The following is a 55,418-nucleotide window of genomic DNA, read 5'->3' as shown; positions in this document are numbered from 1 at the left end:
ACAAGCAGAGGGTCGGCGGTTCGATCCCGTCAGCCTCCACCATTAAACTGCATAAGCAGTATTCATAACGACGCGGGGTGGAGCAGCCCGGTAGCTCGTCGGGCTCATAACCCGAAGGCCGCAGGTTCAAATCCTGCCCCCGCAACCAACTTTACCTTCGGAGTCATCCGAGAACCATAATGTGGAGCTGTGGTGTAGAGGCCTAACATGCCTGCCTGTCACGCAGGAGACCGCGGGTTCGAATCCCGTCAGCTCCGCCATTTTCACCAAATGGCTCGGTAGCTCAGTCGGTAGAGCAGAGGACTGAAAATCCTCGTGTCGGCGGTTCGATTCCGTCCCGAGCCACCATTTAAGAATTGAATATGCCGTTGTAGCTCAATTGGTAGAGCAACTGACTTGTAATCAGTAGGTTGGGGGTTCAAGTCCTCTCGACGGCACCACTCATGGAGGATTAGCGAAGTGGCCAAACGCAGCAGACTGTAAATCTGTTCTCTGACGAGTTCGGTGGTTCGAATCCATCATCCTCCACCAGTTTACCTTAGGGGCATAGTTTAAAGGTAGAACAGCGGTCTCCAAAACCGTTAGTGTGGGTTCAATTCCTGCTGCCCCTGCCAAAAGGTTCATATGGCGATCGTGGCGAAGTGGTTAACGCATCGGTTTGTGGATCCGACATTCGGGGGTTCAATTCCCCTCGATCGCCCCATCATACAAATTATAAGATAAATAAAAGATTGGGGATTAGCCAAGCGGTAAGGCAACGGACTTTGACTCCGTCATTCCTAGGTTCGAATCCTAGATCCCCAGCCATTTATATGCGGAAGTGGCTCAGCGGTAGAGCATCGCCTTGCCAAGGCGAGGGTCGCGGGTTCGATTCCCGTCTTCCGCTCCATTTTTTTTTATTTCTGGCGCCATAGCCAAGTGGTAAGGCAGAGCTCTGCAAAAGCTTTACCCCCAGTTCGAATCTGGGTGGCGCCTCCACAATCTTCAACAATCGTGTGCCCTTAGCTCAGCTGGATAGAGCGTTTGACTACGAATCAAAAGGTCAGGAGTTCGAATCTCTTAGGGCACGCCATTAATTTGCCGGTGTGGCGGAATGGCAGACGCGCGCGACTCAAAATCGTGAGGGAAACCGTGGAGGTTCGAGTCCTCTCACCGGCACCATACATAGAAGTTGTAACCTGATGGAATTGCATCAGGTTTTTTTTATTTTTAACAACGAGCATGAATCTATGCGTGCTCCACTTGGGTAATTCAGGACCGTACGCGGAATCAGTGTGTATGAGAAGGTGATATTAAAGACCCTTTCACTTGGATTAATAACTGTGCGTAGCCCTTTCGGTCCATGGGGTGGGTCCACTCCCCGACCCAAGTCTAGGGAGAAAACCGTCGCGAGTCCGTTTTGAAACGGCTGGAAAACACCTACAATAAATACATAAGCAAGCGATGAAACAACTTCAAGCGCAGCGACGTAATGAAAAGTATAAAAGTTCTGAGGGAAGGCGGTGACAGTAAGAATGAATGGTAAATCGGTGTTAGGTGCGTTACTTGTTATTGCAGGAAGTTTGATGGTGATGAAGTTTATCGGGATTAATCTCAGCTGGATTTTCAGTTTGTTGATGCCTTTCATCTTGATCGGTCTTGGAGTCGTGGGAGTCAAAAATGACAAGAAGCTCATCGGTGGCATTCTCATCGTAGTCGGAGCATTTATGCTGATTGGCAAGCTTGCCGGAATTATCGCGTTGCTGCTTGCGATCGGAATTATCTTATGGGGAGTTTCAATGTTCAAACGTCGTAAACACGTTTAATTAAATACTTAGTAATCGTAATAGATTCCGGATTAAGGAGGTTTATGCATGAGTATTATCCGTAGGGTCCGTGACATTACAGTGGCGACACTAAATGAGCGGCTGGAGAAAGCGGAAGATCCTGTTAAGTTAATTGACCAATTCTTGTGGTCGACAAGGGAAGATATTATTCAAGCTGAGCGATTATATCAGCAGTATGTGGGACACGGGAACTACTTGAAGTCTCAATGGCTGCAAGCGGAGCAGCTGAGAGACAAGCGTGAACAACAAGCAATGACTGCCCTTAAAGCAGGGGAGGAGCATGTAGCACGAATTGCACTTACAGATAAAGCGACCAGCGAGGAACGTGCTGCTCAGTACCGTGAATTATACGAACAAACACAGCAGAACGTCCGGGAGCTGGAGGATCAGCTTCGAGAGTTGCGGGCGGAGTATCAGGCTGTTTACGATAAACGTGAATACTATGCAGCTCGGATGGAATCCCTGCGCCTTCAACAGCGGATGAACGCACGGTATAACGGCCTCGGGCAGCAGCCTGGGCAGCAGCCTGCAGGCATGTTCCGCAGGCTGGAGGATCGGATCAGCGATATGGAGCTTGAAGCAAAAAGCCTTCGCGATTTACGCCGGGCTGGACAGGAATTTATCGTCGAGGCGGGTTCGACTCTGCAGTCCGTCATCGAGCGCGAAATGGAACAATTGAAACGAAAATTGCAGCAGGAAGGATGGAAATCGTCATGAGGAAACTGTATCGGTCGCGCCGCGATAAGAAGCTGTTCGGTTTGTGCGGCGGTATCGCCGAGATGCTGAATGTGGACGCGACACTGCTGCGGATTCTTCTGATTGTCCTGACCGTATTTACAAGCGGTGCATTAATATTGGTATATATTCTTGCCGGCCTCGTTGTACCTAAGGAACCGAACATATACAGCGGATTCGGTCCCGGCAGCTTTGGACCCGGCGGTTACGGCTCCGGCGGCGGATATAATGGTGGTTGGAATAACGGCCCGGGCTTTGGCTCGCAAAACAATGGTCAAGGCTTTGGCGGACCTTATACAAATACACCTCCATCCAGTGGTCCGTCGGCTGGACCTGCCAGTTGGCAGCAAGGACAATCGGCATCAAATTTGGATGCCATGATGGAAGATCTGGAGAAAAAAGCGCTCCGTCGTGAGATAGAAGAACTGAAAGCAAAATTAGCCAAGCACGAGAAGGGAGAGTTTTAACTATGAGTATTTTTAAGCGAATGAAAGATATGACGAAAGCTTCTCTTAACGAGCTGCTCGACAAAATGGAAGATCCTGTTGTAATGTTAAACCAATATCTGCGTGATATGGAGGCGGAAATTCATCAGGCCGAATTGACGGTTGCCAAGCAAATGGCAAACGAGCGCCGTATGAAACAGCGTCTTGACGAAGCGTTCCGCAGTGCCGCAGACCGTGAGACGAAAGCTGAAACTGCGATTCGCTCCGGCCAGGAGGAGCTTGCACGGAAGCTTTTGGAAGAGAAAATATTCTTCGATCACAAAACGGCCGAATATACGGATATGCATGCCGCAGCCAAAACGCAGGCCGAAGAGCTTATGCTGCAGCTCCATGGTATGAAGGATGAGTTCTACCAGCTTCGGAATAAACGCAATGAGCTGGCAGCGCGTGCACAGATGGCAAAAGCGAAGAAGCAAATGGCGCAAGTAACGACGGTTCACTCGATCGAAAGCGGCAGCGCTTCACGGGGCTTTACCCGTATGGAAGAAAAGATTATGCAGCTGGAAGCGGAAGCTGAAGTGATACGTGTCCCATATACGTCTTATAATGGTCCATCTGCCGTTGGCACAGTAGATCCTTCGAAGCAGTTGAAGGTCGAAGAGCAGCTTCAAGCACTGAAAAACAAATTAAACCCTCCGTCAGCCGAGTAGGGTTGACTGGGAAGACTAGGTACGACGATTGACCTTCCGAGTTGTTTTCAGCCGGAATAGAAATCGAAGGGTTTGCAAATGGATAAGCCAAGACAGTATGCGCTTCGCGAATGAAGCCTCTGTCTCTGGCTTGTTTCCATGGTTACATAGAGAGGGGCATATACCCATGGCTGACCAATCGCCTTCGGATGAAGCAAGCGTCAATATGCGTAGTGAACAAGGGGACTCGGGGAGACAGCGTCAAGCGATGCATCCTTATCGGAATGCGCGAGGAGGCCCGCCGCTTAATCAACCCAGGGGAAACGCTGCAGAGACGGTGATATGGCTGCTTGTCATCATTGGCTTGATTGTTCTCGTTATGCAAGGTATGGGCTACATCAAGGTATTCGCCTTGCAAACAAAAGCCGCAGCGATCGGTTTGACCATTATAGGGCTCGCGCTTATTGCCGCGGCTGGATACAGTTATTTTCAGGGAGTAAAGCTGAGGGCGGCGGTCAAGCGGTTAACCGACCAACAGCGTCGGAAGAAACAGAGGGTAACGCTTCCTTCCGCTGAAGACACAACTGAAACATCCGAGGATTTCTCGGAAGAGGATGAGGTATGGACGGAACAGGTTCGTTTCTCTGCCGTCATTGAAGAACGGGAAAGGCTCGCGCGAGAGCTTCATGACGCTGTAAGCCAGCAGTTGTTTGCCATATCAATGACCGCGACAGCAGTCAGCAGAACGCTTGAGACGGATTGGGAGAGAGCCAAACGCCAGGTGCAGCTTATTGAAGAAATGGCCTCCGTCGCTCAATCCGAGATGCGGGCATTACTTCTGCATTTACGGCCGGTGCATTTGGATGGCAAAAATTTGGGTCAAGCGCTTCAGATTTTGGTTGAGGAATTAAAGCAGAAGGTACCGATCGCCATAACGCTTGATGTGGACGATTCAATCAAGCTTGCCGCTGAAGCGGAGGACCATCTCTTTCGAATTGCACAGGAGGCGCTTTCCAATACGCTTCGACATTCCAAAGCGGACCAGATGAGTATTCGTCTACACAGCATAGGCAAGAATGCACAATTGATTTTCCAGGATAACGGAGTTGGGTTTGATTTGGAAGAGAAGAAGCAAACGTCATACGGACTGCTTACAATGGAAGAACGGATAAATGTCCTGGGGGGCTCGATGCAGCTGGTTACCGCACCCGGTCAGGGCGTCATCATTGACATACGCATACCTGTTACAGCCATGGTTTTATAAAAGGAGGGGAGATCCACCGGATGGAGGCTCTGGAAAATAGGAACGCATTGAATCAACCGATTAAAGTGCTTCTCGTTGACGACCATGAGATGGTTCGAATTGGTCTGGCCGCTGTTCTCAACACCGAGGAGGGAATTGAAGTGGTCGGCGAGGCGAGCAATGGAATGGAAGGTATTCGACTCGCTCAGGCATACAGGCCGGAGGTTGTCCTTATGGATCTGGTTATGGAAGGCATGGACGGCGTTGAAACGACACGGAAGCTTCTAGAGCTGTACCCCGACTGTAAAGTGATTGTGCTCACAAGCTATCTGGACGACAGCAAGATGTACCCGGTTATTGAGGCGGGAGCATTCAGTTATCTGCTCAAAACATCGCGAGCAACGGAAGTCGCCGATGCGATCCGGGCGGCAGCTCGAGGGCAATCGGTTCTTGAATCGCAGGTTGCGATGAAGATGATGAACCGTTTCCGGCAGCCCAAGGCAGATTCTGTTCGTCCGCCTCACGAACAGCTCACGGAACGGGAGATGGACGTTTTGAAATGCGTGGCTAAGGGTCAATCGAACCAGGAAATCGCCGATACTTTATTTATCGGGATTAAAACGGTCAAATTTCACGTGACGAACATTTTTGCCAAGCTTGGTGTGGATGACCGGACGCAGGCTGCTATTTATGCACATAAACATGGCTTGGCCGAGTAAATAGATAGGGTACGTAATGCAGAGCAAGCCGTTCCGGAATGACCGGGGCGGCTTTTTGTATCTAAGTAGGCAAGCAAGTCGAGCGGCTGGAAACCGGCCGGCACATGCGCCAAACCATTTATTTGTTATTCGCCGCGGAGACTATCCGAGAATGGATAAACGCATATATAGAGTCCAACTCGCTGATGTCGAAATGGGGAATATCGAGGGTGGATGGAAACGGGTCGGCCGCTAAAAGTGAATCTTCACCTTTGATAGTTGGATTTATCGATGTTGCATTAAGGGCTGTATTGGCTTCCGGCCATAAAATAGCGGCAGACCCATTGGGACTCGTTAGCTCACGTAGAAGCTTGATGTCTGCCGGCTCCCGGATGAGAATCAGCTTAGGATATGCCTCTTGCTTGAACCCTTCCACAAGAACGATATCTGCGTTCCCCATCTGCTCAAGTAAAGAATGCAGCGATTCCGGACGGCTTCGCAGTATGGCGCTTCGATTGGATGAACTAATCGCAGTGATGTCGGCACCTGCCGCTTGATGCTTCCATGTATCGGTGCCCGGCGTATCCATGGTAAAATCGTGAGCATCGTGCTTTACCGTTCCGACGGTATAACCCGCGCGCTTGAAACGCTGAATCAGACTCGTAATGAGCGTTGTTTTACCGCTGTTTTTATAGCCGACGACCTGAAGGACGAACTGGTGGCGCGGAAAATCGCGGTTATAATTTTGTTCAGTCAACATTAATCAGCTCCTTGCGGGATGAGGATTCCCTGTTTTATTTAAATGTACCATATTTTCATGGGATTAACTCTTTAAGTGGAGCGGATCGTGAACTTTTGGTACAATATAGAGAAGAGATGACCGAAGGAAGAAACCGGATATTGCACAAGGCTGCCGGTTTCACCTTGGACGACAACCAGGAGGAGACCGATTGTGCAGCAGCTGCAGGGAGCTTCACGTTTTAACAGGCGCGCAGTTAAGGTGGGGGATGCGATGCGCCTTGTGCTCGAAGCGGCCTTGCCAGGACTATGCGAATCTGTGCCGCTGTGGCAGGCCGCCGGCCGGCGGCTGTCGGAGCCGCTGACGGCGACGAGCGACTGGCCGCCCTTTGCGCGCTCGGGACTGGACGGTTATGCCGTCCGCAGCGCAGATACGACGCAAGCGACGCCGGATTCCCCTTCGTCGCTGCGCGTGGTTGGTACGGTTGCCGCCGGCGGTGTAACGCCGGCGATCGTGGAGCCGGGCACCGCCGTGCGCATTATGACCGGCGGGGCGGTGCCCGAGGGCGCGGACGCTGTCGTCATGCTGGAGCAGACGGCGGACGCGGATGAAATCGGGAGGTCGGTGGTGCGGGTGAAACGCGCCGCCGCGACCGGGCAAAACATTGCGCGGCCCGGTGAGGAGTTTCGCCGCGGCGGCGTATTGGCGGAGCCGGGCACTCTTATCCGGCCGGGCCACATTGCACTGCTGGGCACGTTCGGCTACGCTGAAGTGCCGGTCTTCGCGCGACCGCGCGTCGCGGTGCTGGCGACGGGTGCTGAGCTGCTGCCGGTTGCGTCGCCGCTTGAGCCGGGCCGCATCCGCGACAGCAACAGTGCCATGGTGGCGTCGATGGTTGAGCAGAGCGGCGGGACGCCGGTGCTCGTCGGGCGGCTCCCGGACGATCCCAATGCCGTCGTAGGCGCGCTGGCCGCAGCGCTGGAGCAAGCGGATATGGTCGTAACAACCGGCGGTGTATCAGTAGGCGACTTCGATGTTATGGCTGACATTATACGCGGAATTCGGTCCGATGGCCTAACCGGCGGTCCGGACAGACTTTTGTTCAATAAAGTAGCGATGCGTCCGGGCAGCCCGACGTCAGCAGCTGTAATGAACGGCAAACTGTTGTTTGCCTTATCCGGTAACCCCGGCGCTTGCTTTGTCGGGTTTGAGCTTTTCGTTAGGCCTGCTATACTAATGCTGCAGGGTGTAACGATGGAGCAATCGCTCCCAAGAGAAGTGACAGCCAAACTTGCGGCTGATTTCGATAAAGGGAGCCCGCATGAACGGTTTGTGCGGACGCGCCTGTATGTGCGGGAAGGTGTCTTGTACGCCGATCCGCTTGCATTTAACAAATCGAGCATGATGGCCTCGATTCCCGAGGCTGACGGCCTGCTTCGTATTCCGGCGGGACCGGAAGGAGCGGCAAGAGGATCGCTGGTTCATGTCATTCAATTATGATCCGATTAATAAATTGTAATTTCAACGATGAACAACCCGCCTTCATGCCAGCGCATAAAGCGGGTTTGCTTTATTTCATGCAGCTTCTTATACCCGGTAGTTAACGAATAGGCCGTTGGTTCTGAGCTGCAAATAAGACTGCCCGGACGGTTCGTATGTCCGCAACGACTGGAACCCGCTTGCCGAGGGGCTCATAATTGCAGCGGTAGGCAGATGTTCAAAACGGGAAAGCAATTGCGCTATTTGAGATGCTAGGCCGCTGGGCCCGCGTAAAGTGCTGCGCACTTGGTCGGGCTGTTCCGCTAACGCAGCATTGAGAAGGTCCCCATCCAGCTTCCATTCACCGGCTCCCGATCGCGTAATCCCGATCCGCTGAGCTGCAGGGGCCTTCAGTGCGTCATCGATGATATGTTTTAACTCGGGGCTCAAGTAGGCGGAAGAGGATAAGAAAGTTTGATTTAGTTGATTCGCCTGTTTAATCAGCGAATGCAGCTGCTTGGCAATCGATTTGCCTTCTTCAGCGGCACCTGGCATATTGCCCGTTTCGGAAGCTGCCGCGTTTTCTGCTGCTATGGAGTTCGCCGCCTCATGGAGATGGGTGCTTTGCATAAGCCACGCGGACACGCTTTCTGCCGCCGATTGTATTACTTTTTCGACGGTGTCCGGCAGTTTGGAGGTTATAGCCTTGGGGAGCGAACCTCCCCGGTAATAGGAAGGTCGGCGCTCGTCCATGAACGGATATTTTGCATAGGCAATAAGACGCTGAACAGGATAAAGCGTTTTACGGGAAACCCGGTCAATTTGATTTGGCATCGCCATCACTACTCACCTCCACTTAAACCTTTGACAGCTCAATTTTAGTATTAATTTACCGAAAAGTCGACTTTCTTGCCTTTATGTAGGAAGGGACGAGCCGGTGAAAGCAAAAGCCCGAAGTCCTACCTCAATATCGTGACTTGGATAGGTCCCCGGGCTTCTCCTTTTATTCACAGCGGCGGCGGCTGCCGTATAAACCAGCGTCTATAGAAGCAAAAATAAAAAGGCGATAAGCGCCAAGTCGATTGCGAACGCCTCGGCATAAGGACTATAAGGCGCAAACCCATTGTACGGATAATACGGGTCATACGATTGCGTCTCCGCCTTATCCGTCTGCAGCGTTTGCACCGTTTTCCCGGTTTTCCGGCCTTTTTTCTTGCTTTTGCTCTGAACGTGGGTTATCCCGCCCGCTGTTCCTACAGATGCGGCGCTTGAATAACCCTGATTCTCATTGAGCATTAGCCGGCCTCCCCGGCAGCTGCTGAGAATTCCGACGTGGCGTTGGCCTTCCTTGGTTACGATACAAACCGGCATACCGCAGAACTTTTCAATGTGTTCCTCGTGGAGCGGAAAGATAGGTTCCATCCGTTGTTAACACCTCCCCTGAATTCCTTGCAACAGTGTATTCACCTAGGGGCGGTTGCGTATGGATATTTACCCATTCTTATTTCGATTTGAAGCTTTGGGCTAAGGGAGTGAGCATCTTGCCGCCAAAAACTATTTCGCAAAAACCGTTATCCAAACGAACAGGAAGAAGCGGAATTTTGATAGCCCTCCTGATTATAGTAACTGCCGCCTGGTGGACTATGGGGAATAAGCGGGAGAATTCGGTCAAAGAGCTTTCTCAGAGCATGCTTCTTAGCGACCTGTCGACCGTTTGGCATTGGTGTGAGGATGAGCTTGTCGGGGGTTCGCGGCAATCGCGATGGTCCTTCCGGTGGGATGGACAAGGTATGCAGGTGAATACCGGGGTATTGGCGAATAAGCTCGGCATTGCATTAAAGCAGACCGACAATGAGACGTTACAAGGCGAGGCTGATATGGAAAACGGCCGGGTTAAAATATCCTTGTGGATCCATGTTCAGGCCGGATCCAAGCAGCAGCCTGCAAAGGAAAGTACAGAGCCCTCGCGAGGCAATGGAACGCCCGTCCAAGCGGTAATTCTCATGAAGCCGCAGGATGGAACCGATCTGACTGAAATCACCGCCGCTGCTTCGCATGTTCAGCAAGCGGTTTCCGCTGCAGATTTCACCTTTGCCGGCAGCTTCGCCGTCAGGGGAGAGCCTGCCAAAGCGGCAGCTGCGAGCCGGATAGCCGATATGGCCCACGCGAAGCGCCAGGAAGTGTATAACGATGGCCAAACCGACAGCGTAACGTACTTTACCCCCGAATTGAAAACGGCGGTCAAAAGCGGCAGCAACAGCGTTAATCTGCAAATGGCTGAGATACGCGCGACGGGTGGCGGCAGGCGGCAAATTGTAATCGGCGTTCCATTGATTACGGGAGATTATACTGATCCGGATTAACGTTTTCTTCAGGCCTCGATCAGTTTTTTTTATGGGCGCATGAATGGCATCTCTCGCCTTGTTATGCTAAACTACATAACATGATCAATACGGTTGTACTATACAAAAATACATAAGAGAGAATGAGGTAATGACCGACGTGAGCAAACACGAATCAATTGCCGCAGCGGGTGCGGTTTACTATTTATTTGGCGCGACAGGCGATTTGGCGCGGCGGAAGCTTTTCCCTGCGCTCTTCAGCTTATATAAAGAAGGAAAATTGGCCGAAGATTTCGCTGTGGTAGGACTTGCCCGCAGACCTCGGACCAATGATCAGTTCCGCGCTGACGTTAAGGAGTCCATCAACGAGTTTTGCAGATACAAACAGGGCGATGACGAAACGTGGACTAAATTCGCTGAGCATTTTGTTTATATGTCGCTTGATATCAACAATTTGGACGGCTTTCAGGAGTTGAACAACCTTACGGAAGAACTGGATGCCAAGTTTGATATTCCAGGCAACCGACTATTTTATTTAGCGCTTGCGCCTGAATTGTTCGGACCGGTTTCATTGAACCTTCGCGACGGAGGCTTATTGGAATCGAAAGGCTGGAACCGGCTTGTCATCGAGAAGCCGTTCGGCTACGATTTGCAATCGGCGCGTAATCTCAATGAGCAGCTCAGTCATGTCTTTAAAGAAGAAGAGATTTTCCGTATCGATCACTACCTAGGCAAAGAAATGGTGCAAAATATAGAGGTTCTTCGTTTCGCGAACGCGTTTTTTGAACCGCTCTGGAATAACAGTCATATCGCTAACGTACAAATTACTTTGTCTGAGACAGTCGGTGTCGAGGAGCGCGGCGGTTATTATGATAAGTCGGGTGCACTGCGTGATATGGTGCAGAATCATATGCTGCAAATGCTGGCGATGATCGCTATGGAGCCCCCGAGCAGGCTGCATCCGGAAGATATCCGTGACGAGAAGGTAAAAGTGCTTCGTTCGCTCCGGCCGTATTCGGCTGCCGAAGAAATCGACAAGCACGTCATTCGCGGCCAATATGTGGAGGGGACAGCCAAAGGCAAGCCTCTTACGGGATATCGCCAGGAGGACTCGGTAAACCCCAACTCTGCGACGGAGACTTACTTTGCTGCCCGGGTATTTGTAGACAATTTCCGATGGGCTGGTGTGCCTTTCTATATCCGTACGGGCAAGCGGCTTCCGGTAAAAACAACCGAGGTCGTAATTGAGTTCAAAAATGTCCCGAATAACGTTCTGTTTGCCCGACGTAACGAATTGGCACCGAACCTGCTTGTCATACGGGTCAACCCGATGGAAGGCATCTACATCAAGTTTAATGCAAAGAAGCCGGGAGTCGATAATGTCATACAGCCCGTGTCGATGGAATTTTGCCAAAGCTGTCAGATCGGCCTGAATACCCCGGAGGCGTATGAGCTCCTTATATATGATGCCGCTCGCGGCGAGTCGACCTATTTTACCCGCTGGGATGAAGTGTCGCAGGCGTGGTCATTTGTCGACAGAATCGCCGAAGCTTGGCGCGATGGTAGTTCAAGCCTGCAGTTTTACCCTGCGGGATCATGGGGTCCGGAGCGGACCGACCAGCTGTTGGCCGAGGACGGATTCCACTGGTGGCCGGTGAACGGTCAGGACGAAGATAATGTCATTTGGATCTCGGGTGGTCCGAAATAGGGCAGTAGGAAGCTTGCGAAGCTGCGTTTTGCTCCGCAAAACGCCAAGCAAATGCTTACGAAGCTGCGTTTTGCTCCCGCAAAACGCCAAGCAAATGCTTACGAAGCTGCGTTTTGCTCCCGCAAAACGCCAAGCAAATGCTTACGAAGCTGCGTTTTGCTCCCGCAAAACGCCAAGCAAATGCTTACGAAGCTGCGTTTTGCTCCCGCAAAACGCCAAGCAATGCTTACGAAGCTGCGTTTTGCTCCGCAAAACGCCAAGCAAATGCTTACGAAGCTGCGTTTTGCTCCCGCAAAACGCCTGAGGAGGTACCATTCCATGCTCAAAATATATGATATCTCCATGACAATTCAGGAGAGCATGCAGGTCTTCAACAATAAAGAAGAGAAAAAACCGAAAATAACGAATATTACAAACCATGAGAACGGCCAGGCCGTGTATGAATCCCGCATCGACATGAATGTTCATTCCGGAACGCATGTAGACGCTCCGCTGCATATGCTGGAAAACGGCGAGACGATCGAGACGATCGGCCTTGAACAGTTGATTGGCCATGCTCGTGTTGTTGATCTGACACATTGCGAAGAGTATATTACTCGTGCCGACTTGGAACCGCTTGGACTGCAGAAGAACGATTGGGTTATATTTAAAACGCGCAATTCCTTCAGCGAAGAATTCGACTTCAACTTTGTTTTCCTTCGGGAGGACGGCGCCCGTTATCTGGTCGAACTGGGTATCAGGGGCCTCGGGACGGATGGGCTGGGCATTGAACGCGCTCAAGCGGAATATCCCACTCACCGCTCGCTATTCCGAAACAGTATCATTATCGTTGAAGGACTGCGGCTTAAGAATGTGCCTGCCGGCACTTACTTTATGGCTGTGGCTCCGCTTAAGCTGACAGGTATCGAAGCTGCTCCGGCGCGTGCATTTCTGATCGGCGGCATGTAAATATGAAGGGAATAGGGTAATGAGCAAAACGTTGACAGATGAATTAAAACAAGAAGTCGGAAAACGGCGGACATTCGCGATCATCTCTCATCCGGATGCGGGCAAAACGACGCTGACCGAGAAACTCCTGCTCTTCGGGGGAGCTATCCGACTAGCCGGAACGGTGAAAGCGCGCAAAGCGAGCCGGCATGCGACGAGCGACTGGATGGAAATTGAGAAGCAGCGTGGTATTTCGGTCACTTCTTCCGTGATGCAGTTTGACTATAACGGCCACCGCGTCAATATACTGGATACACCAGGTCACCAGGATTTCAGTGAGGATACCTATCGGACGCTCACTGCGGCAGACAGCGCGGTCATGTTGATCGATGTCGCCAAAGGTGTAGAGGCGCAGACAATCAAGCTGTTCCAGGTGTGCCGCAAGCGTGGCATTCCGATTTTCACTTTCATTAATAAATTGGACCGTGAGGGACAAAGCCCGTTTGATTTAATGGAAGAGATCGAGCGCGTGCTTGGTATCCGGGCCGTACCGATGAATTGGCCCATCGGCATGGGAAGAGAGCTATGCGGCGTATATGACCGCATGAAAAATCAGGTTGAACTGTTTCAAGGCGATGACCATTCGACGATTTCCGTACGGCCTGTGTCGGATTATAATGATCAGGTTATTCGGGAGATGGCTGGCGACTACCTTCATGACCAGCTGGTTCAAGACTTGGAGCTGCTTGATGTCGCCGGGGACCAGTTTGATTTCGACAAAGTTCGGGCGGGCGAGCTGACGCCTCTGTTCTTCGGAAGCGCGGTTAATAACTTCGGTGTCCAGACGTTCCTGGAAAACTTCTTGCAGCTCGCGCCTTCACCGACTTCACGCAACACGACAAACGGTTCAGTGGAGCCGACCAGCGAGAAGTTTTCGGGGTACATTTTTAAAATCCAGGCGAATATGAACCCGGCGCACCGCGACCGAATCGCGTTTCTCCGAATTTGCTCCGGCCGTTTCGAACGGGGAATGAGCGTCAGGCATGTGCGCGCAGGTAAAGAAATCAAGCTTTCGCAGCCGCAGCAATTCCTCGCCCAGGACCGCGATATTGTCGAATCTGCTTTTCCAGGCGACATCATAGGATTATTCGACCCCGGGATATTCCGCATCGGGGATTCTCTGTCACAGGGAAGCGACATCGTGTTCGATGAGCTGCCGACATTCTCGCCCGAGCTCTTTGCTAAAGTTACCGTTAAGAACGCACTCAAGCACAAGCAGTATCAGAAGGGTATCGATCAGCTGACGGAAGAGGGGACAATCCAGGTTTTCCACTCGACCGGTAATTTTGATGAAACGATACTTGGTGTAGTAGGACAACTGCAGTTCGAGGTGTTTGAACATCGGATGCGCGCTGAATACGGCGTTGAAATACAACTGCATCGGATGCAGTTCCAGTTTGCCCGTTGGATTGTCGATGAGAAGGTCGATCCTTCGAAGTTCCGGATTAACTCTTCGCTGGTGAAGGATAAGAAAGGCAACTACGTGGCATTGTTTGAGAACGAGTACGCGATGCGCACGGCGATGGATAAGAACCCGACCTCGAAGTTTCTCGAGATGGCTCCCTAAAACAGCACACAAAAGAAACGATTAACTCCTTCCATAACGACGGTGTTAGCGAATATCGAATATTCTCTATAAAGAAAGACCCCGAGGCGCCAAATTGGCGATTCGAGGTCTTTTGCATGTGTGTTACATTTGCTGCGCCTCATCCGGACGCCCTCTGCCGGCGAGCTGCTCCATCCGGCGAAAGTGTTCGATTTGATCAAGAATCTCCCGCTCAATAACTTCGTTAAACTCACGAATCATGCGAGGGAGCAGGAACAAATCTACCATAATCCAAATGAATAATGCTAGCGCGGGAAGGACGAACAAAATAATCGAGACGATTGCAGCTATGTCCGAGCCTATCTCGCTTGCGACTGCCATTACGAAATAAAAAATCGCAGCGGCTGCAAATAGTATTAATTGGGCGACTGCGGTTCCTTTCCGCTTTAAGTAAAAGCGGTGAAGGCCAAGATGCCCCCCTATAAGCATCAGGTAGGCTGTTGCCGTTGACTTCTCGGCCGCACGCAGCTCAGAGGTAAAGACCATAAGTTCGTTTAGAGACAAATCTTGTTTGGAGAGCATCTGCGTAGGCTCCTATCGGTTCATTGCATTATTGAAGTGCTTTTGGGCAAAGATGTCATCCATGATTTTACCTTCTACATTACGATTATGATCTTTTACCCATGTGTGCAGGAGAAATGCGTCGATCACCCACCATATAGACGTTGCAATCAGACCTACAACAGTAATGGATAAAACTAGCTGAGTTACCGCCGTGCCTGTCTTCTTCATGTAGAAACGGTGCGCCCCGAATATGCCAAGAAAATACCAGAGAATATAGGCTACCACCATGTTTTTCCCCTGATTCTTCACTTCCGATTCCAACAGGAGCAATTCGCGAGCGTCAAGCTGACTCTTTTGAGCGATATTGTAGTTCATTTGTCTTAAATCCCCTTTGTCATAAAATGTTCGAAAATAGACTTTCTTAGTATAAAGGAACTGTTTACAATCAACAAGAAAAAAATTGTAGCTTAGGTTGAAATGTGGGAAGAGATGGATATCTTTTTTGTCCGGTAGAGCAAGTTTTCTTATTGACAGCCGTATATGATCATGAGAAAATGTACGCGTGTACATAGTGCTGATGCACTTAAGGATTGGAGGAAGGACTTATTCGTAGAAAAGAGGTCGCTAAGCTTGCCGGTGTGTCGGAAGCCACGGTTTCGCGCGTACTGAACGGCGTGGGACCGGTTAAGGAGGACACTCGAGAGCGGGTCATGGCGGCCGCGCGGCAGTTGAATTATGTCCCAAGCGCGCTTGCGCAGCGGTTTGCCCGCAGCAAGAGCGGAAATCTCGGTGTTATCCTGCCGCTGCTGCCCAAAGTGAACCTGTTCTCAACGTATTACTTTTCCGAAATACTGAGCGGCATTGGCATAACCGCCAAAGAACGCGGCTACGATTTACTGCTGTTGTTTCGAAAGCCGGAGGAGCCAAGAGAATATGCGGATTTGTTCCGGATGCAAAAAATTGACGGATGCATTATTCTTGGCGCCCAGGATGTTCCGGATGAACGGGCAGCGCTTTCCGAGCTTCAGGAGGGGCAATATCCATTTTGCCTAGTGAATCAGCGATTCGATGGCCAACCCTACAACACTGTCGACGCTGATCAGCGAATGGGCAGCTATGCCGCTGCGAAACATCTGATCGGCCAAGGGTATGAACGCATTATTTTTCTTAATGGACCATCCGTCTATTCCAACAGTTTGGACCGGCTTGAAGGGTATCGCCAGGCACTTTCGGAGGCTGGGCTTGAGTATGACCCATCCATGGTGCTTGTAGGCAATTACAGCCAGAAGAGCGGATATGAACATGCGGAAGCGGTTGCACGACTGCTGGGAAATGGACGGAAGAATGCAGTTATTGCCGCAAATGACCGGATGGCGATCGGTTTGCTCCAAGGATTGAAGGAATGCGGCGTATACGTTGGCAAAGATCTCGCTCTGTTCGGCTGCGATGATTCGGACGGTGCGCGGTTGACCGATCCACCGCTTTCGTCGATTTCCGTCCCTTTCTACAAAATCGGATGTGAGGCGGCATCGAGACTGCTCGACATCATTATGGGGACGCCTGAACAGAAAAACGGATTTTCCGTAAAACTGCCGGTACAGCTGGCCGTTCGCGTATCTTCTGGGCCATTGGCCTTGCAAGGATTAGGGTAAAAGGAACAACATTTTCTTCGAGAGGCGGAACTTATCGATGAGCAATGTACGTGTCGGTATGATTGGCTACAAATTCATGGGAAAGGCACATAGCAACGCTTACCGGGCGCTGCCGATGTTTTTCCCGAAAGTGTTAAAACCGGAGATGAAGGCGATTTGCGGGCGCGACCCGGAAGGGGTGGAGCAAGCGCGAGCGCAGTTCGGTTGGGAGAGCGCGGAGACCGACTGGCGCAAATTGATCGCCCGCAATGATATTGATTTGATTGATATTAATGCCCCAAGCGATGCGCACAAGGAGATTGCTCTAGCCGCCGCCGCTGCAGGCAAAAATATTTTTTGTGAGAAGCCGCTGGCGCTGAATTTGGCCGATTCCATCGAAATGTTGAACGCCGCCGAGCAAGCCGGTGTCAAGCATATGGTGGGCTTCAATTATCGTTTTGCTCCCGCCGTACAGCTTGCAAAGAAGCTGATCTCAGAGGGGCGCATAGGGAAAATCTATCACTTTCGCGGATGGTTCCTTCAGGACTGGATCGTCGATCCGGATTTCCCGCTGGTTTGGCGTCTGCAGAAGGAAATCGCCGGCTCAGGTTCACATGGAGACCTTGGAGCTCATGTCATCGACTTGGCTAGGTTCCTCGTGGGGGAATTCCAGGAAGTTATCGGCATGAGCGAAACATTCGTGAAAGAGCGGCCGGTTCCGACGGCCATGACCGGACTTAGCGCCAAAGGCGATAAAGATGCCCCGCGCGGACCGGTAACTGTCGACGATGCAACACTGTTTCTGGCCAGATTTGCCGAAGGCGCGCTGGGCAGCATTGAAGCGACTCGATTTGCGCCCGGTCACCGATGCACGAATGCTTTTGAAATTAACGGCAGTAAAGGGAGCATCAAGTTCGATTTCGAGCGGGTCAACGAGCTGGAGGTTTACTTCAGCGACGACGCAGCGGATGTGCAAGGGTTCCGGCGAGTGCTTGCGACAGACCCGGCGCATGCATACAGCGATGCTTGGTGGCCGGCAGGCCATACCATAGGTTACGAGCACACGTTTACCCATGAGCTGCATGAATTTATGCTGGCGCTTGCAGAAGACCGGCAGCCGGTGCCGAATTTCTTTGACGGCGTCGAATGTCAGGCTGTACTGGAAGCCGTGGATAAATCAATTGAAGAACGACGCTGGGTCTCACTTTCCGAGCTTCGGTAAATTTATTAAGAGAAGGGAGAGAACTATGAGAAAAGCACTGATCGTATGGGGCGGCTGGGACGGCCATGAGCCCAAGGAAGTGTCCGCCATTTTTGCCGATATGCTGCGCAAGGAAGAATTTGAAGTAACCGTTTCGGGTACGCTTGACGCATATAAGGACGCTGAGCTTATGGCGGGGCTGGACCTTATAGTTCCGGTATGGACGATGGGCACAATTGAACAAGCGCAGCTCCGACCACTGCTTGATACTGTCCAGGCTGGCTGCGGGATCGCCGGCTGTCACGGCGGAATGGCCGACTCTTTCCGCAATGAGGTGGAGTATCAGTATATGGTCGGCGGTCAATGGGTTGCCCACCCGGGCAATGATGGAGTGGTGTACGATGTGAATATGACCGATTCCGAAGACCCGCTCACTGCAGGGATCGGTGATTTCGTGGTATGCTCTGAACAGTATTATATGCATGTTGATCCGGCTGTAAGGGTGCATGCGACCACCTCGTTCGGAGATGTGAAAATGCCGGTTGTGTGGACCAAAACATGGGGAGAAGGCCGTGTTTACTATAACACGCTGGGGCATCAGGCAAATATTGTGGCTATGCCGCAAACGATGGAGCTTATGCGCCGGGGTTTCCTGTGGGCCGCCCGCGGACAGGGCACACCGGTTGGAAAATAGTCCGCCCTTAGATACCGCTTTTCTTTTTCTTTCATTACTTAGTTTATGTTTATCCTTATGATGCGGCGTATTCCGATGGGGTGCCTTGGGAGGAATTACTGAATGAAACGAGTTAAAGTCGGTATTGTCGGCTGCGGCAACATCAGCGGCATATACTTTACCAATTTGCAGAAATATCCGGAGATTGACCTTGTAGCGGCTGCCGATCTTGACCTGGTGCGCGCACAGCAAAGGGCTGAGGAGTTCGGTTTAGCCAAAGCATATACGGTCGATCAGCTTCTTGCTGATGTGGAAATTGATGTCGTCGTTAACCTGACGATCCCGAAGGCACACGCTTCGATTTGTTTGCAGGCGCTTGAAGCGGGCAAGCATGTCTATGTCGAGAAACCGCTTGCCGTCACCCGCGAAGAGGGACTGCAGATACTTAAACTTGCCGCGGATAAGGGACTGCGTGTCGCCAGCGCCCCCGAAACCTTCCTGGGCGGAGGCATCCAGACGTGCCGCAAGCTGATAGATGACGGCGCAATCGGTACGCCGATAGCAGTGTCGGGGTTTGTAATTGGGGGCGGACACGAAAGCTGGCATCCCGACCCTGAGTTTTATTATGAAATCGGCGGCGGACCAATGTTCGATATGGGGCCTTATTATTTGACTGCATTCGTTACGCTGCTCGGACCGATTAGCCGTGTTACAGGTTCTGCGGTCATTTCTTACCCGGAGCGGACCATTACAAGCGAGAAAAAGCGCGGCAAAACGATTAAAGTCGAAACGCCTACACATATTGCAGGCGTAATCGATTTTGAAAGCGGCGCGGTGGGAACCCTGATTACAAGCTTCGATGCGAAGGCAGGCACTTCGCTGCCGAATATTGAAATTCAAGGGAGCGGCGGCACTCTTCTTGTACCGGATCCGAACAATTTCGGCGGTGTCGTGAAGCTGCGTCGTGCAGGCGGCGACTGGGAAGAGGTCCCTTTGACACACGGCTATACGGATAACAATCGGGGAATCGGCGTGGCCGATATGGCCCGCGCCATTAACGACGGAGGGCCTCATCGCGCGAGCGGCGCGATGGCGTACCACGTGCTTGAAGCGATGCATGGATTCCACGATGCCTCCCGCGAGGGAAAGCATTATAGGATGCAGAGTACTTGCGAGCGTCCGGATCCGATGCCGGCGCTTGAACCGCAATCGAAATAGGCGCCTTTAATTAATAAAAACAGCTTGCCGCTGCGGCGAGCTGTTTTTATTTCCGGCCCAAATATAGTATAGTGTCTCTAATATTTGCTGGCTGCAGGCGATATGCGTTAGTTAGGGGTTGTTGATACGTCATCCGTGCGATGCAGGTGGTTGTATAATGTCTCAACCATCCGATTCTGATCGGCGGAAAGGCTGTTCATCCAGATCATTTCGAATAAAACGCCAAGCCCCGGAAGCGCCCTCTCGTCGTTGCCAATGGAGCTTTCGATAACGTCAGTCAATTCTTCGCCGGTTTTGTCATGCACTCGCTGAACGATAGCCTGCCGCAAATCAAGATTGTTCAACCGGATCCCTCCAAAGTCATTCTCGTATTTAATATATCCCGGGAAAGTTGTTTTCATCCTGGCGACTGTGTTCGGTTATGTTCGGAGGCTGTGTTATAATAAGCAAAGTATGTCCACTTGAAAATAAGGGGTGTGCGGTTGTTGGCTAAGAAGCAATTTGCAGTGATCGGTATGGGACGATTCGGATCGAGTATAGCGAATGCACTATCGAATCTCGGTTTTGAAGTGCTGGCTATCGATACAAACGAGCAAAAAATTCAAGAGATTTCCGCTTCCGTAACCCACGCCGTTTCGGCGGATACGACGGATGAGGATACCTTGCGCGCACTTGGCATAAGAAATTTTGATGTAGTTGTCGTAGCGATCGGGGCCGATATCCAGTCGAGTATTTTGACGACATTGATTTTGAAGGATCTAGGTGTCCCGAGACTCATCGTTAAAGCGCAAAACGAACTCCACGGTAAGGTGCTCAGCAAAATCGGCGCCGACAAAGTTATATTTCCGGAGAGGGACATGGGGCTGCGGGTTGCTCATCATCTAATTTCGCCCAATATTCTGGATTTCATTGAACTCTCGGATGATTATAGTATCATCGAGATGAGAGCGCCCCTCCAAACCATCGGAAAAAATTTAAAGCAGCTGGACATTAGGGCTAAATATAAATGTAACGTTCTGGCGATTAAAACGGACAATCATATGAACATTTCTCCATATGCAGAAGATATCATCAAGGATAATGACATTCTGGTTATAGTAGGCAAAAACGAAGATTTGAAAAATTTCGAAATCGTATACGCGGAAGGCTGAATAATACAGTGAGTAAACCGATAACGAGCATTACTTCATTACAAAATGAGGCGGTTAAAGCGATGGCGGCGCTGCAAGAGAAAAAGCACCGCGATCGCAGCGGCAAGTTTATTATAGAAGGCGTCCATCTTGTACAGGAAGCGCTGCTTGCCGGTGCAGCCGTAGAGAAGGTTGTTTATGACGCGGAGCGGGGTATTCCGGGTGAACTGCGACGGCAGCTGCATGAAGCGGACTTGAAGCTGATCGAGGCGTCAACTGCGGTAATGGCCAAGTGCAGCGGCACCGATACGCCGCCGCCTGTATTTGGAGTTGTGGCTAAGCCCGTCTGCGATTTGAGCGATTTGTACAGGCAGGATACGCTCGCCGTCGTACTGGACGGAGTGCGCGACCCGGGCAATATCGGTACCATCATACGCAGCGCCGACGCGGCAGGTGCGACGGCGGTTGTTCTCGGCCGCGGATGCGCCGACTTGTACAATCCGAAAACGGTCCGTTCGACGATGGGATCGCTGTTTCATTTGCCGATTATTGAAGGAGATTTGGCCGAACTGCTTCCGGAAGCAAAGAGCAAAGGGATGACAATTGCCGGAACGAGTCTGAAGGCAACAGAAACTTGTTTCAGCTATGATTGGCGGGGTCCGACGTGGCTGCTGCTTGGCAACGAGTCAGAGGGATTATCCGCTTCGTCTTTTGAGATGGTTGACGCGAACGTGATTATTCCGATACATGGGAGGTCGGAATCGCTCAATGTGGCGATGGCGGCTACAGTTCTTCTTTATGAGGCTTTGCGGCAGCGCAAATACGCCAATAATTCCTGATGGCCCCCGTGTCCTGTTGGCCCGAGCAGACCTACCTGCAATGTTAGCCCGGGCTGCCGGAATAATTCTCCTTCCAACCGTACATCTTAATCGGAGAGTATGCGTTATCTGATTACGAGAGAAGGTTTCGGTATGGAGAACTGGGAAGAAGGCTTGAGACCCACTATGACCCGGCAATCAGGCGCTGCATATCCGGCTGCCGGAGAGACGCTTATCGAGCGGTTTAAGCGCTACTATGGATATTATCGTCAAACATCCGATGTAGATATCAGCTTTATCTCCGCCTATCAAGCTCTGCTGCTTTCACTTTTGGATCAGGTCAGCAGATGCGCCGATGACGGCGATTTGGATGCGATTCGTAATCTAATGCGTGAAATAGACGAGATCCGCCATTCCATTCAAGGCAGCAACGATTCTGTCAAAGAGCGGTTCGAAACGGAATATCGGGATAGCCATCCCGTATCGTGAGCGTATGGTTGATCGGCAAGCAAAAAAGCCCGTTAATGCTGTGGTGCCGGGATCGCAGCATTTAACGGGGCTTTTTTGTCCGATCCCTTCAGTGAACGGGATCGTTCTCGAATACTAACTCGTCGACCAGCTCATTTCGGTGCATGAGTGACAGATTCAAGCCGTTGTAATCTTTCTCCTTGTCGAGCTCTCTCATGAGCAGGGATGAGATGACACCTGCGTCGTCCACGAACGAGCGATCCCGGAAATCGATAAAACCTGTAAGCCGACGGCTCTGGATATCCACTGTAGCTGTACCAATCGGCAAACTTTCGGATTCTTCATAAATCTCATAGGTCAGAGCATCCACATCATCACGGACGAGAATGACACTAAAACGGTCCTCGCCACTGGCACCTATGTTCTCGACAGGAGTGTCCAGCAGGTCTTCATGTGTCAACTCCACTGTCTCCAGCAATTCACCTTCGAATCGATGATCAAGGACGAACGTATCGACCAGGTCGTCATTATACTTGGAAACGATCATTTCCGTAACCCGTTCAATTTCCTCGTCCGCCGGCTCGAATTCCCAGCTGATATGTCCGATTACATCTGAATCTGAAGTCCTGAGGAATGCTTCGGCAGCCAGCTCTCCCGCCTCATTAAACAGATGAAAGCGAAGACGATTGCGCTTCTTGTCCGCAACAACGAGCTGAAAGTCCAACGCAGCTTCGCCGGCCTCTTCTTCATTTGCTTCTGCATTCGCTTTTGCATCCGCTTCATCGCCGGTATCAGTCATAATTTCATCAAAGTCGGCGTTTGTAATTAGTATATCGTAGCTCTCCGCTGCGACGGCATGGGCGAAGGAGAGAATGTGTTCCTCGAGCATCGCAATGATACGGTCTTTATCCTCCGCTTTGAGCGATTTCCTCTCGAGCTGTATGGATCCCGCTAACCGGTCCCCTTCACGGTAAACCAGCATCATCGATCCGGCATAACGGCCTCCCAGCATAATATCACAGGCTTCACCGCCTGCTGTTTTTAAATTCGGTTTGAGCTCAATCGCGTGCATAGCTACGCCTCCCAGTAATGAATGTCAGCCTTTGTTAGCCTTCCCGAAAGGGACGAAATATAGACTGCTGCTGCGGGTTAACCCCGGGCGGAGGGAACAGGAATTTATTTCATCTGCTCCGCATACTTATCTCTTTGAGCAAAAATGCGCTAAAGGGAGGGAGACCATGCACCCCCTGCGATTAGTTATGGGAGCCAAGGCTGAACTTGGAGAAGGGCCCAGCTGGGATGCACGCCGGAAGCTGCTGTACTGGGTCGATATTACGAGGTTTAAATTGCATGTTTACAATCCGTTGACGAAGCAAGATATGACCTTTAACGTAGGGCAGTACATCGGTGCAGTCGTACCCAGACGCTCAGGAGGGGTGGTAATGGCACTGCAGCACGGGTTTTATGCTTTTGATTTCGAAACGTGGCAAATGACTCTGCTGGGCGCTGTGGAATTGGATAAGCCGAACAACAGGTTCAATGATGGAAAGTGCGATGCGGCCGGACGATTCTGGGCAGGGACGATGGCACACGATTATGCGCCGGGGGCAGGCTCGCTTTATTATCTGGATACCGACTGTACGATAAAGAAAGTAATTGCCAATGTTACCATTTCCAATGGTATCACCTGGAGTCCCGACAATTCGGTTATGTATTATATTGATTCGCCTACATTAAAAGTAATGTCTTATGATTTCAATCTGGCGACCGCAGAGCTAAGCAATCCACGAGTCGCAGCGGAGGTCGGCCAGGGCGAAGCATTCCCGGACGGTATGACGTCGGATGAAGAGGGAATGCTTTGGGTGGCTGTCTGGAACGGTTATGCCGTCAAGCGCTTGGATCCGGGAACGGGCCGGCTTCTTGAAACGGTGAATGTTCCGGCAAAGCGCACGACTTCATGCGTTTTTGGCGGAGACCGGTTGACTGAGCTTTACATTACTTCTGCGCGTATCGGATTGGAAGAAGATGTGCTGGCTAATGAACCGAACGCCGGAGGAGTGTTTGTTTTAAAAACCGGCGTAAGGGGAATGCCTACTTATGCTTTTGGCGGGTAACCCGCGAATAATATGGGAAGCGACAAAACAGCCGGACAAGGGAGCCTCCTCCCTTTGTCCGGCTGTCGTATGTTCTGCGCAATGCAGTGATTACAGCTCAACCCATTTATCGGACCAATTCCCGATTTCATTAAAGATGGGCTGCAAAGCGCGCCCCTTCTCTGTCAGCGAATATTCAATCCGTACGGGAGTCTCAGGATAAACCTCACGGTTCACAATGCCAGCCTGCTCCAGTTCTTTCAGCCGTTCGGATAATATTCTTCCGCTAATACCCGAAAGCGCCGATTCCATGGCGCAGAACCGCTGTGGACCGGAAAGAAGCTGAAACACAACCAAGCCTACCCAACGTTTACTCAGCAATTCCATGCCTTTCTCGAATCGCGGGCACAATGCAGCCTGTTCCAATTGAATCACCTCCCCATAATTATACTATACCTTATCCCCACTTAAAATAATATAGTTCTTAATGAATAGTAAATAACTTGACATATGTAATTTAAAAGCTGTAAACTTACTTACATAAAGTAACCGTAGATAATATTAGTGATACCACGAAGGCAATCTTGGTCATGAGCACATAAGACCTTCTCCTTACGGAGCCCGGAAAACAAAGCGAACTGAACATTCATACTTAATTAAGCCAGGAGGAACAGCAATGATTCAACAGGACATATTGTCGATTTTAGAGGATAAAATTCAAACCGTCACTCATCTTGGCCGTACTAATATTCTGGCAGGACCCATTAAGCTTCCAGTCAGTTTGGGCGGTGAAACGGTCATCTTTCAATGGTATTGCTGGATGCCGGTTGCAGATGCGGCCGCTATCGTCCACAAAGAAAAGCCGGATACAGCTTCCCTGGTCGAGCAGCTTTCCTCCCTGGATTTGGCGGAAAAGCAGCAATCAAGCGTCCTTGTATACGGTGACTTTGCCAATTCCGATGAAGCGCTCATTCGGATGCACAGCATTTGTCATACAGGGGACATATTCGGAAGTAAACGCTGCGACTGCGGATTCCAGCTTGAGCAATCAATGAAAATGATCGCTGCAAAGGGATCGGGCGCGTTATTCTATTTGGCGAACCATGAGGGAAGAGGGATCGGGTTGTTCAGCAAAGCAATGGCCTATCTTCTTCAGGAAAAAGGATATGATACCGTAGAGGCGAATTTGGAGCTCGGATTTTCGGATGACGTCCGCAATTACGATGATGCGATCGGTATTCTGAAGAGCCTGCGCCGGCGTCCCGTGACTGTGATCACGAATAACCCCAAGAAGCTCGAGGCCTTGAAAGCTTCAGGGATGAATATCGCCGGCCGGATTCCGCTGTGGGGAGATGTGTCACCCTTTAACGAGAAATACCTTCGCACTAAAATTATCCGTTCCGGCCATTTGGGGCAAAGCAAGGACCGGCCTAATGAGTCTGCATAAAACTTGAGGTAAAAAGCAGCATGGCCTGCTCGCAGTGCTGACATTCACCGTCCTCAGACACCTCGCTTTGAGGGGTGTTTCTTCTTTTTTGGACGGCCCGCGCATAAGCTTGGAAGGGGAATGCGGACGAAGTGCGGGAAGGAGGCGGTCGCATGCCAAAGTGGGGAAGAAGAGGCTGGCGGAGCAGCCGTTTACGCCGAACGGGGAAAGCCAGCCGCGGGAAACTGTGGTTGTTCGCGCTGCTGATCGTTTTTTTATTCTTCTTTCAATCATTTGTTTTTGTTGAGCGGAATTTGCAAGGACCACTTATGGCGTTAGCCAAAATACGCGTGAAGCAGGTGGCTACGCAAGCGATCAATGAGGCGATTTCGGAACAAGCGGCGGTTCAAACCGACGCCCAGAAGCTCATTGATTGGAAAACGAATGCGGGCGGTAAAATTTCGGGGTTTATGTTGAATTATGCGGAGCATATGAAAATAACTTCCGAAACCGCTGAAAAAGTACAGTCGATTCTTAATGAAACAGGTGATCTTCCGCAGAAAATTCCGCTCGGTCAGGCGCTCGGCAGTTCAATAATCGCCTCGTTCGGCCCCCGGATACCATTCAAGTTCGAACCGGCGGGGGCCGTTAAAGTCGATTTGGAGACCAAGCAGCAGGACGCGGGCATCAATATGATTCTGGTTGAAGTATATATGCATATTGTCGCCGAGGTGTCGATAATCATTCCGTTTGATACGCAGCCTGAGCTTGTAGAGACTGAAATTCCGATCTCATACTTGCTCGTGGTCGGCGACGTCCCGATGTACTATTACGATAATAAAGGGAATCCCGTCGGGGATTCCGCTGCCGGAGCTCCCACTCTCTCGCTCCCGATGCAGAACGGCCAGAGCGGAATATCAACTCCTAATACAAGAACGAATATCGGCGGTGTCGATGGTTCCCAGCATGCAAGTGATCAGGATTCCAATGGGACGGGGACAAATACGGCCAAATAATCCAAGCTGTAACCGATCAGCGGTGGGAAAAGGCGTTCTGCCGCGATGACAGACGCCTTATTTTTACCGTTTATTTAGCTTCCTGCGGTCTTGAATCTCCCATTGACGAAGCAGGGGATAGGGGTCGAACGACCATTCAAGGAGACCGATGTCACGGTAAACGCCATAATGCAAATGCGGCGGAAATTTACCTTGAGTGCCGGGTTTACCGTAGCCCGAGCTGCCTACCCATCCGATCGTTTGCCCCGGCGTTACGATGGACCCGGCCTGTATCGTTTTATCATAACCAGACAAATGGGCGTAATAATGATAAATGTTATTCAGATCGCGGATACCGATCCTCCAGCCGCCAAAAGGATTCCAGCCTTTGATCTCCACGACTCCATAGCAGGTGCTTCGCACGGGCACGCCGTAACCGGCAAAAATATCGGTTCCTTCGTGAATGCGGTAACCGCCCCAGCTTCTGCGGCTCCCCCATGTGCTGCGGTACGAATAATTACTCTTCACCGGAACAGGGAAAGCATGATCGAACAGCTCGAGCCGGCCGAACGCGGCATATAAGCGGGAAAACTGCCGGATTCGTTGGACAGCCCTTGTATTATGATAATACTGCCATACGCCGATAGCGAAATCATCCTCCGCTGGGCCGAAATGCATGAGATGATTCGCTACAGCAAAGAGAAGGTCGGCATCATTCGTGCGTTGGGCGAGTCCGTCGCCGTCCCCGTCAATTCCAAGACCGCTAAACCAACGGATTGAAGCGGGAATCTCATCTTGGACATCCGGATTCAGCTCACCTGCCCAAGCGGTTTCGGTTACAAAAACGCCTATCGACTCTCCGAGCTGCTTTCTCGTCTTCGGACGTGCTTTCGTGATGGTTCTTTCATATTGATCGACAGCGGCAAGCCGGTACCATGGGATCCCGGTCGCCGCACTCATTTGATTGTACAGCGCTTGCCGCTTTTCAAATAAGTTTGCTTTAGGATTTTCTGTTTCGGGCGGTTTGGCCGACGCTTCCGCTAAACAGCCGAATGGCAGCAGCAATCCGGCTGCACAAATGAGAAGCATGACGCGATTTAACAAAACACGGCTCATCGCTTCCCCTCCTTTTTGATACGTAATTTCCTTACGCAGATACATGTTATCATTTGCTTATCATTGGTTTTTATCCGAAACGTGCTATAATAAGACGCAGGAGAATACAGAAAGCAGGTATATGCCTCATGAAGACAAAGCAGCAGGAGCCGGCGCGTAAGCCGGACTGGCTTCGGATAAAATTAACTACAGGCGGCAATTATGCCGAACTTAAAGATATGATGCGTTCCAAGACGCTGCATACGGTATGCGAAGAAGCGCGCTGCCCCAATATTTATGAATGTTGGGCAAACAGGACTGCCACTTTTATGATTCTCGGCGACATTTGCACGCGTGCATGCCGTTTTTGCGCTGTTAAGACGGGACTGCCGACTGAGCTTGATCTGCAGGAGCCGGAGCGCGTTGCGGAAGCCGCTGAGCAGATGGGTCTGCGCCACTGCGTTGTAACCTCTGTAGCCCGCGACGATTTGGCCGATGGCGGCGCGATGATTTTTGCCGAGACTGTAAAGGCGATACGCAAGAAACTTCCGCTTTGCAGCGTAGAAGTACTGATACCGGATTTTCAAGGCAGCCGGGAAGCACTCCAAACGGTTATGGATGCAGGTCCTGATATTCTCAATCATAATATCGAGACAGTCGAGCGTCTTTCCGACCGCGTCCGCGCCAGAGCGAAGTATGCAAGATCGCTGGAGCTGTTGAAGCAAGCCAAGGCGATGAAGCCGAATATCCCGACCAAATCGAGCATCATGCTTGGTGTCGGGGAGGAATGGGACGAAATTTTGCAGGCGATGGACGATTTGCGTGCGGTTGATTGCAATATATTGACTCTTGGCCAATACTTGCAGCCCACGCCGAACCATCTTCCGATTGAACGCTATGTACACCCGGATGAATTTGCAAAGCTGAAAGAAGAAGGACTGAAACGAGGGTTCAGCCACGTTGAATCCGGTCCGCTTGTTCGCAGCTCTTATCATGCACACGAGCAGGTACAGTCTGCAACCGGGGCAAAAACGGCAACTTTGTGAGAAGGAGTGGGGAGCACCCTTGATTCATATCAGCGGCAGAACCTATGAACTAATTCACGAGCATAAAGACGGATGGAATCCCGACGCGTTCCGCGAACGGTACAGCGATGTGCTGGAACGCTACGATTACGTCATCGGAGATTGGGGCTACAATCAGCTGAGACTTAAAGGGTTCTTCCGCGACAATCACCCGAAAGTCTCGCGCGACAGCGCTTTTTCCGGAATGCTTGATTATATTAACGAATACTGCAATTTTGGCTGCGCTTATTTTGTTCTCCAACGTCAGCCTGGCGTCAAAGGTTCGGGAGACGGCGAGGATTCCGATTTCGATGATTTCGATTCATCCGAATTGTTTGAAGGGATAGATGACCCATTCGACATGCCAGCCCGAGCGGTAGGGGCAGCGGATGCCCAAGGCCAAGAAGACGGCCAGGAGGTCCGCACCACACCCCGTATTGTGCGGGAGCACCAGAAGCGCGAATATCACCGTCATTCACGTAAGGATGCGGATAAAGAACAAATAAAAGATTCCCGCAAGTCACTCGGTAAAGACCGGGACCGCGATAAAGAAGCGGGCCGGCAGCAGCAAATGGGTACAGACAACCAGCAGGATCGGACGCAAAACGGTCAAGACCGGAGCCGAAGCAACCGACAGAGAAAGCCGCATTTCACCGCGCCGAAAGCGCCGGTCGCAGCGGCTGCAGAAACGACGGGAAAATCTAAGCAAACGCAGCAGCCGAACCGAAAATGAATATAACGAACAAAGAGTGCGATGATCTCTAAGGAGAACATCGCACTCTTTGTTCAAAAAATTAAGCTACTATTTATAAATGCTGAACATTATAAAGTCTGGAGTACGGGCCTTCTCTGGCGATCAACTCGCTGTGTGTGCCCTGCTCCACGATTGAGCCGTTTACTACAACCACGATGGCGTCGGCATGGGTTATCGTTGAGAGCCGGTGCGCGACTACGAGCGTTGTGCGGTTCTGCGCGAGTTCCGCAAGCGATTCTTGTATCGCATGCTCCGATTCGAGATCCAGAGCCGACGTAGCCTCGTCAAGGACAAGAATAGCCGGATTTTTCAGGAATACCCGGGCAATGGCGATGCGCTGCTTCTGTCCGCCGGACAGCTTAACCCCTCGTTCACCGATTTCTGTGTCGTAGCCGTGGGGGAGCGCCAGAATAAATTGATGCGCATTGGCCCGTTTAGCGGCTTCGATTACTTCCGCTTCAGACGCTTCAGGATTGCCGAGCAAAATATTCTCCCGCACCGAGCCGCTGAACAATATGTTATCCTGCAGCACCATCCCGATGTGAGACCGCAAGCTTTGTTGTGTCACGCTGCGGATATCGCGGCCGTCTATGGTTATCCGCCCCTCCTGGATATCATAGAACCGCGCCAGGAGGCTGACCAGAGACGATTTGCCGCCGCCGCTCATCCCGACCAGCGCCACCGTATGCCCTTGAGGGATCTTTAAATCAATCCCGTCAAGGACCCATTCTCCTTCATCCAGATAACGAAAAGAAACATTCCGGAATTCGATATCCCCGCGTACGGACTCCATGGCGACTGCCCCGGGCTCATCACGGATTTCCGGTTTTTCATTCAGCAGCTCCATGACACGCTCGAGTGATGCGGCCGCTTGCGTCAGCTCTGTCGAGGAGTTGACGAGCCTGCGGAGCGGCGCGTAAAGCCGGTCCAAATAGCCATAAAATGCAACGAATTCGCCTAATGTCAATCCTTTGTTAATAACGAGATACCCGCCGCAGGCAAGAACAAGCAGTGGAGCGATTTCGGTCAGGGTATTCGTAATCGATTGCGTCAGGGCGTTCCACCTTGTCAGCGCGAAGGCGCGGTCAAGGAACTTTCTGTTGCGGGTGCTGAACTGCTGCTGCTCGTAAGCTTCGAGCGTGAAGCTTTTGACCACGGGAATTCCGTTAACATGCTCGTTCAGATAGCCCTGCATCTCGGCAAGGGACTGTGAACGGGAGCGGGAGTAGGCGCGCAATCTCTTGTACAGCTTTTTCACCGCATATCCGTAGAACGGAAGAATCGCAATGGCTACAAACGTCAGCATCACGTTCATATTGAACATGATGGCAAGCGCAATGAGCAGTGTGAACATATCGAGCCAAACGTTCATCAGTCCTGTCTCGACAAGCGACTTGGTCTGTTCGGCATCGTTCATCATCCGGGAAATGATTTCACCGGACTTGCGGTTCTGGTAAAACCGCACGGAGAGCTGCTGCAGGTGGCTGTACAGCTTGTTGCGGAGGTCGAATAATACTCTGCTCGTCGTCAATTGGGCGAAATACTGCCTGAAATATTCTACCGGATAGCGGACGATAACAAAGAGCACGAAGGCAAGACCGACCGCGCGAAGCAGTTTGTTCATTTTCTCCGCGTTGGACAAATCCGCAAGAAGGACCTGATCAACGACGTATTTAATAAAGAGCGGCAGCGTCAGAGGGATGGAGAACTTGATCACCCCGATGAGGATCGTCACCGCGATAATCCACTTGTACGGCTTCACGAACTGCAGGTAAGCGCGAAACAGTTTCATTATTATTTCACTTCATATCCTAGAAACGCTTCCCGTACCCGGTTCCAGAAAGTGAACGGACGGTACCGGGCAAAGCAGATCTTGTGGCCGGCGACGCTGCAACGGATCGACCGGATATCGTTTCTTGTAATGTTTAAGTGATCGAACGAAAGCTGCAACCGCTGCTCCTTGCGCGAAATGATGTCGCAATGATGATGCTGCGGCAGTACAACGGATGAGCCGAGCGTACGATATACCCGATTGTTAATGGATGCGATCTCGGCAATCTGAAGCGACTCAATCGAAGGGTGAATGACGGCGCCCCCGACGCTTTTGTTATATGCCGTGCTGCCCGAGGGAGTGGACACGACGATTCCGTCGCCCCGGAACATTTCGAACAGCTCGTCGTTAATGTCGATCTGGGCCACGAGCGTATTGTCAACGCCTTTGAGTGTAAATTCATTGAGTGCAAAGTGAGTCGTAAGTCCTGTGTCCGTATCCAATTCGATTTGCGCAATCGGATAACGGACGATTCTGGGCTCATTGTTCGCCATCATCTTGACCAGTTCGTCCAGTTCGTCGGCTTGCCAATCGGCGAAGAAGCCCAGATGCCCTGTATGAACGCCAATAAATGCCACTTCGGAGACCCGTTCCACATGCGTGTGAAACGCTTGAAGAAGGGTACCGTCCCCGCCGATTGAAATGACCATCTCCGGCGTTTCCTCATCCCTTTTCAGACCGTTTTCGGCCGCTAATGTATGAAACCGCTGTGCAAGCTCTTGCGACAGCTGATCGCCTCTGTCCACCACGACATAGTTCAAAGATACAAGCTCCTTCCGAACAGTAGATAGTTCGATCATATCGGAAATTGTTCACGAACACAATCTCAGACTAAAGGACCAAGACGGCTCCAGAGCAAGTAAACAAGTACAAGCGCTATGCAGCCGTGCAGAAGCCTTGCTATCAGAAAAGACCCGTATCTGATGTCGGTACGGCTAAGCAGGCTGGCGATTTGCGCATGCACCGACAGACCTCCCCACGAAAGGATGAAGGCGGCGATTGCAGCTTGATGGATAAGGCCGGCTCCCCCTGCAGCTCCTGCGGCTTTCGCTCCCAGCGTTACTTCGAAGAGGCCGTTCACGACGGCATACGATAAGACGGGGGGAAGACCGGCTGCTCCCAGCATGCCGCTTATCGCTTCGGAGAGTATATGAATCGCGCCCGCTTTCGTCAGCAGCTCCATGATTACGGAGAAAACGACCACAAGTCCACCGACGACAATCATGAGCTTCAAGGCGGCTTGAATCGCATCCTGCAGCAGTGCGCCGATCGTCCGGCCATCGAGCAGCCGTGCCTGATGCATTGCCCGAATAGCCTCCGCGATCCGGGATTTACGCTTTTCCGCTTTGGAGCCTGAAGTGGTTTGGTAGGAGGCGGGAGCCTTCCGGTCATGGAAGCGCATGATGAGCCCGACGATAAGCCCGCCCCCGTAATGGGCGGCTGCAAGAAGCGGAGCGAGGGCGGCATTATGAAAGAAACCTACCGACACGGCGCCGATCAGAAAGATCGGATCGGATGTCGTGGTGAAGGCGACGAGCCGCTCTCCCTCAGCGCGCGAAATGAGCCGCTGCTCCCAGAGTTGGGCGGTCAAACGCGCTCCGACGGGATATCCCGAAGCATATCCCATAGTAAATACAAAGCCGCCGATGCCCGGAAGCCGAAAGAGCGGCCGCATAAGGGGATCGAGCAGCTTGCCGAAGAAGTGAACGATCCCAAAGCCGAGCAGCAGCTCCGAAATGACGAAGAAAGGGAACAGCGCCGGAAAGAGCACCTGCCACCAGATTGAAAGCCCGCGGACAGACGCTTCAAGTCCGGCTGAAGGATACAGGGCAAGAAGCAGGGCAATAAGAACGGCGGTCCATGCCGGGATCACGGACGGACGGATCAAATATCGTACTATGTGCACAAGCGACTCCTCCAATTGATGTATAGTGGACTATTAACGGTATATGTGCCGATTTGGACAAACATCACAGAGGGAGAGCGAATACTGAAAATTTATCGTGAATGGACCGCTCTTTATCGGAAAATTATTTTCGAAAACGCTTGCAAAATGGAGTGTTATTTTCGACATTGGTATGGTACAATAGCAGTACATCGAACGCTAGAGGTGATGACTTATGAGTATTATTGCAGGCATCCTCGTTTGCGCCTTCGTATACGTTATCCGAGAGTCATTGATGGCTCCCGGCGAAGAGGATTATGAGAGCTGATCCCGTTGTTTATTCGTACTATTAATGACCGAATGCCCTCCATAGAAGGGCATTTTTTTTGTTTTGACCGTATAAGTCTCGAGGCGCAAAAAATAATTTAAAAGTAATACAATAGACCTACAAAATGGAGATGTATATGACGATGAATAACTATAGAACTATTTATGAGGCAGTTGGCGGCGGAGATGGAATAAGACGTATCGTGGAGGCCTTTTACCCTAAAGTGCAAAAGCATCCTCTGCTTGCGCCGCTTTTCCCGGACGACATTATGCCGGTTATGGAAAAGCAGTACATGTTTCTTTCCCAGTTTTTCGGAGGGCCGTCGCTCTATTCCGATCAGTATGGCCACCCGATGATGCGAGGGCGGCATATGCCGTTTCAGATTACAGTGGAACGCGCTGAAGCGTGGCTCGATTGTATGCGCGAAGCGCTTGCCGAAACCGAATTGCCGCAAGAGCTGCAGCGGATCGTACTTGAACGGCTGTCCGCGCCGGCCCACCATTTTGTAAACACGAAGGAATCGAACGAACAGGAGACGTGATTGCATGGAGCCGCTCTATTTGACCTCGATAATGTGCATTTGCTGTGAGACGGCATACAAAACCCCGCGTGTCAGACCCAGCTTTAAGAAGGCTTCGGCGCGGGACAGTGATTTTTGCTCCTACTTCAAAAGTGATATTAATCCCGACTATTATGTAGTTCGCGTATGCCCGAAATGCGGATTCGCTTCGACGGAGAATGGAACGGAAAAATTAACGGACCGGCAGCGGCAGCTCTATTACGAGCGGATCGGCACCCATTGGGTAATGCGTGACTACGGCGGAAACCGCACGCAGGAGCAGGCGCTGGAATGTTATAAGCTTGCTCTTCTGTGCGCGCAAGTCGTCGGCGAGAAGGAACGCGTCGTCGCCGGGATATTGCATCATATAGCATGGCTGTACAGGTACGTGGGCGAGCATGAACAGGAGCTGCGCTTCCTGCGGTTCGCGCACGGTGCTTACATCAGGGTTTATGAGACGGAAGGCGTCGACTTGAACAATGCGAAGCTGATGTATTTGATCGGGGAGCTGCACCGGCGGCTTGGAGAGCCGAATGATGCTGTGCGATGGTTCTCGCGAGTCGTCAACGACAAGAAGATCGTGGATGCTTCGATGATTCGTGCGTGCCGTGAGCAATGGCAGCTGCTCCGCGAGGAGTATTCTGGAAGTATCTCGGTTGTACAGGAAGAACAAGCAAGGATGAATGCGTAAAACGGTATGAGAAGGTTTTAAAGCCGCCCGGTGGTTCCGGGCGGCTTTATTCAGCTTTGCTACACCGGCGGGATTATCCTTTACGCAGATTCGTATCTGTAAGTAAATAGTCCTGGTCGGCATCAAGGACGGTTACTCGGTTGCGGCAGCAAGGAAAGACGAGAAGCCGCTTTTTGCCGCCGCGAATTAGAGTAAGATCTCCCGGCCGCATCGGAAGCAGCACGTTGTCCTCTCCGCAGAATGGACAGGACGGTACATAAACGTCCTTCATCATGATATCGTAGGGCAATGCGCGCTCAAACGGAATCACTAATCGGATGCTCCTTTGCCATTACCGTCGTGTTCGTGCCCCGCATCGGAAGAGGCAGTGTTCTCTTTGGCGAGTTCAGCCAGCTTCTGCAGTAAAATATGTTTGGGCATATGCATTAAATGCTCGAGGGGCACCTTCAGTTCTTTGGACAGCTTCAGCGCTGTCTCCGGTGAAAGCTGCAGCGGCTTGGACATGCAAAATCAACTCCTTATGGCGTCGCGGCTGTCGTAGGGCAATGGACGCGATCACTAAACATTGGAAATAGGGATAAGCCTTTCGGTATAATTCAGTTATACACCGCTGACGGGGAAAAAAGCAACGCACTGAGTCCCTTAGTTTTGTGAAGAGCTGGCCGAACAAAGCAATTAAGAGGAGGAATTTGGATGAAACAAACGTACCCGATGCAGTGGGATTTGGATGTGCTGTATGCAGGCGGGTCGCAGTCACCCGCATTTGCCGCGGAGCTAAGCGGAATGGAAGCGGACATTAATGCTCTTACAGGAGAGCTGAAACAGTTCGAAGGGAGTTTTACGCCTACCTCCGTCGAATTGGCTTCACAGGAGCAGCTGACGCGATGGACAGACGCAATTCAATCGATTCTGCTGCGGCTTCGCCAGTCCGACTCATTCGTTGCCTGTCTGCTCGCTCAGCATGTCAAGGATATGCGGGCTATCGGCCTGAACGACCGGATCAAAACAATGACGGCAAAGTTTAATGCGGCACTTACGGGCTTTGACGAGCAGCTGCGGTTGACCGGCGAAGAGAAGTGGCAAAGCTGGCTGCAGCAAAGCGATATCGCGCCGCTTGCGTTTACGTTGAACGAGCGGCGGAACGCCGCAAGAGAAAAACTCCCGCCGAGCCAGGAGGCGCTCGCAGGTGAGCTCGCGGTCGACGGCTATCACGGCTGGGGAGGTCTTTATAATACAATCGTTTCACGGGCCCGTTTTGAAGCCGCAGAGCCTGACGGTTCGACGAAAATACTCTCGGCCGGTCAGATGTACAATCGTCTCTCAAACGCCGACCGGAGCGTTCGTGAGGCGTCCTTCGCAGAGTGGGAACGGGAGTGGGGCGATCAAGCCGAGCTGTGCTCGGAAGCATTGAACAGATTAGCCGGATTTCGGCTTAAGCTGTACGATAAACGTGGCTGGGGCTCTGTGCTCAAGGAGCCGCTGGCTGTAAACCGGATGAGCGAAGCGACACTATCCGCGATGTGGGATGCCGTGAACGAAGGGAAACCCGAGCTCGTCCGTTATCTTGAGCGCAAGGCAAAGCTTCTTGGTGTACCGAAGCTGGATTGGCATGACGTTGAGGCTCCGATCGGTTCAGCCGGCCGTACCGTGCCTTATGACGAAGCTGCGGCATTCATTGTGGAGCGGTTCCGCGAGTTCAGTCCGGAGCTGTCCGATTTCTCGGAGGCAGCGTTCAAGGATGGTTGGATCGAGGCTGAGGACCGCCCGGGCAAACGTCCGGGAGGCTTCTGCACATCATTTCCGATAAGCAGGGAAACCCGCATTTTCATGACGTATTCGGGGACGGCATCGAATATCTCCACTCTTGCCCACGAGCTTGGACATGCTTATCATCAGCATGTGATGAACGATTTGCCGCCGTTTGCACAGGAATATGCGATGAACGTGGCTGAAACGGCTTCCACCTTTGCCGAAATGATTGTCGCCGATTCCGCGCTGCAGGCCGCGAATGATCCGGGTGAGAAGCTGGCGCTGCTCGATGACAAGCTCCAGAGAGCGACTGCCTTTTTCATGAACATTCATGCCAGGTTCCTGTTCGAGACACGATTCTATGAGAAGCGCCGGAAGGGTATGGTGAGTCACGAGGAGCTGTCCAAACTGATGGAAGAGGCGCAGCACGACGCATACAGCGGAGCTGTCGGCAAGCTTCATCCGCATTTTTGGGCATCCAAGCTGCATTTTTACTTAACGGATGCTCCGTTCTATAATTTTCCTTACACGTTCGGTTTCTTGTTTAGCAGCGGCATCTACGCCTTGGCGAAGCAGGAGGGTCCGGCATTCGCGGCACGTTATGTGGCGCTGCTGCGTGATACAGGCCGTATGACGGTGGAGGAGCTTGCTCTCAAGCATCTGGGAGTACGTCTTGATGAGCCCGGGTTTTGGCGTCAAGCCGTGGCATTAAATTCGGCGGATGTCCAAACGTTTCTGGAGCTTACGGAGTAAATAGGAGTTTGAGATGCTGAGTCGGCCGCATGAACAGGCCGGCTCTTTTTTTTCGCGTGGACAATAAGTAAACGCTTGCAAAACAAAATAAAGGTAGCTATAATATGCTTGAAAAGGTTTTCAGAAAAGGTTTTCAAGAGTTCTTTTCGACGTAATTTAATTCAATAATAAGGCAGTTGAAGAAACGATGAAGCCGACAATCAGGGACGTAGCCCGCTGCGCCAATGTATCCATCAGCACGGTCTCCCGGGTCATGAACGCTCCCGAGACGGTGGTGGAAGAGAAGCGCCGGCGTGTGCTGGATGCGATCGAGAAGCTCAAATACCAACCCAATGCCTTCGCAAGGGGACTGATTTACAAAAAATCGGGAACGCTAGGACTCATGATCCCCGATATTGAAAATCCGTATTACGCCGGTTTGATACGCGGCATGCAGGACGCAGCGGTGGATTTGAACCACAGCCTGATGATTTGCAACACGGACCGGGACAAGGCGCGTCTTATTTCGTATATCGAGAGCTTTTACGAGAAACAGGTGGACGGCATTATCTTCGCGAGCGACGCTCTTCATCCCGAGTATTACGAAGAGATGAAGAGGTACCGGATCCCCATAGTACTCGCATCCACGAATGCGCCGGAATATGAGATCCCATCGGTCGATATCGACGATGAGCAGGCGGCTTACGATGCCGCTCGCTACTTGACCGAATTGGGACATACATGCATCGGTATGATCAGCTTTCCGCCGGGGGACACAATTTCCGGGAAACCGAGGCAGGACGGCTTTAAGCGTGCAATGGTGGATAAAGGACTCACCGATTGCGTAGATTGCGTTGAGTATGCCAAACACCGGTTTGCGGACGCACACAAAGCAGCCGGCCGATTATTTGCCGCTTATCCCCAATTAACGGCGGTATTCGCCGCTTCAGATGAATTTGCCATGGGGACGATCTCATATTTGCGCGACCAGGGCCGCACCGTACCTGAGGACGTATCGGTAATCGGATTCGATAATATCCGTATGGCGGATATGTTCCTGCCCAAGCTCACTACAGTTGCCCAGCCGGTGTATGAGATCGGCGTAAGAGCGGTACACAAGCTTCATAAGCTGATAACCGCCGGCACTGTCGATGTGCTTCGGGAGAAGCTGCCCCACCATTTAATGATTAGGGAATCCACGAAACAACGGTAGTTTTTTGGAAATGTTTGAAAAGCTTTTCAATCTTGAAATGCGAGGTCGATGACAATTCATCGACACATTTTAAGGGGGTGAGGGAAGAAAAGGTGCTTCCAACGTCTTAAGAAGGGTTTGTTCAACAATTGCAATGACTCGGTATGAAAAAAAGAAAGGGATGAGTCTCCTTTTATGAGAAAAAAGTATACGATGACGGTTTTGGCAATTATGCTGGCTGCTTCGATGACGCTTACTGCTTGCTCGACAAGCAAAGACAATAATACGACCAGCCCGGGCAATCAGACCGGCGGTCAGCAGAATCAAGGCGGCGGCAGCGCAGGCGGCCAAACGACAGACGATCCGCTGCAGCAGGCCTTGAATGGCCAATTTAAAGGTAAAAAGGTGACGATGTTCGGTCCGTTCACGGATGCTGACGAAGTGAAATTCAACAATGCAATCAAAGACTTCGAGCAAAAAACCGGCATCGATATCGCATATGAAGGTTCCAAGGAATTCGAAGCGACGATATCCGTCCGTGTGAACGGCGGTAATGCGCCGGACATCGCGGATTTCCCGCAGCCGGGCTTGCTCAAGGGCTTTGCGAAGCAGGGGAAGGTCGTTGACGTCAAATCATTCCTTACTGACGATTACCTGAATAAGCAGTACAACCAAAGCTGGCTGGATATGGCCAAGATGCCGGGCAAGAGCGGCGATATCATGGGCGGTGTCTGGGCCCGCAGCAGCGTGAAGAGCTTGGTCTGGTATAACAAGAAGGCTTTCGACGCCGCGGGTTATCAAATTCCGAAAACCTGGGATGACATGATGAAACTGACCGAGCAAATCGCCAAAGACGGCGACCCGGCCTGGAGTATCGGTATCGAAAGCGGCGCGGCAACGGGCTGGCCCGCAACCGACTGGGTGGAAGACATCATGCTTCGCACTACCTCACCCGAGAATTATGACAAATGGGTGGCCGGCGAGCTGCCGTTCACAGATCCGATTGTTAAAAACGCCGTGAAGAAAATGTCGGACATATGGTTCAACGATGATTATGTGTACGGGGGCCGTAAATCGATTGTGACAACTTCGTTTGGCGATGCCGTCAAACCGCTGTTCACCAATCCGCCAAAGGCGTGGCTGCACCGTCAGGCAGGCTTTATTACCAGCTTCTTCCCGGAAGGGCTGACAACAGCCGATTTCGACTGGTTCCCGCTGCCGCCAATCGATCCGAAGTACGGTGATCCGGCATTGATCTCCGGCGATATTTACGCCATGTTCAACGATCGCCCGGAAGTGCGCGCTGTCATGGAGTTCTTCACGACTGCCGATTCGCTTAAAACGTGGATTCAATCTGGGGGCGTTACGCCGCCGATGAACGGCGCCGATCCTTCCTGGTACGCAAACGACCAGGAGCGCCGTATGGCTGACTTCCTGAAAACAGCAACGACGATCCGATTTGACGGCTCCGACATGATGCCGGGTTCCGTTGGAGCAGGAACGTTCTGGAAAGGGATGACCGATTACGTCAGCGGCACGGTCAACCTGGACCAGGCGATGCAGGAAATTCAGGCCGGCTGGAATCAAAAATAATATAAGGAAGCGCTGCTTCCGGGAGGGGCCCGGCATGTCCGTTAGGGATTCGGGCCCGCCATCTCTCTTGGAGTTAGGGGGAATACGATGCAAGTGCAGGCGAAAAAAGGCAATACTCTGCGTTTACTAGTACTATCCGTGATGGTTCCGGGACTGAATGCAGGTTTACACGGACTCATATTTTTATTCTTCCGTAATTCTACGCTGCCGCCGGTGGCAAATGCGGTGCTGGCCATTATCTGGGGTGCGCTCGGGATTTATTCCATCTATTTCACGTTTAACTGGGTTGTGGAGCAGTATCCGGATCGATGGAAGCGGAGAATATTGCCTTTTGTGTTTATAGGTCCTGCTGTTCTGCTGCTAGGCTGGTTGCTCGTTTTGCCGGCGCTCAGGACGCTGTACTTAAGCTTTTTTGACGCGAGTTCGACCAGCTTCGTCGGACTGTCCAACTATGCGGCCGTCTTTACGGACCGGCTGCTCGCGGTGGCGCTGCGGAACAATTTGCTTTGGGTATTTGTCGGAACGTTTTTCTGCGTGGCGCTTGGCCTTCTCATAGCGATTCTTGCCGACCGCAGCAGCTTTGAGCGTCTCGCGAAGGCGATTATCTTCATGCCGATGGCCATTTCGTTCGTCGCTGCCGGCGTAATCTGGAAGTTCATCTATTACTACCAGCCGGGAGACCAGCAAGTCGGACTTCTGAACGCTTTCGTCGTCGCTTTCGGCGGACAGCCGCAGGCGTGGGTCAGTATGGTCCAGCCTTGGAACAACCTGTTTCTGATCGCGATTCTAATTTGGATGCAGACGGGCTTTGCGATGGTGATTTTCTCGGCAGCAATCAAAGGCATTCCCGAGGATATGCTGGAAGCGGCGAGGATGGATGGCGCAGGTGAAGTAAGGGTGTTCTTCAGCATCATCATTCCCACGATTGCCGGAACGCTGCTTTCGGTAACGACTACCATTATCGTGTTTACTCTGAAAATTTTCGACGTCGTCATGATCATGACGGGCGGCCAGTACAATACGGACGTCGTGGCCACACAATTTTACCGGCAGCTGTTCATGTTCCAAAACGCGGGATACGGTTCAACGCTTGCCATTGTTCTGCTCATCGCGGTCATTCCGGTCATCGTCATCAATTTGAGACAGTTCCGGAGACAGGAGGGATACTAATGCGAAGAATAAAACGGCCCGGCAAATCGAAATGGCTCGTCAATACCGTTCTGGCGGTTATCTGCTGCATTTGGCTGATCCCGACTCTCGGACTGCTCGTCTCGTCTTTTCGACCGGCCGCCGACATTTTGACTACAGGCTGGTGGAACATATTCCCTCACCGGCAATGGACGACCGCCACTCAGATGACTTTACCTAAAGACACAGACCTTCGGCAGCCCATTAAGGTTGGGGATAAGACCTATACGGACGCAGAGCTTAGGAAGGGCGTCGTTGTGGACGGCAAGCAGCTGATTTGGGAAAACCGGCGCGCCCGCGTGCTCGACGTGCAGGAGAGACGCTGGGGTATGATCGACCGGTTTACGCTGCAAAATTATGCTACCGTGCTCGGCGGCAAAACATATGAGATCAAGATGCCCGATGGTACGGTAACGACTGAGCAGGGCAGCGGTATGTCCAGATCGTTCTGGAATACGGTTGCCGTTGCAGTCCCTGCAACGATTATTCCTATATTCATCGCTTCCTTCGCGGCCTATGCGTTTGCCTGGCTTCGTTTTCCGGGGCGGCGGGTATTCTTCGTGATCATTATAGCGCTGCTGGTTGTGCCATTGCAGGTCGCGCTTATTCCGATTTTGCGCGATTACACGTCGCTCGGCCTTAACGGAACCTACTTTGGCATTTGGATCGCGCATACCGCTTTCGGCTTGCCGCTTATCACTTATTTCATGTACAGTTCAATCAGCCAGCTGCCGAAGGATTTGTTCGAATCGGCGTTTATGGATGGAGCGACGAACTTCACGATATTCAGCCGGCTGATTCTGCCGCTGACCGTACCAGCGCTTGCATCTATCAGTATTTTTCAATTTCTGTGGGTATGGAACGACTATCTGGTATCGCTTATTTTCCTCGGCAGCCAGCCTAACGTGCAGGTGCTGTCGATGCAAATTGCCAATCTAGTCGGCTCCAAAGGCAATGATTGGCATTTGCTGACGGCTGGGGCGTTTATTTCGATGCTGATGCCGCTGGCTGTATTCTTTGCCCTGCAGAAGTATTTTGTTCGCGGTTTGCTCGGCGGTTCCGTCAAGGGCTAAATCGTTTCTGTAATTGAAAGCTGTATTCTGGTGAATGAAACTTGGGTGAAAATGGAAAACTAAATGTATGGGCGGCGCAGACTCGCAACTGCGCCGTTTGTCGTATATGCATGTTAAGAAGGGAGACAGAATACATATGGAACGCACATTTGTCATGGTCAAACCGGACGGCGTAAGACGAGCATTGATTGGGCCGGTCGTCACCCGATTCGAGCAGAAAGGGTTCACTCTTTCCGCCATTAAGCTGATGACGATTGAACGCTCGCTCGCCGAGCGGCATTACGATGAACACCGCGCGAAGCCATTTTTCGGTGAATTGGTCGATTTTTTGACGTCGGGACCTGTTTGCGCCATGGTTTGGGAAGGACAGAACGCAGTCGCCAACGCCCGCGCGCTCATTGGCCGAACGAATCCGGTGGAATCGGCGCCCGGCACGATTCGCGGAGATTTCGCGCTTGATATCTCGGGGAATATTGTACATGGCTCGGACTCGCCCGAAAGCGCAGAGCGCGAGATCCGGCTTTTCTTTGAAGCTGCGGTTGCGGCTCCGCTTCCCTTCGGGACGGAACAACTTGAGCAGTCTGCCAAGATGGCGCATTGAAGCCGGAGTAATGAAGAAACTCTGCACAGCTCCTGAATCGAAAAAGCTGCAGAGAGCGAAAATAGTGGTTGACTGCGCACTGTCTTATGTGGTAAATTGTGGTCATTCATATTTGAGCGATACGGAAGCACCGTAATTGCGCAGTTTATCTGCGTTGTTACGGTGCTTCTTTTGCGTTCTATTCATAAATTCAGGAGTCATAATTGCTGCGGCGAAGGAGCGGTAACCGGCTATGAATAAACGGAATTTGATACTTGCGGTCAAAGAAGCGGAATATATTGCCCGGCTGGCTGAATATATCCGTCATTCACCGTTCGGGGACGATTGGCAGTTAACGGCTTTTACGAACCCGGCGGCTCTTCGGCATTATTTACGGGCAGGTTACGGGGCCGATCTAATTGCCGCGCAGCCAGTTATCCTCGGCGAAATTGGCGATGCCGGCAGCGGCATTCCGACGGCTGTGCTTGTAACGAGATCAGGACAATACACGGAACACCCTGAGGTGCATCAATTCCAGCCGTTGCCGCAGCTGCTCCAGGCGTTCTCGGCTGTTTATGCCGCCTCCGGTGAATATAGCGGGGAGAAACCGGGTGAACGGACAGCTGCACCCGTGATTGCGGTATATTCAGCCGCCGGAGGCATCGGGAAGACGACGCTGTCGATTCAGCTGGCACAGCAGGCGGGAGTTAGGGGTGCGCGAGTATTTTATTTGAATCTGGAACAATGGAACGCCACTGCGCTTTGGTTTGGAGACGACGGTCCGGACGATTTCGCGCATATGCTGTATACGCTTCAGGCTCAGCCGGACAAGGCTACGGCACGTTTATCGGAGCTGCGCAAGCGGCATCCGACGCTGAAAATTGATTTCTTCGCCCCCGGCGGCAACGCGGACGAACAGCTAACCATATCCCCAGGTCAGGTTCAACTGCTGCTTGGCATAATAGCAGGCTCGGGGCAGTACGATTTGGTTGTTGTTGATCTCGACAGCAGGCTGGAGCCGCTGCAGCATGCTGTGATGGAAGCTTCGGAGCATATATTGTGGCTTGTGGCCGATGACGCGGTTACCCGAAGCAAAACGGGACTGGCGCTTCAATACGGCGAACGTAAATGGGGGCCGGATTTTAGCCGGCAGAAAAGAAAATTCTTGTTCGTTGACGCACGCGCGTCGAGGCTCGATACGGATAAGGTATTGGAGGTTCAGCTCGCAGGCTCTTTACCCTTTGTAGCCGAATGGGCGAACGGCCGTCAATCGGTGGATAGGAGTATTCCTCCTGCTTACCGCGGCGCTGTTGACGCTCTGCTTGCCGGACTGTCTTTGCATGAGAGGGGAGGAGACGATGCAAGAGGAGACCGTGCTTCGGCTCAAGAGTAGAATACGCGAGCAGCTCGATTTGGACAGCGCAATGTCGGATGAAGAATTTACCGAGCAGATTGAGCGGACGGTCTTTCATTGGTGCCGTGATCATCCGTTAACCGCAAGCGAGAAAGTACAGCTGGTCCGCAGGCTGTTTAACTCCTTCCGCGGACTTGATCTGCTCCAGCCTTTGATGGAGGATCCTACGGTTACGGAGATTATGATCAATGGCCACGAAGAGTTATTCGTGGAACGCGCCGGACGTCTGAGCCGGCTTCCGTTTGCTTTCGAGAGCAGGGGTCGTTTGGAGGACTTAATTCAAGCCGTTGTCTCCGGGGTGAATCGGGTGGTGAATGAATCGACTCCTATAGTCGACGCGAGGCTTAAGGACGGATCTCGAGTTCATATTGTCCTGCCGCCTGTTGCTTTGAAAGGTCCGACTATGACTATCCGTAAATTTCCCGAAAAGCCCTTGCACATGAACGACCTGATCGCAATCGGGGCTATCACCGAAGAAGCGGCCGAACTTCTGCGGCAGCTCGTTGCCGCCAAATACAATATTTTCATTAGCGGCGGCACCGGTTCCGGAAAAACGACTTTCCTTAATGCATTGTCCCAGTATATTCCGGAAGATGAGAGGATTGTCACAATTGAGGATTCGGCCGAATTGCAAATTCGGACTGTACCGAACCTTGTCTCACTGGAGACGAGGAATGCCAATACGGAAGGAAAGGGGGAGATTACGATGCGGGAACTCATTCGGGCATCGCTTCGTATGCGGCCTAACCGGATAATCGTTGGCGAAGTGCGCGGGGGCGAAGCGATTGATATGCTCCAGGCTATGAATACGGGACATGACGGTTCCTTGTCTACAGGACATTCGAATAGCGCCCGTGATATGATGGCCCGTCTTGAGACAATGGTTCTTAGCGGAGCGGAGCTGCCGGTTGCGGTAATCCGCCAGCAGATCGGCTCAGCTATCGACATCATTGTCCATCTGTCAAGGCTTCGCGACCGTTCGCGGCGGGTGACGGAAATTTGTGAAATTACAGGGGTTCATAACGGTGAAGTTGCTTTGCAAACCCTTTACGGCTTCGAAGAGCAAGCGGAGCGGGAAGGTAAGGTGATCGGGGGTTTGAAGCGCACAGAACATAAGCTGCAGCGAAGGTGGAAGCTGCAAATGGCCGGCCTGTCCGGAGTCGGAGAGGATCATCTATGAAACGCAGAATACATAACGGTAAAAGCCGAAAAGATTGGTTGGAGTGGCTTGGCTGGCCGATGACCACTCAACAAACGCTTGACCAAAACGCCAGTTTGCCGGATTACACGGTCTACCGGCTGAGCCGGAAGCAATTTGCGGCTGCCGCGTTCATCGGGTGCGCTATAACGTTTGCAGCAGCTTATTTGTTTTACCGTTCTTTCTTCGCGGCGCTTTTATTGTCGGCTGCAGGCTTGTGCTATCCGCGACTGCACCGCAAATCGCTGCTTGTAAGACGTCGGGAAAGATTAACGCTGCAATTTAAAGAAGCATTGTATTCATTGACTTCTTCGCTTGCTGCGGGCCGGTCTGTAGAGAATGCCTTCATAGCCGCGCTTGGTGACCTGAGGCTGCTCTATCCGGACCCGCAAACCGAGGTGCTCACCGAATTTGAAATAATCCGGGCCCGGATGGCATACGGGGAACCTCTTGAACAGGCTCTTAACGATTTTAGCGATCGTGCCAAAATTGACGATATCGCACAGTTTGTCGATGTTTTCTCGACATGCAAACGCTCAGGCGGGAATTTGGTCGAAGTGATTCGCCGCACCTCGCAGACGATTGGAGAAAAGCTGGATATTCAACAGGAAATCGCGGTTATGGTTGCGCAGAAGCGTTACGAGGCACGAATTATGATGGTAGTTCCATTTGTGTTTCTTGCGTTTCTCGGTTTCGCGGCACCCGATTATATGGCGCCTTTATACAGCGGGACGGGTTATGTGCTGCTGACAGTCTCACTGCTGCTTCTCGCTGTGTGTTACTGGGCGATGGCGAAGGTTATGAGTATCCGGATGTGAAGCGGTTTTGCTGAGGCAAACCTTTAAGGAGATAAAAATGGCTCTTACAGCAGGGATTATTTTCACCGCTGTGTGGATCGCAGCAATTGTTATTTGTGATAGAAGAGCGATGCCGCATGCTGACTTACCGACAGGCAGCGTATCCTTGGATCAACCGGTTAACCGTAGATTGCTGATCAAACCATTCCGGTTACTGCTGGATCGATGCGGTATCTGGAACAAGCTTCAGCCCTTTATTGCCGGATTGCATGCAAAGCTGATTATTCTCAATGGGACTGGCTGGACGATAGAATCGACAAAGCTGTTTGTTTCTTTTTGGATCGGAAGCGGCTGCATTGCGGTTATGAGCGGAGCATGGCTTAGTGTGGTGAGCGGCGAACGCGCAATTCTCTACATTGGCTTGCTGCTGGGGGCAATTCTGCCGGCGGCGAGGTGGCGGGATACGGCAGGTAAGGTGGAACGCCGCAAACAGGATATTCTTCTAAGTCTTCCGGATGTTCTTAGCAAGCTGATGCTGCTGCTTGGAGCCGGGGAAACCGTTCAACGCGCGCTGATCCGTTGTGCCGACAGGAAGGATACATCCCTGGCCGGCCCGCTCCTGGGTGAGCTTCGCCGGGCGAATGAGGCAATTCGTAATGGCGAGTCGTTTGCCTCGGCGATGGAGGCATTCAGCCGCCGCTGCGCGGTTCAGGAGGTTTCTCTATTTACGACAACTTTGCTGCTGAATTACCGCCGGGGAGGAGAAAGACTCGTTTTATCTTTAAAGGAGCTATCATATTCGTTGTGGGAGAAACGTAAGTCAGTTGCCCGTTCAAGAGGGGAAGAAGCTTCCTCGAAACTGGTTTTCCCGCTGGTTGGAGTATTTCTTATCCTTATGATACTTGTCGCGTCACCGGCGATTTTGCTTATGCGGGGTTAACAAAAATACATGGATAAAGGAGACTACTTGAATGAAAAAATGGATTAGCGGCTTTAAACGGTTTTGGCGTGAGGACGAAGGTCTCGGGACATTGGAAATTGTGTTAATTATCGCCGTAGTCATTATACTGGCCCTGCTCTTTAAGAACTGGATTATTGATCTAATGGATAAACTGATGGGCAAGGCGGATAAAAAGGCCGATGAAATCTTCAATTAAGAGCTCGAAGCGCTGCGGATTTCGAAGTGAAGAAGGAAGTTTTACGCTTGAAGCGTCAATGGTCTTTCCCGTAATCTTCGTCGCTCTAATCGCGATGGTGATGTTCAGCATGTATATGTATCAGAAGGTTGTGATATATTATGCGGCTTCCATTTCGGCGGAGCGGTCCGCCTTTCAGTGGAATAACAGCAAGCGTGATGCCATGAGCGGGATTGGAATTACAGGCGAATATGACGGTTTGTATTGGCGGATGTCAGGCAACGGCGCTCTTCAATCGTTGTTTGGTTATGGCGATGCCGCAGGGGACAGCGGCGGCTTATCAGTTGCGGTCGGCGGAACGGGGAGCGGAAGAAACAGCGAGGAATCCTCCTCGCTTCCTGTCGTGAAGATCAGTAAGATTGGCGCAAGAATTCCGCAGCCGTTTGAAGGAGAAATCAATTATTCGTATGGTCTAATGGAGAAACGCATCGAGGTTAAGCTGCGCCAGCCAATTTCGATTCCGATCCTTGAAAAGACGCTTGGACGCTCCGAGCCCTCAAGCATAAGCAGAGCTTCGATCGTAGATCCAGTCGAATTGATTCGTAATGTTGATCTCGTGCGTTATTATACCGCTAAAATTAACCGGAATCCGGGCGGCGCCGCCAAACGGCAGCAAGCGGCACAAGTTTTGATTGGCCGCCAGTCGCTGGAAAAGTAAGCAGCTCGGATTATATTAACCATTGCAAAATGATGAAATTTTAGAGAAGAAAGGGCGCCGGTTGACACTAGTTTTGTAAAGGGAGGTGCCGTCGACTATTGAGTCATATTCGAAAAAAACGCGATACCGGCCTGCATAGGCTGTGCGTTGACGATAGAGGAGCGGTATCCGTATTTCTTATAGTCGCTACTGCGGGGATCTTGCTCCTTACCTCTTTGCTGATTGATTATGCTCGAGTCGCGGCATTCCAGAAACAGCTCGAAATCGCCGCGCAATCCGGAATACGGTCCGCTCTCTCCGCGTATGATGGTCAACTCTATGAACGGTATGGACTGTTCGGAGCGGGCGGTTCCGACAGGAACTCGCTTTTCGCACATGCCGCTCGGAATAATTGGGAGGACAATATTAGTTCGTTCAATTTGCTCCGGGTGAAGTATGGCTCGTCCCACGTGAACAGCTATGAGGTCCTTGGAACTCATTCGGTTTTTAAACGTCAGGTGCTTGAAGAAATGAAATATAAAGCCCCGATCGATTTTACACTGGAAGTGGCTTCCCGCTTCGCGCCGGTTGCTTCCGCCATGAAAGAGGCATCCGCTTCCATTCAGGTTATGGAGCAAGTACGGAAACTTTACGATCAACGCGAAGCAAGGCTGCAAGCTGTCCTTGATTTGCAGAATGAGTCCGCCAGAGTGGCGGATGAGGGTCTCAGATCATTTCTTTCCGCGGGCGGGAGCTCGGTAGTAAACATCATGCTTGGCTACGGCGCATATCTGGGGTGGATCGCGCATGATTCCTTCCTGGACAAAGATGAGAAGCCGAAATATACCAATGAAATCTCGTCTTATGAGAACAGCGCCCGCTCGATCTCAAGCGGGCTTCGAGCGAAAAGCAGGGAAGTTCTGGCACGCCATCGACAGGCGGAAACCAAGGCGCTTAAGGACTTGGAAGAAGCGGAGAGGTATAACTCAGACATTCGTGAAGCTGCTGAGCGTATGGAACAGCAGCAAACCGGCAGCGGCTACGACCGGATGAATAAACAACGATTGGCGGGGAAAGCAGCTGCATCGACAACATCGAACGACCTATCGCAGCTTCAGCAGGCAAGAGAAGCCGTTCAGCAGCTTATACTTCCAGCCGAGTGGTTCATCGCCTATCGGGAGGAATTGAACGCGCAGGCTGTTGAAATCGCATCATTAGATTCGAAAGCGGCCAATTTCCAAACAAACGTAACAACGGCACTATCAAACCATGGTTCATCGGCCTTGCTAGTGAATGCGGCTGTGCAGCTGCAGAGCGGTTTCGGGGAGTATTCACAGAAGTATATTCAACCTGCGACGGTTATTAGTGCCCGTACAGCAGAACTTGAAAGCCGCCAATCCGCAGATGCCGAGCGGAAGAAAAAGGAGAAAGCGGCTCAATCGAAATGGAATGAGGTTCGTAAATGGATCCAAGGAATATCTTCCATTCCGCAGCTGGAGATCCATCGGCAAATGTTTGAGCAGGTGAGCGAGCGATCCGCTGCTAACCTTCAATTCAACGACCTGTCGGCTTCTGGACAATCAATGGACGAGCCGGCCGCTGATCCGAACGAGTCGGCTCAGTCGTCAATGTCTTCAATGGGGACGATATTCTCCGGAATGGCCGATATGCTGGAAGGCATTAGAGACCCGCTGTATATTAACGAATACATCGCTCATCGGTTCGCCGCTTTCGATCCGAAGAAGTTTTCGGCGGTTATGCAGGATTCCAACAAGAGGGAGTTCTCAGAGGCCCTAAGCTTGAATAATCAAGAGGTTGAGTATATCTTATATGGCTTCAATGACCCGGCCGCGAATATCGCCGCTGCATATGGCGAGGTGTTCTCGGTTCGGCTTGCCATTCGCACGATGGAAGGGCTGATCGAGTCCCGGGCGCTGGGACATCCGCTGCTTGTACTGGCGGCTGCGGTGTTGTATGGACTGGAGAAGTCGATGGAGGATATGTTTCAGCTCGTCCGGCAGGGAACAACGCCACTCTCCAAATATGTTTCGGTCGATCTGACTTACCTCGATTACTTGCGAGTTTTTCTGCTGCTGCACGGCAGCGACGAACACCGGATCTCACGGATTATTGCTGTTATCGAGCAGAATACGGGGATGAAATTATCGCGCACGTCCACAGGCTTGTCCGGTGAATTGACCGCCTCTGTAAACTTATGGTTTTTGCCGGGTTTACTAAAGAGCTTCACGAATTTCGGGATTTTGAATGGAAAGGTTAAGGGCGGGCGTTATGAAACGACTAAGTCAATTGGTTGGTCGTACGAATAGAAATAGAAACGAGACGGGCAGCATTGCCCTTGAAGCTTCGCTTATTATGCCGATCGTGCTCATGGTCATTATTTTCTTGGTCAGCCTGATTCGCTTGGCATCGGTACAAATGGCTCTTCATGGCTCGGTATCGCAGACTGTGAGGCAGGCCGCAGCGAATTTTCGCCCGGTTGAGCTGGCATATGAGCAATTGACGCCGCATCTCGCAGCCATGGGAGAGCTGCCGACTCTTGCGCCGCTATCGGGAATTAATGCGGTAGCAGACAAGCTGGAGCATTGGCTTCCTGCCCCCTCAGGACCTCTAATGGCTGCTGTACTGCGCGGCGATTGGAAGCCGGTGCAGGATGCGGCGGCAACAGAGATAGGCCGCTCGGTTGTCGAACCGATGCTTCGCCATGAGGCGGACCAGGAGATTCTGGATCCGTCACAGCTTCGTCTCAGTTATTTATCGCTGCCGAAATTGAAAGACAATGCTGAACCTTACATTCGAATAGAAGCGGAATATACCTTTAAACTTGGCTTTCCATTTACGAAACGGTCGATCGTGCTGCGGGAACAAGCCGAGGAGCGCGTATGGATTAGCGATGCCGTTCCGGCGGCGCGAGGAGAGGGTAATCCAGACCTTGCGCACGCCAATATACAAATCGTCTCCATCGAACCGGAGCCGCTAAGGCCCGGGCGAAGAGCGCGATTAATCGTACTCACCGACCCCGGCCGAAACCTTGATCTCGCTGTCGATTACAAAAGCGGCAGAAGCAGGGCGAAGCATCTGGGCAGAGCCGCAGCGGATAATAACGGGAGGGTGGAATGGACGTGGCTGGTATCGGGTAACACGACGCCCGGGGTATGGGAGCTCATCGTTACCGCCGACGATGGGACGAAGGTTGCGCGGCATTTTGTGGTGGAGAAACAACCGGAGGCGCCATGAATCGGCAAAGGGAGGCAATGACGGTGGAATTGATTGTAATTAATGCTGCAGCTGCTGTTCTGCTGTTTATCGCCTTTCTTAGCGATATTAAAGCGATGCGAATTCCTAACGTTTTGACGGGTACGTTCTTTGTCCTGGGCTTGAGTTTTCATCTGGCCTCCGGGGGCTTGAACGGAGTATATCAATCTCTGCTTGGCGCGTCGGCGGGCTTTATACCGCTCTTGGCGCTGTACTTCCTGAAAGGGATGGGAGCGGGCGACGTCAAGTTGTTTGGAGCTCTCGGAGCCTGGGTCGGCCCGGCGGCGGTGCTTCAGGTATTGATTTATGCTATTTGTTATGCCGGAGCGATAGGGATTATCGTAATGTTTTTACATAAGCCGTTCGGGAATCGATTAAGAATGTGGGTGCTTTCGTTAGTCGTAACCATTGGCTGGCGCAAACGGGAGGTCTTGGGCGAAATCGCCAGGGAAGGTCTGCGATTCCCGTTCATGCTGGCCGTCGCCCCCGGAGCTGTAACGATGTGGTTCCTGCCAGGGATATGGCTCCAATGACAGGAGGAATTGATAATGCTTTTGGAAACGCTGCGGATTGATTTCTCACTGAATCGCGGTCATGAAATGATTATCGACCGGGAAACCGGCATCACCCGTGATCAGTTGGAGGAAGTGGAGATCCACATGCTGCAGGGACAACGTGTTCCCAAGCTGCTCGATGTCGAGTGGATCGATATCGATGGGTTCGTAACATTTCGTTACTCCTTAACCGGCAGAAGGATGCTCTCGCATAAGCTGCAATCACAGCAGATGACGATGAACGATTTTTACACATTACTGCTCGCCATAGTGGAAGCTCTTGATGACTGTCAGCACTATATGCTTCGTGCAGCAGGTTTTATGCTGCAGGAACAGTACATTTTTGTCGGCGAGGATTGGGATGATATCGGACTGGTGTATGTACCGCTGCGTCGCGAAGGACCTGCATCGTCGGCGGAAGAAGCGGTAATGACTATGGCAGTGCGATGGATCGGATATATCAGTCAACCCGATGGGGCGGGATTACAGCAGGTATTCCGGCATTTGCGGGGAGAACACGTTTCCTGGCATGATTTGCGGCAAAAATTGTTGACATTACTGAACAGCCCATATATGCAGGGTGCTTCGCCTTCAACGCCTGCCTTCAACGGGGAGTCCCGTGCAAATAGTTCTGCTGCGCCCGTAAACAATTGGCAGAGTAACCATTGGCATAGTGAATTTGGGGGACAGGGCTCAGCCGCACGGAAGGAGCAGATACCTGGTCAACTTGATAAGAGCGTTCAGATTGTGCCGTCAATCGTCCTTCCTTTCAGAAAACGTCAGGCGGACACCATTGCTCCTGCATCGAAGGAAGATGCTGAGCAGAAGCCTGTGAACCGCTTAGAAGATGAACTGCCAATTGTACCGATTATAGGCGATAAACCGGATGGCGGTCATTCCCGTAAACGATGGCTGCTTGGCGCCGGTCTAATTCTTGCGATTGCTTTAATATGGAGGTATCTTTATTTGTCCTCCCCGACGCAAACGAGCCTCTTAATCAGTTTAGGCCTTACCGTGCTGGCCGTCGCAGGGCTCTTGATCTACTTGCGAAGAGAGAGTTCGGACGAGGACGTTCAAGAGGATGTTTGGCGTAGTGGTAAAGCATGGGCAGCAGAAGAGGACGGATTCGTGCCGGACTCGACGATTTTAAGTCAGGGGAAAGCCGCCGCTGTTTTTGAAAAGCAGTCACGGACATTTAAGCAGACCGGGGCAGAACAATTGCTCACCGAGCAGAAGGCAGCACATTTCCAGACATATGATAATCCAAATGTAAGCAGCGGACTTTCGCACATTGTACCAGCACGGCATCAAAGTGAAACCATGAATAGGCAGGAGCGGATGCACGCTTCCGATCCGCAGCAAGCTCCAACAGTCCTGTTGGGAGATGACTCTAATAACCGGGGTCATGGCGGGGAACTCCTGCCATGGCTGGAAAGGGAAACAGAGGGCAAAGTGGAGCGGCTTTCCCTACGGACAGACCGGTTTGTGGTTGGACGTTCAGCGGAGGGAGCGCATTATGTAGATTCTGCTTCAGGAATTTCAAGGGCGCACGTGGAGCTGACATGCGCCGCCGAATGCTGGACGGCCAAGGATGTCGGGTCGAGAAACGGAAGTACTTTAAATGGTCAGACCATGATTCCGTATAAAGCGTATGCTTTAACGAACGGAGATATACTGCAGCTTGCAGGCGAAAAAGGCCCGAAATTTACATTTCGGGCCGGGTAAGAACTATCCTCGCCCCACTAGATCTTTCATGGCACTGGAAATAGTCGGATAACGAAACTCGAAACCGTGTGATAATGCTTTTCTCGGAAGCGCCCGCTGTCCTTCCAACAGCAGCAGGGAAAGCTCGCCGAACAGAATGTTCAGCATCACCGCCGGTACCGGAAACCAGTGCGGCCTTCTAAGTGCAGCCCCAAGAACACGTCCGAATGCGTCGTTGGTTACAGGTTCGGGGGCGGCTGCGTTAACCGGTCCTGATATATTAGGATCGTCAAGACAAAATAACAGAAGCCGGGTCATGTCCTCAATGTGAATCCACGAGAGCCACTGCTTTCCGCTGCCGACTTTACCGCCGACAAAGAATCGGTAAGGCATTGCCATAAGGGGAAAAGCGCCGCCCTTCCTGCCGAGGACGATGCCCACTCTGAGCTTAACGAGACGCGGAACATCGATTCGATCCGCAGCTTCCTCCCATTTCTCAACGACTCCCGAAAGAAAATCGGTTACATCAGGCGGGCTGTTCTCATCGAAGACGGCCTCCTGAGACGTTCCGTAGATCGATATGCCTGAAGCATTGATGACAACATCCGGTTTCTTCTCCATCTTGGCAATGATTCTCTCTATGTGCTCCGTTGCATCCAGTCTGGACTGTAAGATCCGGACCTTGGCATCTTCAGTCCAACGTTGATTAATGGACTCGCCGGCCAGATTGACAATCGCATCCAGATTGCCCAGAAGTCCGGGAGAAGCTTCAAGCTCATTCCAGGTAACCCGGCGCAAATTCTTACTTTCGTTTGAAAGCCTGCCGGGAGTCCGAGAAATGATCCAAACCTCGTCGCCGCGCTTTAGAAGCGCATCGACAAGCTTACCGCCGACAAACCCGGTTCCACCGGTAACCGCCACCTTCATTGACTGAGCCTCCTAAGAGTTTTCTGCGATGCTTCCAAGCTAAGCTCCGGCGCAGGATCGCAAGGAAACTCACATCGGAAGCATAAGCTAAGAGTTTTCTGCGATGCTTCCATGCCAAGCCTCCGGCGCAGGATCGCGGGAAACTCACATTGGAAGCATAAGCTAAGAGTTTTCTGCGATGCTTCCAAGCTAAGCTCCGGCGCAGGATCGCAGGAAACTCACATCGGAAGCATAAACTAAGAGTTTTCTGCGATCTTCCATGCTAAGCTCCGGCGCAGGATCGCAGGAAACTCACATCGGAAGCATAAACTAAGAGTTTTCTGCGATGCTTCCATGCCAAGCCTCCGGCGCAGGATCGCAGGAGACTCACATCGGAAGCATAAGCTAAGAGTTTGCTGCGATGCTTCCAAGCTAAGCCTCCGGCGCAGGATCGCAGGTAACTCACATCGGAAGCATCCGTTTAGGACCCTAAAGCTTCTATTTTGGTCAGCCACAGCTGTTTAACATTCTTACCTTCTATATTGTATTCCTTGCTGTAATATTCAATAGCGACGGGTGAATTATCCTTGATTTTGTCTACCTTCTCAGCCAGGCTGGCATCGAATTGGAAAACGCTTGTGCCGTCTGCGGTCTTGATTTCAACCGAGTGCGTGTCTGCTTGTCCCACGTATGTTCCTTCAGCTTTCGATACTGCTGTATCCTTCGGCGGTTGTTCATCGCTTCTGTTATTGCCCGGCTGGGACGGCTTC

Annotated in this window: 58 protein-coding genes and 13 tRNA genes (2 of these 71 cut by a window edge); 55 read left to right on the top strand and 16 right to left on the bottom strand. The window is 51.7% G+C overall.

Annotated features, from left to right (window positions below; all coding sequences use genetic code 11):
• The 19 genes from KZ483_RS23565 to KZ483_RS23475 form a co-directional block, all read left to right on the top strand.
• Positions 1 to 42: transfer RNA gene (locus tag KZ483_RS23565), tRNA-Val, on the top strand (it extends 34 nt beyond the left edge of the window).
• Between the two features lie 29 nt (positions 43 to 71).
• Positions 72 to 148 (top strand) — tRNA-Met (locus tag KZ483_RS23560).
• 35 nt (positions 149 to 183) lie between these two features.
• Positions 184 to 260, top strand: a tRNA-Asp gene (locus tag KZ483_RS23555).
• 12 nt (positions 261 to 272) lie between these two features.
• Positions 273 to 348 (top strand) — tRNA-Phe (locus KZ483_RS23550).
• A gap of 16 nt (positions 349 to 364) precedes the next feature.
• Positions 365 to 440 (top strand) — tRNA-Thr (locus KZ483_RS23545).
• 5 nt (positions 441 to 445) lie between these two features.
• Positions 446 to 531, top strand: a tRNA-Tyr gene (locus KZ483_RS23540).
• Positions 532 to 540: 9 nt separating this feature from the next.
• Positions 541 to 614, top strand: a tRNA-Trp gene (locus tag KZ483_RS23535).
• Positions 615 to 627: 13 nt separating this feature from the next.
• Positions 628 to 703: transfer RNA gene (locus KZ483_RS23530), tRNA-His, on the top strand.
• A gap of 29 nt (positions 704 to 732) precedes the next feature.
• Positions 733 to 807: transfer RNA gene (locus KZ483_RS23525), tRNA-Gln, on the top strand.
• Between the two features lie 7 nt (positions 808 to 814).
• Positions 815 to 889 (top strand) — tRNA-Gly (locus tag KZ483_RS23520).
• A 15-nt stretch (positions 890 to 904) separates the two neighbouring features.
• Positions 905 to 978, top strand: a tRNA-Cys gene (locus tag KZ483_RS23515).
• Between the two features lie 17 nt (positions 979 to 995).
• A tRNA-Arg gene (locus tag KZ483_RS23510) sits at positions 996 to 1,072 on the top strand.
• Between the two features lie 7 nt (positions 1,073 to 1,079).
• Positions 1,080 to 1,161, top strand: a tRNA-Leu gene (locus KZ483_RS23505).
• 353 nt (positions 1,162 to 1,514) lie between these two features.
• Positions 1,515 to 1,805, top strand: a complete 291-nt coding sequence (locus KZ483_RS23500) for a LiaF transmembrane domain-containing protein (RefSeq protein WP_220350006.1) — start codon at positions 1,515 to 1,517, stop codon at positions 1,803 to 1,805.
• 48 nt (positions 1,806 to 1,853) lie between these two features.
• On the top strand, positions 1,854 to 2,543 hold the full coding sequence (locus KZ483_RS23495) for a PspA/IM30 family protein (RefSeq protein ID WP_220350005.1): 690 nt from the start codon (positions 1,854 to 1,856) through the stop codon (positions 2,541 to 2,543).
• Positions 2,540 to 3,028, top strand: a complete 489-nt coding sequence (locus KZ483_RS23490) for a PspC domain-containing protein (RefSeq protein WP_220350004.1) — start codon at positions 2,540 to 2,542, stop codon at positions 3,026 to 3,028. Before KZ483_RS23495 ends, KZ483_RS23490 begins: the two co-directional genes overlap by 4 nt.
• 2 nt (positions 3,029 to 3,030) lie before the next feature.
• Positions 3,031 to 3,717 (top strand): PspA/IM30 family protein, encoded by a 687-nt coding sequence (locus KZ483_RS23485; RefSeq protein WP_220350003.1) that lies wholly within the window; start codon positions 3,031 to 3,033, stop codon positions 3,715 to 3,717.
• 166 nt (positions 3,718 to 3,883) lie between these two features.
• Positions 3,884 to 4,960: a sensor histidine kinase gene (locus KZ483_RS23480; protein ID WP_258881395.1), complete on the top strand. Its 1,077-nt coding sequence runs from the start codon at positions 3,884 to 3,886 to the stop codon at positions 4,958 to 4,960.
• 20 nt (positions 4,961 to 4,980) lie between these two features.
• A complete protein-coding gene (locus tag KZ483_RS23475; RefSeq protein WP_220350002.1) occupies positions 4,981 to 5,658 on the top strand; it encodes a response regulator transcription factor in 678 nt (225 codons plus the stop codon).
• A 118-nt stretch (positions 5,659 to 5,776) separates the two neighbouring features.
• Here KZ483_RS23475 and mobB read toward each other — a convergent pair whose 3' ends face one another.
• Entirely contained in the window at positions 5,777 to 6,397 is a 621-nt protein-coding gene (gene mobB, locus KZ483_RS23470) for a molybdopterin-guanine dinucleotide biosynthesis protein B (protein ID WP_220350001.1), read from the bottom strand.
• Positions 6,398 to 6,492: 95 nt separating this feature from the next.
• Between mobB and KZ483_RS28735 the strand changes: the two genes are divergently transcribed.
• Positions 6,493 to 6,621, top strand: coding sequence for a hypothetical protein (locus KZ483_RS28735; protein WP_258881394.1), 129 nt, complete (start codon positions 6,493 to 6,495; stop codon positions 6,619 to 6,621).
• Entirely contained in the window at positions 6,590 to 7,876 is a 1,287-nt protein-coding gene (gene glp, locus KZ483_RS23465; RefSeq protein WP_258881393.1) for a molybdopterin molybdotransferase MoeA, read from the top strand. Before KZ483_RS28735 ends, glp begins: the two co-directional genes overlap by 32 nt.
• 87 nt (positions 7,877 to 7,963) lie before the next feature.
• Here glp and KZ483_RS23460 read toward each other — a convergent pair whose 3' ends face one another.
• Together KZ483_RS23460 and KZ483_RS23455 are read right to left on the bottom strand one after the other, a co-directional pair.
• Positions 7,964 to 8,695, bottom strand: a complete 732-nt coding sequence (locus KZ483_RS23460) for a hypothetical protein (RefSeq protein WP_220350000.1) — start codon at positions 8,693 to 8,695, stop codon at positions 7,964 to 7,966.
• Between the two features lie 201 nt (positions 8,696 to 8,896).
• Positions 8,897 to 9,277, bottom strand: a complete 381-nt coding sequence (locus tag KZ483_RS23455; protein ID WP_220349999.1) for a hypothetical protein — start codon at positions 9,275 to 9,277, stop codon at positions 8,897 to 8,899.
• A gap of 119 nt (positions 9,278 to 9,396) precedes the next feature.
• On the opposite strand from KZ483_RS23455, the gene KZ483_RS23450 reads away from it, so the two are divergent.
• The 4 genes from KZ483_RS23450 to KZ483_RS23435 all read left to right on the top strand — a co-directional run bounded on the left by KZ483_RS23450 (position 9,397) and on the right by KZ483_RS23435 (position 14,459).
• On the top strand, positions 9,397 to 10,218 hold the full coding sequence (locus KZ483_RS23450) for a YwmB family TATA-box binding protein (RefSeq protein WP_220349998.1): 822 nt from the start codon (positions 9,397 to 9,399) through the stop codon (positions 10,216 to 10,218).
• Between the two features lie 130 nt (positions 10,219 to 10,348).
• Positions 10,349 to 11,905, top strand: coding sequence for a glucose-6-phosphate dehydrogenase (gene zwf / locus KZ483_RS23445; RefSeq protein ID WP_220349997.1), 1,557 nt, complete (start codon positions 10,349 to 10,351; stop codon positions 11,903 to 11,905).
• Between the two features lie 318 nt (positions 11,906 to 12,223).
• Positions 12,224 to 12,853: a cyclase family protein gene (locus KZ483_RS23440; RefSeq protein WP_220353639.1), complete on the top strand. Its 630-nt coding sequence runs from the start codon at positions 12,224 to 12,226 to the stop codon at positions 12,851 to 12,853.
• A 19-nt stretch (positions 12,854 to 12,872) separates the two neighbouring features.
• Entirely contained in the window at positions 12,873 to 14,459 is a 1,587-nt protein-coding gene (locus KZ483_RS23435) for a peptide chain release factor 3 (protein WP_220349996.1), read from the top strand.
• A 123-nt stretch (positions 14,460 to 14,582) separates the two neighbouring features.
• Here KZ483_RS23435 and KZ483_RS23430 read toward each other — a convergent pair whose 3' ends face one another.
• Together KZ483_RS23430 and KZ483_RS23425 are read right to left on the bottom strand one after the other, a co-directional pair.
• Positions 14,583 to 15,020, bottom strand: coding sequence for a TM2 domain-containing protein (locus KZ483_RS23430; RefSeq protein WP_220349995.1), 438 nt, complete (start codon positions 15,018 to 15,020; stop codon positions 14,583 to 14,585).
• A 12-nt stretch (positions 15,021 to 15,032) separates the two neighbouring features.
• Complete coding sequence (locus KZ483_RS23425; RefSeq protein ID WP_220349994.1) at positions 15,033 to 15,377, bottom strand: TM2 domain-containing protein; 345 nt, start codon at positions 15,375 to 15,377, stop codon at positions 15,033 to 15,035.
• A gap of 215 nt (positions 15,378 to 15,592) precedes the next feature.
• On the opposite strand from KZ483_RS23425, the gene KZ483_RS23420 reads away from it, so the two are divergent.
• From KZ483_RS23420 to KZ483_RS23405, 4 genes are all read left to right on the top strand, one after another.
• Complete coding sequence (locus KZ483_RS23420) at positions 15,593 to 16,654, top strand: LacI family DNA-binding transcriptional regulator (protein WP_220349993.1); 1,062 nt, start codon at positions 15,593 to 15,595, stop codon at positions 16,652 to 16,654.
• Between the two features lie 37 nt (positions 16,655 to 16,691).
• Entirely contained in the window at positions 16,692 to 17,855 is a 1,164-nt protein-coding gene (locus tag KZ483_RS23415) for a Gfo/Idh/MocA family protein (protein WP_220349992.1), read from the top strand.
• A gap of 25 nt (positions 17,856 to 17,880) precedes the next feature.
• Positions 17,881 to 18,528, top strand: coding sequence for a ThuA domain-containing protein (locus KZ483_RS23410; RefSeq protein WP_220349991.1), 648 nt, complete (start codon positions 17,881 to 17,883; stop codon positions 18,526 to 18,528).
• 102 nt (positions 18,529 to 18,630) lie between these two features.
• Positions 18,631 to 19,725, top strand: a complete 1,095-nt coding sequence (locus tag KZ483_RS23405) for a Gfo/Idh/MocA family protein (RefSeq protein ID WP_220349990.1) — start codon at positions 18,631 to 18,633, stop codon at positions 19,723 to 19,725.
• Positions 19,726 to 19,832: 107 nt separating this feature from the next.
• Here KZ483_RS23405 and KZ483_RS23400 read toward each other — a convergent pair whose 3' ends face one another.
• On the bottom strand, positions 19,833 to 20,126 hold the full coding sequence (locus tag KZ483_RS23400; protein ID WP_220349989.1) for a small acid-soluble spore protein SspI: 294 nt from the start codon (positions 20,124 to 20,126) through the stop codon (positions 19,833 to 19,835).
• An 84-nt stretch (positions 20,127 to 20,210) separates the two neighbouring features.
• On the opposite strand from KZ483_RS23400, the gene KZ483_RS23395 reads away from it, so the two are divergent.
• The 3 genes from KZ483_RS23395 to KZ483_RS23385 all read left to right on the top strand — a co-directional run bounded on the left by KZ483_RS23395 (position 20,211) and on the right by KZ483_RS23385 (position 22,162).
• Positions 20,211 to 20,876, top strand: a complete 666-nt coding sequence (locus KZ483_RS23395) for a potassium channel family protein (protein WP_220349988.1) — start codon at positions 20,211 to 20,213, stop codon at positions 20,874 to 20,876.
• An 8-nt stretch (positions 20,877 to 20,884) separates the two neighbouring features.
• Positions 20,885 to 21,694 (top strand): TrmH family RNA methyltransferase, encoded by an 810-nt coding sequence (locus KZ483_RS23390; protein ID WP_309568610.1) that lies wholly within the window; start codon positions 20,885 to 20,887, stop codon positions 21,692 to 21,694.
• 132 nt (positions 21,695 to 21,826) lie between these two features.
• Positions 21,827 to 22,162, top strand: coding sequence for a hypothetical protein (locus tag KZ483_RS23385; protein WP_220349987.1), 336 nt, complete (start codon positions 21,827 to 21,829; stop codon positions 22,160 to 22,162).
• An 88-nt stretch (positions 22,163 to 22,250) separates the two neighbouring features.
• On the opposite strand, the gene KZ483_RS23380 is transcribed toward KZ483_RS23385, so the two are convergent.
• Positions 22,251 to 23,213 (bottom strand): hypothetical protein, encoded by a 963-nt coding sequence (locus KZ483_RS23380; protein WP_220349986.1) that lies wholly within the window; start codon positions 23,211 to 23,213, stop codon positions 22,251 to 22,253.
• Between the two features lie 187 nt (positions 23,214 to 23,400).
• On the opposite strand from KZ483_RS23380, the gene KZ483_RS23375 reads away from it, so the two are divergent.
• The gene (locus KZ483_RS23375) at positions 23,401 to 24,255 is read left to right on the top strand and encodes an SMP-30/gluconolactonase/LRE family protein (protein ID WP_258881391.1); all 855 of its coding nucleotides are present in this window, start codon (positions 23,401 to 23,403) and stop codon (positions 24,253 to 24,255) included.
• Positions 24,256 to 24,345: 90 nt separating this feature from the next.
• On the opposite strand, the gene KZ483_RS23370 is transcribed toward KZ483_RS23375, so the two are convergent.
• The gene (locus tag KZ483_RS23370) at positions 24,346 to 24,660 is read right to left on the bottom strand and encodes a winged helix-turn-helix transcriptional regulator (protein WP_220349984.1); all 315 of its coding nucleotides are present in this window, start codon (positions 24,658 to 24,660) and stop codon (positions 24,346 to 24,348) included.
• 250 nt (positions 24,661 to 24,910) lie between these two features.
• On the opposite strand from KZ483_RS23370, the gene KZ483_RS23365 reads away from it, so the two are divergent.
• Both KZ483_RS23365 and yunB read left to right on the top strand, forming a co-directional pair.
• Positions 24,911 to 25,681, top strand: a complete 771-nt coding sequence (locus KZ483_RS23365) for a GTP cyclohydrolase II (RefSeq protein WP_220349983.1) — start codon at positions 24,911 to 24,913, stop codon at positions 25,679 to 25,681.
• Between the two features lie 152 nt (positions 25,682 to 25,833).
• A complete protein-coding gene (gene yunB, locus KZ483_RS23360) occupies positions 25,834 to 26,676 on the top strand; it encodes a sporulation protein YunB (RefSeq protein ID WP_220349982.1) in 843 nt (280 codons plus the stop codon).
• A gap of 63 nt (positions 26,677 to 26,739) precedes the next feature.
• On the opposite strand, the gene KZ483_RS23355 is transcribed toward yunB, so the two are convergent.
• Entirely contained in the window at positions 26,740 to 27,771 is a 1,032-nt protein-coding gene (locus tag KZ483_RS23355; RefSeq protein WP_309568609.1) for a M23 family metallopeptidase, read from the bottom strand.
• Between the two features lie 128 nt (positions 27,772 to 27,899).
• On the opposite strand from KZ483_RS23355, the gene lipA reads away from it, so the two are divergent.
• Both lipA and KZ483_RS23345 read left to right on the top strand, forming a co-directional pair.
• Positions 27,900 to 28,796, top strand: coding sequence for a lipoyl synthase (gene lipA / locus KZ483_RS23350; RefSeq protein WP_220349981.1), 897 nt, complete (start codon positions 27,900 to 27,902; stop codon positions 28,794 to 28,796).
• 19 nt (positions 28,797 to 28,815) lie between these two features.
• The gene (locus KZ483_RS23345; protein WP_220349980.1) at positions 28,816 to 29,547 is read left to right on the top strand and encodes a YutD family protein; all 732 of its coding nucleotides are present in this window, start codon (positions 28,816 to 28,818) and stop codon (positions 29,545 to 29,547) included.
• 73 nt (positions 29,548 to 29,620) lie between these two features.
• Here KZ483_RS23345 and KZ483_RS23340 read toward each other — a convergent pair whose 3' ends face one another.
• From KZ483_RS23340 to ylbJ, 3 genes are all read right to left on the bottom strand, one after another.
• Positions 29,621 to 31,360: an ABC transporter ATP-binding protein gene (locus KZ483_RS23340; protein WP_309568608.1), complete on the bottom strand. Its 1,740-nt coding sequence runs from the start codon at positions 31,358 to 31,360 to the stop codon at positions 29,621 to 29,623.
• A 2-nt stretch (positions 31,361 to 31,362) separates the two neighbouring features.
• Positions 31,363 to 32,160 (bottom strand): NAD kinase, encoded by a 798-nt coding sequence (locus KZ483_RS23335; RefSeq protein ID WP_220349979.1) that lies wholly within the window; start codon positions 32,158 to 32,160, stop codon positions 31,363 to 31,365.
• A gap of 65 nt (positions 32,161 to 32,225) precedes the next feature.
• Positions 32,226 to 33,299 (bottom strand): sporulation integral membrane protein YlbJ, encoded by a 1,074-nt coding sequence (ylbJ, locus tag KZ483_RS23330; protein WP_258881775.1) that lies wholly within the window; start codon positions 33,297 to 33,299, stop codon positions 32,226 to 32,228.
• Positions 33,300 to 33,754: 455 nt separating this feature from the next.
• Here ylbJ and KZ483_RS23325 point away from each other — a divergent pair, with 455 nt between their 5' ends.
• Together KZ483_RS23325 and KZ483_RS23320 are read left to right on the top strand one after the other, a co-directional pair.
• Positions 33,755 to 34,153, top strand: a complete 399-nt coding sequence (locus KZ483_RS23325; RefSeq protein ID WP_220349978.1) for a globin domain-containing protein — start codon at positions 33,755 to 33,757, stop codon at positions 34,151 to 34,153.
• A gap of 4 nt (positions 34,154 to 34,157) precedes the next feature.
• On the top strand, positions 34,158 to 34,862 hold the full coding sequence (locus KZ483_RS23320) for a DUF2225 domain-containing protein (protein WP_220349977.1): 705 nt from the start codon (positions 34,158 to 34,160) through the stop codon (positions 34,860 to 34,862).
• A gap of 73 nt (positions 34,863 to 34,935) precedes the next feature.
• Here KZ483_RS23320 and KZ483_RS23315 read toward each other — a convergent pair whose 3' ends face one another.
• Together KZ483_RS23315 and KZ483_RS23310 are read right to left on the bottom strand one after the other, a co-directional pair.
• The gene (locus KZ483_RS23315) at positions 34,936 to 35,172 is read right to left on the bottom strand and encodes a hypothetical protein (protein ID WP_220349976.1); all 237 of its coding nucleotides are present in this window, start codon (positions 35,170 to 35,172) and stop codon (positions 34,936 to 34,938) included.
• Positions 35,172 to 35,366, bottom strand: coding sequence for a YycC family protein (locus tag KZ483_RS23310; protein ID WP_220349975.1), 195 nt, complete (start codon positions 35,364 to 35,366; stop codon positions 35,172 to 35,174). The genes KZ483_RS23315 and KZ483_RS23310 overlap by 1 nt, the downstream gene beginning before the upstream one ends.
• Before the next feature lie 189 nt (positions 35,367 to 35,555).
• Here KZ483_RS23310 and KZ483_RS23305 point away from each other — a divergent pair, with 189 nt between their 5' ends.
• From KZ483_RS23305 to KZ483_RS23230, 16 genes are all read left to right on the top strand, one after another.
• Positions 35,556 to 37,364: a M3 family oligoendopeptidase gene (locus KZ483_RS23305; RefSeq protein ID WP_220349974.1), complete on the top strand. Its 1,809-nt coding sequence runs from the start codon at positions 35,556 to 35,558 to the stop codon at positions 37,362 to 37,364.
• Positions 37,365 to 37,551: 187 nt separating this feature from the next.
• Complete coding sequence (locus KZ483_RS23300) at positions 37,552 to 38,556, top strand: LacI family DNA-binding transcriptional regulator (RefSeq protein ID WP_220349973.1); 1,005 nt, start codon at positions 37,552 to 37,554, stop codon at positions 38,554 to 38,556.
• 174 nt (positions 38,557 to 38,730) lie between these two features.
• Positions 38,731 to 40,128 (top strand): ABC transporter substrate-binding protein, encoded by a 1,398-nt coding sequence (locus tag KZ483_RS23295; RefSeq protein ID WP_220349972.1) that lies wholly within the window; start codon positions 38,731 to 38,733, stop codon positions 40,126 to 40,128.
• 87 nt (positions 40,129 to 40,215) lie between these two features.
• A complete protein-coding gene (locus KZ483_RS23290) occupies positions 40,216 to 41,298 on the top strand; it encodes a carbohydrate ABC transporter permease (protein WP_220349971.1) in 1,083 nt (360 codons plus the stop codon).
• The gene (locus KZ483_RS23285; RefSeq protein ID WP_220349970.1) at positions 41,298 to 42,389 is read left to right on the top strand and encodes a carbohydrate ABC transporter permease; all 1,092 of its coding nucleotides are present in this window, start codon (positions 41,298 to 41,300) and stop codon (positions 42,387 to 42,389) included. The genes KZ483_RS23290 and KZ483_RS23285 overlap by 1 nt, the downstream gene beginning before the upstream one ends.
• Before the next feature lie 136 nt (positions 42,390 to 42,525).
• The gene (ndk, locus tag KZ483_RS23280) at positions 42,526 to 42,990 is read left to right on the top strand and encodes a nucleoside-diphosphate kinase (protein WP_220349969.1); all 465 of its coding nucleotides are present in this window, start codon (positions 42,526 to 42,528) and stop codon (positions 42,988 to 42,990) included.
• A 232-nt stretch (positions 42,991 to 43,222) separates the two neighbouring features.
• The gene (locus KZ483_RS23275) at positions 43,223 to 44,362 is read left to right on the top strand and encodes a P-loop NTPase family protein (RefSeq protein ID WP_220349968.1); all 1,140 of its coding nucleotides are present in this window, start codon (positions 43,223 to 43,225) and stop codon (positions 44,360 to 44,362) included.
• Entirely contained in the window at positions 44,328 to 45,563 is a 1,236-nt protein-coding gene (locus KZ483_RS23270) for a TadA family conjugal transfer-associated ATPase (RefSeq protein WP_220349967.1), read from the top strand. The genes KZ483_RS23275 and KZ483_RS23270 overlap by 35 nt, the downstream gene beginning before the upstream one ends.
• Complete coding sequence (locus KZ483_RS23265; RefSeq protein WP_258881390.1) at positions 45,560 to 46,399, top strand: type II secretion system F family protein; 840 nt, start codon at positions 45,560 to 45,562, stop codon at positions 46,397 to 46,399. The genes KZ483_RS23270 and KZ483_RS23265 overlap by 4 nt, the downstream gene beginning before the upstream one ends.
• Positions 46,400 to 46,436: 37 nt before the next feature.
• A complete protein-coding gene (locus KZ483_RS23260; protein WP_220349966.1) occupies positions 46,437 to 47,318 on the top strand; it encodes a type II secretion system F family protein in 882 nt (293 codons plus the stop codon).
• A gap of 31 nt (positions 47,319 to 47,349) precedes the next feature.
• Positions 47,350 to 47,535 carry a Flp1 family type IVb pilin gene (locus KZ483_RS23255; protein WP_220349965.1) on the top strand — a complete coding sequence of 62 codons (186 nt, stop codon included), beginning with the start codon at positions 47,350 to 47,352 and terminating at the stop codon, positions 47,533 to 47,535.
• Entirely contained in the window at positions 47,519 to 48,232 is a 714-nt protein-coding gene (locus tag KZ483_RS23250) for a TadE/TadG family type IV pilus assembly protein (RefSeq protein WP_220349964.1), read from the top strand. Before KZ483_RS23255 ends, KZ483_RS23250 begins: the two co-directional genes overlap by 17 nt.
• Positions 48,233 to 48,330: 98 nt before the next feature.
• Positions 48,331 to 50,538, top strand: coding sequence for a hypothetical protein (locus KZ483_RS23245; RefSeq protein ID WP_220349963.1), 2,208 nt, complete (start codon positions 48,331 to 48,333; stop codon positions 50,536 to 50,538).
• Positions 50,501 to 51,466 (top strand): TadE/TadG family type IV pilus assembly protein, encoded by a 966-nt coding sequence (locus tag KZ483_RS23240; protein WP_220349962.1) that lies wholly within the window; start codon positions 50,501 to 50,503, stop codon positions 51,464 to 51,466. Before KZ483_RS23245 ends, KZ483_RS23240 begins: the two co-directional genes overlap by 38 nt.
• A 23-nt stretch (positions 51,467 to 51,489) precedes the next feature.
• The gene (locus KZ483_RS23235; protein ID WP_220349961.1) at positions 51,490 to 52,017 is read left to right on the top strand and encodes an A24 family peptidase; all 528 of its coding nucleotides are present in this window, start codon (positions 51,490 to 51,492) and stop codon (positions 52,015 to 52,017) included.
• 15 nt (positions 52,018 to 52,032) lie between these two features.
• Positions 52,033 to 53,763: a DUF6382 and FHA domain-containing protein gene (locus KZ483_RS23230; RefSeq protein WP_220349960.1), complete on the top strand. Its 1,731-nt coding sequence runs from the start codon at positions 52,033 to 52,035 to the stop codon at positions 53,761 to 53,763.
• A 3-nt stretch (positions 53,764 to 53,766) separates the two neighbouring features.
• On the opposite strand, the gene KZ483_RS23225 is transcribed toward KZ483_RS23230, so the two are convergent.
• Positions 53,767 to 54,669 carry a TIGR01777 family oxidoreductase gene (locus KZ483_RS23225; protein WP_220349959.1) on the bottom strand — a complete coding sequence of 301 codons (903 nt, stop codon included), beginning with the start codon at positions 54,667 to 54,669 and terminating at the stop codon, positions 53,767 to 53,769.
• Between the two features lie 460 nt (positions 54,670 to 55,129).
• A protein-coding gene (locus tag KZ483_RS23220; RefSeq protein WP_220349958.1) for a hypothetical protein crosses the window boundary here: on the bottom strand, positions 55,130 to 55,418 show its 3' portion. Its footprint extends 215 nt past the window's final position; only the last 289 of its 504 coding nucleotides appear in the window; its start codon lies off the right edge, out of view; the stop codon is at positions 55,130 to 55,132.

The sequence above is a fragment of the Paenibacillus sp. sptzw28 genome (assembly GCF_019550795.1).
Lineage (GTDB): Bacteria > Bacillota > Bacilli > Paenibacillales > Paenibacillaceae > Paenibacillus_Z.
This window is presented reverse-complemented; position numbering and strand designations above follow the sequence as displayed.

What these genes read in the sequence shown, in the direction of transcription:
- KZ483_RS23500 (WP_220350006.1), top strand. Translation starts at nt 1,515, where the DNA reads ATGAATGGTAAATCGGTGTTAGGTGCGTTACTTGTTATTGCAGGAAGT.
- KZ483_RS23495 (WP_220350005.1), top strand. Translation starts at nt 1,854, where the DNA reads ATGAGTATTATCCGTAGGGTCCGTGACATTACAGTGGCGACACTAAAT.
- KZ483_RS23490 (WP_220350004.1), top strand. Translation starts at nt 2,540, where the DNA reads ATGAGGAAACTGTATCGGTCGCGCCGCGATAAGAAGCTGTTCGGTTTG.
- KZ483_RS23485 (WP_220350003.1), top strand. Translation starts at nt 3,031, where the DNA reads ATGAGTATTTTTAAGCGAATGAAAGATATGACGAAAGCTTCTCTTAAC.
- KZ483_RS23480 (WP_258881395.1), top strand. Translation starts at nt 3,884, where the DNA reads ATGGCTGACCAATCGCCTTCGGATGAAGCAAGCGTCAATATGCGTAGT.
- KZ483_RS23475 (WP_220350002.1), top strand. Translation starts at nt 4,981, where the DNA reads ATGGAGGCTCTGGAAAATAGGAACGCATTGAATCAACCGATTAAAGTG.
- mobB (WP_220350001.1), bottom strand. Translation starts at nt 6,397, where the DNA reads ATGTTGACTGAACAAAATTATAACCGCGATTTTCCGCGCCACCAGTTC.
- KZ483_RS23460 (WP_220350000.1), bottom strand. Translation starts at nt 8,695, where the DNA reads ATGGCGATGCCAAATCAAATTGACCGGGTTTCCCGTAAAACGCTTTAT.
- KZ483_RS23455 (WP_220349999.1), bottom strand. Translation starts at nt 9,277, where the DNA reads ATGGAACCTATCTTTCCGCTCCACGAGGAACACATTGAAAAGTTCTGC.
- zwf (WP_220349997.1), top strand. Translation starts at nt 10,349, where the DNA reads ATGACCGACGTGAGCAAACACGAATCAATTGCCGCAGCGGGTGCGGTT.
- KZ483_RS23440 (WP_220353639.1), top strand. Translation starts at nt 12,224, where the DNA reads ATGCTCAAAATATATGATATCTCCATGACAATTCAGGAGAGCATGCAG.
- KZ483_RS23435 (WP_220349996.1), top strand. Translation starts at nt 12,873, where the DNA reads ATGAGCAAAACGTTGACAGATGAATTAAAACAAGAAGTCGGAAAACGG.
- KZ483_RS23430 (WP_220349995.1), bottom strand. Translation starts at nt 15,020, where the DNA reads ATGCTCTCCAAACAAGATTTGTCTCTAAACGAACTTATGGTCTTTACC.
- KZ483_RS23425 (WP_220349994.1), bottom strand. Translation starts at nt 15,377, where the DNA reads ATGAACTACAATATCGCTCAAAAGAGTCAGCTTGACGCTCGCGAATTG.
- KZ483_RS23415 (WP_220349992.1), top strand. Translation starts at nt 16,692, where the DNA reads ATGAGCAATGTACGTGTCGGTATGATTGGCTACAAATTCATGGGAAAG.
- KZ483_RS23410 (WP_220349991.1), top strand. Translation starts at nt 17,881, where the DNA reads ATGAGAAAAGCACTGATCGTATGGGGCGGCTGGGACGGCCATGAGCCC.
- KZ483_RS23405 (WP_220349990.1), top strand. Translation starts at nt 18,631, where the DNA reads ATGAAACGAGTTAAAGTCGGTATTGTCGGCTGCGGCAACATCAGCGGC.
- KZ483_RS23400 (WP_220349989.1), bottom strand. Translation starts at nt 20,126, where the DNA reads ATGAAAACAACTTTCCCGGGATATATTAAATACGAGAATGACTTTGGA.
- KZ483_RS23385 (WP_220349987.1), top strand. Translation starts at nt 21,827, where the DNA reads ATGGAGAACTGGGAAGAAGGCTTGAGACCCACTATGACCCGGCAATCA.
- KZ483_RS23380 (WP_220349986.1), bottom strand. Translation starts at nt 23,213, where the DNA reads ATGCACGCGATTGAGCTCAAACCGAATTTAAAAACAGCAGGCGGTGAA.
- KZ483_RS23375 (WP_258881391.1), top strand. Translation starts at nt 23,401, where the DNA reads ATGGGAGCCAAGGCTGAACTTGGAGAAGGGCCCAGCTGGGATGCACGC.
- KZ483_RS23365 (WP_220349983.1), top strand. Translation starts at nt 24,911, where the DNA reads ATGATTCAACAGGACATATTGTCGATTTTAGAGGATAAAATTCAAACC.
- yunB (WP_220349982.1), top strand. Translation starts at nt 25,834, where the DNA reads ATGCCAAAGTGGGGAAGAAGAGGCTGGCGGAGCAGCCGTTTACGCCGA.
- KZ483_RS23355 (WP_309568609.1), bottom strand. Translation starts at nt 27,771, where the DNA reads ATGAGCCGTGTTTTGTTAAATCGCGTCATGCTTCTCATTTGTGCAGCC.
- lipA (WP_220349981.1), top strand. Translation starts at nt 27,900, where the DNA reads ATGAAGACAAAGCAGCAGGAGCCGGCGCGTAAGCCGGACTGGCTTCGG.
- KZ483_RS23340 (WP_309568608.1), bottom strand. Translation starts at nt 31,360, where the DNA reads ATGAAACTGTTTCGCGCTTACCTGCAGTTCGTGAAGCCGTACAAGTGG.
- KZ483_RS23325 (WP_220349978.1), top strand. Translation starts at nt 33,755, where the DNA reads ATGAATAACTATAGAACTATTTATGAGGCAGTTGGCGGCGGAGATGGA.
- KZ483_RS23320 (WP_220349977.1), top strand. Translation starts at nt 34,158, where the DNA reads ATGGAGCCGCTCTATTTGACCTCGATAATGTGCATTTGCTGTGAGACG.
- KZ483_RS23310 (WP_220349975.1), bottom strand. Translation starts at nt 35,366, where the DNA reads ATGTCCAAGCCGCTGCAGCTTTCACCGGAGACAGCGCTGAAGCTGTCC.
- KZ483_RS23305 (WP_220349974.1), top strand. Translation starts at nt 35,556, where the DNA reads ATGAAACAAACGTACCCGATGCAGTGGGATTTGGATGTGCTGTATGCA.
- KZ483_RS23300 (WP_220349973.1), top strand. Translation starts at nt 37,552, where the DNA reads ATGAAGCCGACAATCAGGGACGTAGCCCGCTGCGCCAATGTATCCATC.
- KZ483_RS23295 (WP_220349972.1), top strand. Translation starts at nt 38,731, where the DNA reads ATGAGAAAAAAGTATACGATGACGGTTTTGGCAATTATGCTGGCTGCT.
- KZ483_RS23290 (WP_220349971.1), top strand. Translation starts at nt 40,216, where the DNA reads ATGCAAGTGCAGGCGAAAAAAGGCAATACTCTGCGTTTACTAGTACTA.
- KZ483_RS23285 (WP_220349970.1), top strand. Translation starts at nt 41,298, where the DNA reads ATGCGAAGAATAAAACGGCCCGGCAAATCGAAATGGCTCGTCAATACC.
- ndk (WP_220349969.1), top strand. Translation starts at nt 42,526, where the DNA reads ATGGAACGCACATTTGTCATGGTCAAACCGGACGGCGTAAGACGAGCA.
- KZ483_RS23275 (WP_220349968.1), top strand. Translation starts at nt 43,223, where the DNA reads ATGAATAAACGGAATTTGATACTTGCGGTCAAAGAAGCGGAATATATT.
- KZ483_RS23270 (WP_220349967.1), top strand. Translation starts at nt 44,328, where the DNA reads ATGCAAGAGGAGACCGTGCTTCGGCTCAAGAGTAGAATACGCGAGCAG.
- KZ483_RS23265 (WP_258881390.1), top strand. Translation starts at nt 45,560, where the DNA reads ATGAAACGCAGAATACATAACGGTAAAAGCCGAAAAGATTGGTTGGAG.
- KZ483_RS23260 (WP_220349966.1), top strand. Translation starts at nt 46,437, where the DNA reads ATGGCTCTTACAGCAGGGATTATTTTCACCGCTGTGTGGATCGCAGCA.
- KZ483_RS23255 (WP_220349965.1), top strand. Translation starts at nt 47,350, where the DNA reads ATGAAAAAATGGATTAGCGGCTTTAAACGGTTTTGGCGTGAGGACGAA.
- KZ483_RS23250 (WP_220349964.1), top strand. Translation starts at nt 47,519, where the DNA reads ATGAAATCTTCAATTAAGAGCTCGAAGCGCTGCGGATTTCGAAGTGAA.
- KZ483_RS23240 (WP_220349962.1), top strand. Translation starts at nt 50,501, where the DNA reads ATGAAACGACTAAGTCAATTGGTTGGTCGTACGAATAGAAATAGAAAC.
- KZ483_RS23230 (WP_220349960.1), top strand. Translation starts at nt 52,033, where the DNA reads ATGCTTTTGGAAACGCTGCGGATTGATTTCTCACTGAATCGCGGTCAT.
- KZ483_RS23225 (WP_220349959.1), bottom strand. Translation starts at nt 54,669, where the DNA reads ATGAAGGTGGCGGTTACCGGTGGAACCGGGTTTGTCGGCGGTAAGCTT.